The organism is Sphingomonas sp. BL2, assembly GCF_056680015.1.
This window is the reverse complement of record NZ_CM155261.1, coordinates 2,227,728-2,282,818: the sequence shown is the minus strand read 5'-3', so window position 1 is coordinate 2,282,818 and position 55,091 is coordinate 2,227,728. Positions and strand designations below refer to the sequence as shown.

The window sequence follows — 55,091 nt, the reverse complement described above, 5'->3', positions numbered from 1 at the left end:
TGGTCGACAGCCGGCGTGGTCGGGCCGTTGCTCGTCGCCAACATGCGTGACCGCGCGATCGCGGCGGGTGTACCCCGCAGCGATATCTATCCGCCGATCTTCCTCGTGCTGGCGGCGATGCTCGTCGCCGGGTTCGTCGCGAACCTGTTCGTCCGGCCGGTCGCGGCGAAGTTCCACATGGCGGCGGACGACGGTCCCATCGCGGTCGACACGGTGGCCGGCGGTACGGCTGCTGCGACAACCGGCACCTCGCCGATCGTCGTCTTTGCGTGGCTCGCGGTCGGGCTGCCGATCCTCTGGGGGATCTACATGACGCTGTCGAAGGCGTTGATCCTGCTCAAATAGAACGCAACCTATCCGCGCCGGCATGGGTTGCCCCTGTTCATTCGACACAGGAGCACCCCATGGCCGACCGGCTCACGATGCAGGATCCGCGCACGCAATATCCGCAGCCCCCCTTCCCGCAACAGCCGCAGGAAGCCCCGGGGATCGCGTCGAAGATGGATCCGAAGCCCGATCACGGCGAGACGAGCTACAAGGGCTCGGGTAAGCTGGCGGGGCGCAAGGCGCTCATCACCGGCGGCGACAGCGGCATCGGCCGTGCCGCGGCGATCGCCTATGCCCGCGAAGGCGGCGACGTCGCGATCGTCTATCTCCCTGCCGAGGAGTCGGATGCGAAGGAAGTCGTCGCGCTGATCGAGGCCGAGGGGCGCCAGGCCCTCGCGCTGCCGGGCGACGTGAAGGACGAGTCGTTCTGCCGCGCCGCTGTCCAGCAGACGGTCGATGCGTTCGGCGGCCTCGACGTGCTGGTCGTCAACGCCGGGCGCCAGCAGACGCGGCCGACCGTGGCCGACATCTCGACCGACGATTTCGACCAGACGATGAAGACCAACGTCTATGCCTTGCACTGGTTCGTGCAGGCCGCCGTACCGCACCTCCCCGTCGGCGCGGCGGTGATCACGACCGCGTCGGTGCAGGGCTATGACCCGTCGGACAATCTGCTCGACTATGCGACCACCAAGGCGGCGATCGTCGCCTACACCAAGGGGCTCGCCAAGCAGCTGATCGAGAAGGGCATCCGCGCCAACGTCGTCGCGCCGGGCCCATTCTGGACGGTGCTTCAGCCCAGCGGCGGCCAACCACAGGAAACGCTCGAGACGTTTGGATCGAAGAGCCATTTCGGGCGTCCCGGCCAGCCGGTGGAGATCGCCCCGGTCTACGTGCTGCTAGCCTCGCAGGAGGGCAGCTACATCACGGGTGAAGTCTACGGCGTCACCGGCGGCGCAGGGGTGGCCTGACCCCCTAATCCTCCCCCGCCAGGGGGAGGTGGCTGGCCCTTGCCAGACGGAGGGGGAGGTAAGGATCACCGTCGTTGCGCGTTCCTCCCCCTCCGACACCTTCGGTGCCACCTCCCCCTGGCGGGGGAGGATAGCCAAGAGGCCAACCAAACGCCGCTATTGCACATCGTTATCAAATCTGTACCTGTGCGCTGGTGACCGCTCAGCAGATCATACCCCTCGTAAAAACCGCTCCCCGCGCATGACCCGCGGCACGATCAAGACCTGGTATCTCGTCCACAAATGGACGAGCCTGATCTGCACCGCGTTCCTGCTGATGCTCTGCGTGACCGGCTTGCCGCTGATCTTCGACGAGGAAATCGACGGCTGGCTGGACCCGCCCGCTCCGATGGCCACGCTTCCGGCAAACACGCCGTCGCTGTCGCTCGACGCCATTCTCGGCCGTGCTGCAAAGGCCGCTCCCGGCGAAATTCCGCTTTACGTCAGCTTCGATGACGAGCGCCCGATCGTCTACGTGACGACCGGCCCGACGCCCGACGCCGCACCCGCAGCGATGCATTTCCTCGCGTTCGACGCGCGCACTGGTACGAAGATGCCGCCCTATGTTCCCGGCGTGATGGCGTTCATCCTGAAGCTCCACACCGACATGTTCCTCGGCTTCTGGGCGGAAATCTTCCTGGGCGTGATGGGCCTGCTTTTCTTCGCGGCGATCGTCTCGGGCGTTGTGCTCTACGCGCCGTTCATGGCCAAGCTCGACTTCGGCACATTACGTCGTGGCCGCAGCAAGCGGCTCGGCTGGCTCGATCGCCATAATCTGCTCGGCATCGTCACGCTCGCCTGGGCGAGCGTCGTCGGCGTGACGGGCACGATCAACACCTTCGTCGTGCCGATCACCGGTATCTGGAAGGCGAACGGCCTCGCCGAGATCATCGCCAGCGAAGCGCGCACGCCATTGCCCGCACAGCGTGCCTCGGTCCAGGCCGCGCTCGACGTGGTGCAGCGTAAGGCACCCGAGATGAAGCCGCAGTTCATCGCCTTCCCCGGCGTCGTCTTCAGCAGCCACCACCACTACGCCGTCTTCCTGAAGGGCGCGACGCCGCTGACATCGAAGATTTTGCTGCCCGGCTTCGTCGATGCCGCGACCGGACGGCTCGACGCGGTCGTTCCGATGCCCTGGTACATGCAGGCGATGCTGCTCGCACAGCCGCTGCATTTCGGAAATTACGGCGGCCTCGCGATGAAGATCATCTGGGCGCTCTTCGACATTTTGACGATCATCGTGCTCGGCAGCGGGCTGTATCTTTGGCTGCGTCGTCGCGGCGGTCCTAGCGACCAGCGCGTCCGCGAAGTCGTGATGGCGGGAGAAATCGCATGACCCACAAGACCAACGGCCAGATCTTCGCACTGCCGATCCTGCTCGGCGTGTCGACCGTCGCGGGGCTCGGCGCGGGCCTGATCGGCGACGGCGTCTGGGATGTCGGCGCCGGCCTGCTGCTCGCGCTGCCGCTCGTCGTGACCGGCCGCTATTGGGTCCGCCCGCCCGAACCGGTGCTGCGCCGCCAACAGCTTAGGACTGCACCGATACGGCGATAACGCGGAACCGGCATGATACCGGCTCCGCGCTAGTGTTGTGACCGTCAGGCGGACGGCATCAGGTCGCCGGGGTCGCCTGCCGGGTCGGTGCGGTCGTCGGCGCCCCGACCGGAGGAGCAACGGGTGCGGGCGCAACTGCACCGTTAGCCATTGGCGGCGGCGGGGGCGCCATACCCGCCGGCGGCGGCGGAGGAGCACCCGGACCGCCGGGAGCACCGGGACCTTCCGGCCCACCCGGACCGCCCGGACCTCCCGGGCCACCAGGGCCATCACGCCCCGGACCGTCGCGTCCCGGGCCACCAGGACCATGCGGGCCACGCGGCGGGCCGCCGACCGGGCCCAGCGCCGTTACCTTGCCGCCGGGCGCGACCAGGAAGGAGGCGTGGACGAAGCCATCTTCGAACCGACCCTGGATCGTCACGGGCTGACCGGCCGCGACCAGGTTGCTGCCATCGCCTTCCCGACCGAGATCGACCAGCGCGCGACCGGTGCGGTCGGCCATCACGAACTTGTTGCCGTAGGTCTCCGCGACGGTGCCGCGGATCGTGACGATGCCGTCGGACTGGAGCGAACGGATCGCGGTTGGCGTGGCGGGCGCCATCGTCACGCTCGGGCGCGTGGCGGCGACGGTGACGGCACCGGCTGCACCGCCGACCACCAGCAGACCGGCCGCGGCGATCGCAAGGCGGTTGCGGCGGAGATTGAAGCGCTTGTTCGGCGCAATATGGGAATGTTCGGTCACGTGCGTCGTTCCTCTCATTGGTTGACGAATCACCGTCTAGGCCCGCGCTGCCGACGCCCGCTGAACCAACCCGTTCAGTTTCCGTTGGGCTCTCAGGCATAGGGAAACGGGCATGCGGGTATTATTGGTCGAGGACGATGCGGCGATCGCCGACGGGCTGGCGCGGGCGTTGCGCGCGGAGCATTTCGCGGTCGACGTCGCGAGCAACGGCGAGGATGGCGGGCACCTTGGTGCTACCGAATTGTATGACGCAGCGGTTCTGGATCTCGGCCTGCCCAAGCGCGACGGCCTGTCGGTGCTGCGCGACTGGCGCGCCGCGGGACGCGACCTGCCGGTGCTGATCCTCACCGCGCGCGACGGCTGGTCGGAAAAGGTCGAGGGCTTCAAGGCTGGCGCCGACGATTATGTCGTAAAGCCGTTCCGGGTCGAGGAGGTCGTGATGCGGTTGCGCGCGCTGGTTCGCCGCGCGGCTGGCCATGCGGCGGCGCGAGTCACGTGCGGGCCGCTGACGTTCGACGCGCAACTCGGTACGTTCGAGTTGAACGGCTTGCCGCTGAAACTCACCGCGTTCGAATGGCGGGTGCTGTCCGCGCTGATGCTCCGCCGTGAAGTCGTCATTGAACGCGCCGACCTGATCGAGCGGGTGTACGAAGGCGACGCGGACGTGGATTCGAACTCGATCGAGGTCATCATCGGCCGGCTTCGGCGGAAGATCGGTGCACAGATGATCGAGACGGTGCGCGGCCGTGGGTATCGGCTGACGGCGGATGGTTCCTGATGAAGGTTATGCAAACCACATCCACCACCCCGGCGAAGGCCGGGGCCCAATTGGGGGACGCAGGTGAAGAGACGCGACCCCTGATTTTCAAAGCCTTCCCAATTGGGCCCCGGCCTTCGCCGGGGTGGGGTTTGGCGGGATCGTTCTGGCGCCAGGCAAATCTGCGATGATCCGATTCCGCATCGTCCCCCGCTCCCTCTTCGGCCGAATGCTAGCGATCGCCGCGCTGTCGACCGGGATCGCGCTGCTGTTCGCGGGCGTGACGATCGGCCACGTCCTCGAACGCTTCGTCACCCGCGGGCTCGACGAGCGGCTCGATGCGCAGGTCGCGGTGCTGGCGCGCGCGGTCCGCCCCGATGCTACGCTCGACCGGATGCGCGCGATCGACCTGCCCGAGTTCGGCGAACCCGGGTCCGACTGGTCATGGCAGGTCGAAGGTCCCGCCGGTCGCTTCGATAGCGGCACGACCCTGCCCCCAACCATTTCAAAGCCAGCCTCAACCATTCCACCGCCGCCGCCCGTTCTACCTCTCAATGAAGAGCGCCCGCTTCCACCCGGCCCCGGCGGGCAAGAAGACCGACCGATCCACCCTGGCGAAGCGCGCGACCGAAGCGGGGAGCGGCTGCACTCGCGCACCATGGACGTCGCCACACCGCGCGGCACGGTGACGATCACAGCGATCGGCCCACGCCGGATCGTCGAGGAGCCGTTGCGCGAGGCAATGATCCCGCTGCTCGGCTCGCTCGCCTTGCTTGGCGCCGGACTCGCGCTGGCGACGCTGGTGCAACTCCGCTTCGGCCTGCGCCCCCTGCGCGATCTCCGCAGCGCGCTCGCTGCGGTCCGCGCCGGCACCGAGCGCCACGTCCCCGCCGATCAGCCCGGCGAACTGCAACCGCTCGTCACCGAACTCAACGCGCTGATCGACCAGAACGCGGCCGGGCTCGCGCACGCTCGTCAGCACGTTGCCAACCTTGCGCACGGGCTGAAGACTCCCCTCGCCGCACTCTCGCTTAAGCTCGCCGAGGCAAACGCCGATGCGGACGTCCGCGACATGGTCGACCAGATCGATCGCCGCGTCCGCCATCACCTCGGTCGCGCTCGCGCCGACGCGACCGGCGGCGCACGCACTCGAACGGCGATCGCCAACGCCGTTGCCGATCTCGTCGGGGTGTTGCGTCGGATCCATGCCGATCGCCCGATGACGGTCGACATCGCGATCCCCGACGACCTTGCCGTCGCAATCGACCCGCAGGATCTCGACGAGATGATCGGCAACCTCCTCGACAACGCCTGGCGTCACGCGCGCGCCGCGGTTTCAATTACTGCGAACCCGATCGACGGCACGGTCACGCTGGAGATCGCCGACGACGGCCAAGGTCTCGACGACACGGCGATGGCACAAGCCGTCCTACCCGGCCGACGCCTCGACGAACGCGGCGACGGACACGGCTTCGGACTGTCGATCACGCGCGAACTCGCCGAACTGAACGGGGGCACGGTGACGCTCGACCGTTCCCCCGTCCTCGGCGGCTTGTTAGTCCGCCTGACGCTACCTCAGCGCGGCTGATTTCACAGTGCGCGGACGACGACCGGCGACGGCGATGCCTTGGCCAGCGTGTTACGCAACGGCAGCGTGAACGGCGCCGCCTCGATCTCGAAAACGTCGCCCTCCCGCGTCGTCACGCCTTCGCTGAATGACAACGTTGCCGTCCCGAAGAAATGAACGTGGACGTCGCCGGGCCGGCGAAACAGGTCGTATTTGAAGTGATGCGCCTCGAGGTTGGCGATCGTGTGCGACATGTTCGCCTCGCCCGAGAGGAACGGCTTTTCCCAAAGCAACGCACCGTCGCGGTGGATGCGGCTCATGCCCTCGACATGATCCGGGATCGCGCCTGTCAGCAATTCCGGACCGAGCGCCGCCTGCCGCAGCTTGGAATGCGCGAGCCAGAGGTAATTGTGCCGCTCGGTCACGTGATCGCTGAACTCGTTGGCAAGACAGAGGCCAAGGCGGAACGGCGTACCGTCCGGGCCGATCAGGTAGATGCCGGCGAGTTCGGGCTCCTCGCCGCCGTCCTGCGCGAAGGCGGGGCTGGTGAGTGCGCCGCCTGGCCCGACGAGACCCGATCCGTCGCCCTTGTAGAACCATTCGGGCTGCTGGCCCGTCTCGCCCGCCGCGGGCTTGCCGCCCGCAACGCCGTCGAGAAACATGCGCATAGAATCTGTCAGCGTTTCCGCCGCGACCGCAGCGCGGTGCATCTTGTCGCGCCCTTCCGCCGAGCCGAGATGCGTCAGCCCAGTGCCGGTCATGATGAGATGTGCGGGATCGCCATGATCGACCGGTGACAGCAGGCGGCCGGCGGCAAGTTCGGCGGCGATGTCGACTGCCGCGCCGGTCCCGCAAGCCCGAACCGCCGTCGCAAGATCGGTGCCCGCTGCGATCGCGCGCGTTGCGAGTTCACGGACGCTGTCCACGCCCGGGACGAGGTTCACGCCTTCGTCGGTAGCGGCGATCACCGACCGCGTGCCGTTCGCTGCGCGATGCTGCAATAGGCGCAAACTGCTCACTTCTACTTCTCCTGCTAACGAGCGAAGGGCATACCCTATTACTCGGACTGATTACAGCCGCTAGCGATGCCGATCGTGCTACTTTCAACCTTGCTCAACTACGCAAGAAATCCCAATTGATCGGTTAATTGTCAGACCACGACGATCTGAAAGTTTTGGCTGATTAGCGCGCCGTTTGCTCCGGCAACGCATTGGTCGTCCGCGATCCCCACACCGCGTAGAACAACACGTAGAGTTCGCACGCCGCGGTCAGCAGGAACGAGTTCTGGAGACCGTAGGTATCTGCAAGCCAGCCCTGGACGATGACCAGCGCGCCGCCTGCGATCGCCATGATGAGCAGGCCCGACCCTTCCTCGGTCAACGGCCCAAGCCCCTTGATCCCGAGCGTAAAGATCGTCGGGAACATGATCGAGTGGAACAGACCGACGGAGATCAGCGCCCACATCGCGACGTGCCCTGTGGTGAAGGTCGCGATAAGCATCACGACGCCGGCACCGATGCTCGCAAATGCCAGCACGCGCTCGGCAGGGATCGTGCGCATCACGACGCTGCCGATCAGCCGGCCGACCATCATCCCGCCCCACAGGATGAACAAGTAATGCGATGCCTGCTCGTGCGTCAGGTTGCCGATGTTCGGCTGGCTGACGAAATTGATGAACAGGTTGGCGACACCAATTTCGGCTATCAGATAAATGAAGATCGCCGGGATGCCGAATACGAGGTTGCGATGCGACCAGAGCGACTGGCCCTTGCGATCCGCCTTCGCCGAACGCTGCGTCGAAGACCCCATCGCCGGCAGCGGGAAGCGCGCGATCACGATCGCCAGCACAACCAGCACGGCCGCGACGATCAGATAGGGCAGCACGACCGATTGCGCGTCGGCAATCCGCTCGGCCTGCGTCAGCACCGCGGTTGAACCGGCAGCGGCCGTGCCGGAGGTCGAACGACCCAGGATCAAGTAGCCACCGAAAAGCGGCGCGAGTGTCGCACCCGCCGAATTGAACGCCTGCACTAGGTTCAGCCGCGACGACGCAGTCTCGGGCGGACCGACGACGGCGACGTAGGGATTCGCCGCAACCTGCAGCAGCGTGATGCCACTCGCGATCACGAACAGCGCGACCAGCGTGACGCCGTAGGAGGGCAGCCGCGCGGCGGGCACCATCATCAGCGCACCGACCGCCATCAGGCCGAGCCCGAACACCATCGCGCGCTGATAGCCGACCCGCTCGATCAGCTTGGCCGACGGGATCGAGGCGAAGAAATAGGCGATGAACCAGACGCTCTCGATCAGCGTGGTCTGCGTGTAGCTCAGGTCGAACACGCTTCGCAGGTGCGGCAGCAGCGTGTTGTTGATGACCGTGATGAAGCCCCACATGAAGAACAGGCTGGCAAGCAACGTGAGCGCGGATCGATAGCTCGGCGCGCCTCCCGCGGCATTTACCGCTCCAGCGTCAACGGGCTTTTGCGTCTGTATCGGCATCGCCATAGTCGTTTCATCCTCCGTGCCCTGTCGGTGACTGCAACAGTCTTTTCCCGCAAGGCTTGCCCAGAAATATATTGTCCGACTATATAGCCACACAAGGCGCGTCAACGGCGTCGGACGAATAAGGACGGGAACCGGAATGCGCGCAATCACAAAGTCGGGGATCATCGTGGCAACCTTGCTGGCAGCGCTTTCGGCGCACGCAGCCGACGCGGCAGAGGCAAAGCGCACGCCTGCCGGTACGCTCAAGGACGGTACCGCGATCGAGGCCGTGACGCTCAGCAACGCGCATGGCGTCTCCGCGCGCATCCTGTCGTACGGCGCGACGCTGCAATCGCTGATGGGCCCGGACCGCAACGGCAAGATCGCCGACGTGATGCTCGGCTATGACGATCTCGCCTCCTACGTCGATCATCCCAATTTCTTCGGCGTGACGGTCGGCCGTTTCGCCAATCGCATTGCCGGTGGCCGCTTCACGCTGGACGGCAAGGCGTACCAGTTGCCGCTCAACGACAAGGTCAATTCGCTGCACGGCGGCGGCAAGGGCTTCGACAAGGTCGCCTGGAAGATCGTCTCGGCGACGAACGGCCCGACCGCGACGCTCGTGCTGGGCTACCGCAGCCCGGACGGTGATTCCGGCTATCCCGGCAACCTGGACGTCACCGTCACCTATACGCTCGACGAAGCCGGCAATCTCGGCATCGCGTATGACGCGAAGACCGACAAGCCGACGATCGTCAACATGACCAATCACGGCATCTTCGATCTCGGCGGTGAGGGCTCGGCGATGGGCGCGTACGGCCACCGGCTGACGATCCCCGCCAAGGCGATCACGCCGGTCGACGACAAGCTGATCCCGACCGGCGCGCTGCAGCCCGTCGCCAGCACGGTGTTCGACTTCCGCAACGGCCGCATCGTCGGCGAGGGCATCCGCGATGGTCGCGACCAGCAGATCCGCTACGGCCATGGCTATGACCACAATTTCGCGCTCGACAAGGGTCTGACCGCCAAGCCCGAACTGGCCGCGCGGCTGGAGGATCCTGTCTCGGGCCGCGTGCTCGAAGTCCTGACGACCGAGCCCGGTGTGCAGTTCTATACGGGCAATTTCCTGGACGGCACGTTCATCGGCAAGAAGGGCCATCTGTACCGGATGGGCGACGGCATCGCGCTCGAACCGCAGAAATTCCCCGATGCGCCGAACAAGCCGAACTTCGTCTCCGCACGCGTCGATCCGGGCAAGCCGTATCATCACGCGATGATCTACCGCCTTTCCGTCGCCCGCTGATATTCGATCTCCAGAAAGCTCCTCATGACCGACATGCCTAAGCTCCGCTCGCGCGCGTGGTTCGACAACCCCGAGAATATCGACATGACCGCGCTCTATCTGGAGCGCTATCTGAACTTCGGGCTGAGCCTCGAGGAACTGCGCTCGGGCAAGCCGATCATCGGCATCGCGCAGACCGGCAGCGACCTGAGCCCCTGCAACCGCCATCACCTCGTGCTCGCCGAACGGTTGCGCGAAGGTATTCGGGAAGCGGGCGGCATCGCGCTCGAATTTCCAGTCCACCCGATCCAGGAGACCGGCAAGCGGCCGACCGCGGGGCTCGATCGCAACCTCGCCTATCTGGCGCTGGTTGAGGTGTTATACGGCTATCCGCTCGACGGCGTCGTGCTGACGATCGGCTGTGACAAGACCACGCCGGCGTGCCTGATGGCGGCGGCAACCGTGAACATCCCCGCCATCGCGCTCTCCGTGGGGCCGATGCTCAACGGCTGGCACAAGGGCGAGCGGACCGGCTCGGGGACGATCGTGTGGAAGGCACGCGAGCTGCTCGCGACCGGCGCGATCGACGACGAGGGCTTCATCAAACTCGTCGCGTCGTCGGCGCCGTCGACCGGCTATTGCAACACGATGGGTACCGCGACGACGATGAACAGCCTCGCCGAGGCGCTCGGCATGCAGCTGCCCGGTTCGGCCGCGATACCCGCGCCGTACCGTGATCGCCAGGAGGTCGCGTACAAGACCGGCAAGCGGATCGTCGACATGGTTTCGGAAGACCTGAAGCCGTCGGACATCCTGACCAAGGAGGCGTTCCACAACGCGATCGTCGTCAATTCGGCGATCGGCGGGTCGACCAACGCGCCGATCCACCTCGCCGCGATCGCGCGCCACATCGGCGTCGACCTGCCGATCGACGACTGGCAAACGCACGGCCACAAGGTGCCGCTGATGGTCAATCTTCAGCCCGCCGGCGAGTATCTGGGCGAGGATTATTACCATGCGGGCGGCGTGCCTGCGGTGGTTGCCGAGTTGATGAAGCAGGGCCTGATCCACGAAGACGCGATGACCGCGAACGGCAAGTCGATCGGCGACAATTGCCGCAATGCGACGATCGAGGACGAGCGCGTCATCCGCCCGTTCGCCACGCCGTTGCTGGAGGATGCCGGGTTCATCGTGTTGCGCGGCAATCTGTTCGACTCGGCGATCATGAAGACCAGCGTGATTTCGCCGGAGTTCCGCGCGCGCTATCTGTCCAACCCGGACGATCTCGAGGCGTTCGAGGGCCCCGCGGTCGTGTTCGACGGCCCGGAGGATTATCACCACCGGATCGACGATCCGTCGCTCGGGATCACCACCGACACGTTGTTGTTCATGCGCGGCGCGGGGCCGATCGGTTATCCGGGTGCGGCCGAGGTGGTGAACATGCGGCCGCCGGCGTATCTGATCCGCGAGGGCGTCCACGCCCTCCCCTGCATCGGCGATGGTCGCCAGTCGGGGACGTCGGGGTCGCCTTCGATCCTCAACGCCTCGCCCGAGGCGGCGGCGATGGGTGGGCTTGCGTTGATCCGGACCGGTGATCGTGTCCGCATCGATCTCGCCAAGGGCAGCGCCAACGTGCTGATCTCAGACGAGGATCTCGCCGAGCGCCGCCGTGCGCTGACCGAGGCGGGCGGCTATGCCTATCCGCGTTCGCAGACGCCTTGGCAGGAAATCCAGCGCGCCACTGTCGGCCAGATGGAAACCGGTGCGATCCTCGAAGGCGCCGAGAAGTATCAACGCATCGCGCAGACGATGGGCCTACCGCGCGACAATCACTGAGGCGGACTTGCGCGCCGCTCGATCAGGGCGGTGCGCAGGCATTGGCAGACGATCTCGTCGCGCTGGTTGATCAGGCGGTGCGTGAAGGTGACGATGCCCGCGTTGGGGCGCGACTTGCTTGGTTTCAGCTCGGTCACCTCGGTCTCGCAGCGCATCGTGTCGCCGATGAACACGGGCTTCGGGTGTACCAGCTTATCGTAGCCGAGATTGGCGACAAGCGTGCCGAGCGTCGTCTCGCCGACCGACAGTCCGACCATCAGCGCGAAGGTGAAGGTGCCGTTGACGAGGATCCGGCCGAACTCGCTCGCCTTGGCCGCCTCGATATCGAGGTGGAGCGGCTGCGGGTTGTGCGTCATTGTCGAAAACAGGAGGTTGTCCGTCTCGGTCACCGTGCGGCGGATCTCGTGTTCGATCCGGTCGCCGATGCTCCAGTCGTCGAAATAGCGGCCGGCCATCAGTTATCCTTCTCGATGCGGACGAGCATGGTGCCCTCGGTCACCTGCCCGCCCTCGATTGCGTTCAGGTCCGCGACGATGCCGTCGAACGGCGCGGTCAGGGAGTGCTCCATCTTCATCGCCTCGAGCGTGACGAGCTTCTGGCCCTTGGTAACGGTGTCGCCGGCCGAAACGTCGACCGCGATGATCCGGCCGGGCATCGGCGACAGGATCGCCCCGTCCGCCGCTCCGCCCGCAGCGACACCCGACGCACGCCAAGGCTTGAGCTGCCAGGTCTGGCCGGCTTCGGAGATCAGGACGTCTTCGAACGCCGACGTAGTTCCGGCCTGTCCGTCAAGATCGACCTCGACCGGTTCGCCGTCCAGCAGGAATGTCGCGCTGCGGCGGGGCGCGGCATTGAGACGGAAGCCGGCGATCGGATCGGTGGAGACGAGCGCGCCCGCGGCTTCGCTCAACGCCTCTTCAGTCGGGTGCGTCGGCGGCATGAGCGCGTCGCCTTCGCGAGCGATCAGCCCGGTGTCGAGCGTGCCCGCCACGAAGTTGGGATGGTCGAGCGCCTCGACGAGGAACCCCGCGTTGGAGCGAACCGGCCAGACGACCGCGCCGTCGAGCGCATACGCCAGGGCTTCGCGCGCGGTCTCGCGGTCTTCACCCCAGGCGATCACCTTGGCGATCATCGGGTCGTAGAAGGGCGAGATTTCAGCGCCCTGCTCTACCCCGGTATCGACGCGGGCGGTGGTACCGAGATCGAAGCGTTCGAGCGTTCCGATCGACGGGAGGAATCCCTTAGCGGGATCCTCCGCATAGAGCCGCGCCTCCATCGCCCAGCCGTCGATCGCCAGTTCGTCCTGACGCTTGGGCAAGGGCTCGCCGGACGCGACGCGGAGTTGCCATTCGACGAGGTCCTGGCCGGTGATCTCTTCGGTCACCGGATGCTCGACCTGCAACCGCGTGTTCATCTCCATGAACCAGATGCGGTCTGCGCGAAGGCCTTCGCTGGCGTCGGCGATGAATTCGATGGTGCCGGCGCCGACGTAATCGACTGCCTTGGCGGCCTTGACCGCGGCGGCGCAGATCGCTTCGCGGGTGGTGGCGTCCATGCCGGGTGCTGGGGCTTCCTCGATCACCTTCTGGTGGCGGCGCTGGAGCGAGCAGTCGCGTTCGAACAGGTGGACGACGTTGCCGTGGCTGTCGCCGAAAACCTGCACCTCGATGTGGCGCGGCGAGAGGATGTATTTCTCGATCAGCACGGCAGTGTTGCCGAACGAGGACGCCGCCTCGCGCTGGCACGAGACGAGCGCGTCGGCGAACTCCGCGGCCGTATCGACGCGGCGCATGCCCTTGCCGCCGCCGCCGGCGACCGCCTTGATGAGGACGGGGTAGCCGATCGCGTCGGCCTCTGCCTTCAGACGGTCGGGCGACTGGTCCTCACCGAGATAGCCCGGCGTAACAGGCACGCCCGCGGCGATCATGCGCTGTTTCGCGGCGTCCTTCAGGCCCATCGCGCGGATGCTGTCGGGGTTGGGGCCGACCCAGATCAGTCCGGCGTCGAGCACGGCCTGGGCGAAATCGGCGTTCTCCGACAGGAAGCCGTAGCCGGGGTGGATCGCCTCCGCGCCGGTGTCGAGCGCGGCGGCGATGATGCGGTCGCCGACGAGGTAGCTTTCGCGCGCCGGGGAAGCGCCGATGTGCACGGCTTCGTCGGCCTGGCGGACGTGGAGCGCGTTCGCGTCGGCGTCCGAATAGACCGCGATCGTGCGGATGCCGAGCGCCCTTGCAGTGCGGATGATGCGGCAGGCGATCTCGCCGCGATTGGCGATCAGGAGGGACTCGATCATCGGTTCAGCCGAGTGAAGTATAGAAAGTGTAGACGCCCACGCAATGTGCACTTCGCGTTCGAAACGGCGGCGCGGGGTCGGGTTTCGGCGGACGGAATCGGCTGTTTCAGCATGGCGATCCCGGCATAAGCCGATGCGGGCGGTGTAGGACAGGCCATGTCAGTTCGCGCAGCCAGTGGTGCGCTTCGACCAGGTGAGGTTGGCGATCTTCCAGCGGCCGGCTTCGCGGACCATGTCGAAATGGTCGGTGCCGCAATGCGACACCTTGCCGTCGATGGTGAAGACATAGGGCGACCAGACCATCGCGATGTCGCCGTCGATGTCGACCGCGGGATCGGTGAGGCGTTCGGCGTAGCGCTCGGAGCCTGGCTTGATCGATGCGGCGAACTCGGGCCAGCTGGTGCGGCGGATCGAGCGCGTGCCGTCTGGCTTTTCCTCGGCGACGGTGGCGCTGCCTTCGGGACGGACCTGGGCGAGGATCGCCTGCCCGTCGCGGGCGGCGAGCGCGGCGAAGAGCGCATCGATCGGGACCATGACGCCGGCCTCTTCGGTCATGGCCGCGGGCGGCAGGCCAGTGCCTTTGACGATCGGCTGGACCGGGGTGATCTGACCGGCGGCGAGGAGAAGTGACAGCAGGATCATCGGGTTACATCCTGAACACGCCGAACGCGGGGCGTTCGGGGATGGGAGCGTTGAGCGTCGCGGCAAAGGCCAGGCCCAGCACGTCGCGGGTCTGGGCGGGATCGATGATGCCGTCGTCCCAGAGGCGCGCGGTGGCGTACCAGGGGTTGCCCTCGTCCTCGTATTTCTGCCGGACGGGTGCCTTGAAGGCTTCGGTCTGCTCGGGCGTCCAGCCGTCCGCGTCGCGGTGGACGGTGGCGAGGACCGAGGCGGCCTGTTCGCCGCCCATCACGCTGATCCGGCTGTTGGGCCAGGTGAACAGGAAGCGGGGGGAATAGGCGCGGCCGCACATGCCGTAATTCCCCGCGCCGAAGCTGCCGCCGATCAGCACGGTGATCTTCGGGACGGTCGCGGTGGCCACGGCGGTGACGAGCTTTGCGCCGTGCTTGGCGATACCCTCCGCCTCGTATTTGCCGCCGACCATGAAGCCGGAGATGTTCTGGAGGAACAGCAGCGGGATACGGCGCTGGCAGGCGAGCTCGATGAAGTGCGCGCCTTTCTGTGCGCTTTCGCTGAACAGCACGCCGTTGTTGGCGAGGATCGCGACCGGGATGCCCCAGATATGCGCGAACCCGCAAACGAGCGAGGTGCCGTAGAGCGCCTTGAACTCGTGGAACTCGCTGCCGTCGACGAGACGCGCGATGACTTCGTGGACGTCGTAGGGCGCGCGGACGTCGCTCGGGACTATGCCGTACAGTTCTTCGGGGGCGAACTTCGGGGGCCTGGGCTGCTGGAGGTTCACCGCGGTCTGCGCCTGCGGTTGCAGCGTCGAGACGATGTCGCGGACGATCGTCAGCGCGTGCTCGTCGTTCTCGGCGACGTGATCGACCACGCCCGAGCGGCGGCCGTGCGTGTCGGCGCCGCCCAGTTCCTCGGCCGAGATGACCTCACCGGTCGCGGCCTTTACGAGGGGCGGGCCGGCGAGGAAGATCGTCCCCTGCCCGCGGACGATGATCGTCTCGTCGGACATTGCGGGGACGTACGCGCCGCCCGCGGTGCAACTCCCCATGACGCAGGCGATCTGCGGGATGCCGAGCGCGGACATCTGCGCCTGATTGAAGAAGATGCGGCCGAAGTGATCGCGGTCGGGGAAGACCTCCGCCTGGTGCGGCAGGTTCGCGCCGCCGCTGTCGACGAGGTAGATGCAGGGGAGGCGATTCTCCTGCGCGATTTCCTGCGCACGGAGGTGTTTCTTGACGGTGAGCGGGTAGTAGGTGCCGCCCTTCACGGTCGCGTCGTTGCAGACGATCATGCACTGGCGGCCGGACACGCGGCCGATGCCGATGATCAGGCCGGCGCCGGGGACTTCGTTATCGTAGAGGCCATTGGCGACGAGTTGGCCGATTTCGAGGAACGGCGAGCCGGGGTCGAGGAGGCGTTCGACGCGATCGCGCGGGAGGAGTTTGCCGCGCGAGGTGTGGCGCTCGCGGGACTTGGCGTTGCCGCCTAGCGCTGTGCGGGCGACGTCCTCGCGAAGGGTTTCGGCCAGGGCGCGGTTGTGGGTGGCGTTCGCGCGGAAGGTTTCGCTGTCGGGGGACAGCGCGGAGGTGAGGACGGGGGCGGTCATGCCAATCCTCCCCGGCACGGGGAGGGGGACCGTTCGTCCGCTTGGGCGAAGGGTGGAGGGGGGTTTCCGCCGGCGTTACGTGCGGGGTGAGCCCCCTCCACCGCTACGCGGTCCCCCTCCCCGTGCCGGGGAGGATTTGCGGGGGCCATTACTGTGCCACCTTGAGGGCGGCTCCGATGAGTTCTCTGCCGATCAGCATGCGGCGAATCTCGTTCGTCCCCGCGCCGATGTCGAGCAACTTTGCATCCCGCATGAACCGCTCGACCGGCCAGTCCTTGGTGTACCCTGCCCCACCCAGCGCCTGGATCGACTCGAGCGACACCTTCACCGCGCTCTCGCTCGCCAGCAGGATGGCGCCGGCCGCGTCGAACCGAGTGGTCTTGCCCGCATCGCACGATTTCGCCACCGCATAGACGTACGCGCGCGCCGAACTCAGCGCGACGTACATGTCGGCAACCTTCGCCTGGATCAGCTGGAACTGGCCGATCGCCGTCCCGAACTGCTTCCGCTCGCGCACATACGGGATCACGACATCGAGGCACGCCTGCATGATGCCGAGCTGGATCCCGGCCAGCACCGCGCGCTCATAGTCGAGACCCGACATCAGCACGCCGACGCCGCCATTCTCGGGACCCATGACGTTCTCGAACGGCACTTCGCAATCGGTGAAGACGAGTTCGGCGGTGGGCGAGCCGCGCATACCCATCTTGTCGATCTTCTGGCCGATCGCGAAGCCCGGCATGTCCTTCTCGATCAGGAACGCGGTGATCCCGCGCGAGCCCTCGCCGGTCTTCGCATAGACGACCAGCGTGTCGGCATAGGCCGCGTTGGTGATCCAGAACTTCGTGCCGTTGAGGACGTAGCCGGTGTCTGTCTTTACCGCCTTGAGCTTCATCGAGACGACGTCGGAGCCGGCGCCCGCCTCGGACATGGCGAGGCTGCCGACATGCTCGCCCGACACGAGCTTGGGGAGATACTTGGCCTTCTGCTCGGGATTGCCCCAGCGGCGGATCTGGTTGACGCACAGGTTTGAGTGCGCGCCGTAGCTCAAGCCGATCGACGCGGACGCGCGCGACACTTCCTCGACGGCGACGACGTGCTCGAGATAGCCGAGGCCTAAGCCGCCAAACTCTTCCTCGACGGTGATGCCGTGCAGCCCGAGCTCGCCCATCGCCGGCCACAGCTCGCGCGGGAACCAGTCGTCGGCGTCGATCTTCGCGGCCAAGGGCGCGATCTTGTCGGTGGCGAAGCGGTGCGTGCTCTCACGGATCATGTCAGCGGATTCGCCGAGCGCGAAATCGAAATCGGGTATCATGCAGCCTCTCCAGACCTTGTGTTGCCGGCATGATACTCGGTCGCGGTCCCCGAGAGAAATTGATACGACCGAACACATGCGATAGATCGTGTCTATGATCGAACGCTATGTGTTGCGCTATTTCCTGGCGGTCGTGGACCAGGGCAATTTCACGCGCGCCGCCGCGCAATGCCGGATCTCGCAGCCGACGCTGTCGGTCGGCATCGCCAAGCTGGAGGCGTCGCTCGGGCAGACGTTGTTCCTCCGAACCAACCGGCGGATCGAACTCACGCCCTCGGGCACGCGGTTCGCGGTGCATGCGCGTCGGATCGAAGCCGAGTTCGCTGCCGCCGAGCGGGATTTGCAGGACACGGCTCCGACCAAGCTCGTCCGCCTCGGGATCGCGACGACATTGCCGCCGTCCTGGATCGCGGCCGCGCTGGGCCGGGCGCGACGGGCCTCCACCACTGAACGCCTCGAAGTTGTTGAGGGACGGAGCAGCGAACTTGTCGCGTTGCTCGATCGCGGGCGGATCGACGTGATGCTCGGCGCGATCGGCGACGATGCGCGTGGTCGCGTGATCTTCGAGGAGGGATTCGCGGTCGCGGTGGCGAACGACCACCGACTGGCCGGACGCGCCACACTCGCGGTCGCCGACGTCGCCGAGGAAACGATGATCGTCCGCCGCCACTGCGAAGCGCTGGCCGAGACGAGCCGCTTCTTCACCGCGCGCGGCGTGCGCCCGTTCATGGCCGCCCGCACCGTCAGCGACGACCGCGCGCTGACCTATGTCCGCGCAGGACTGGGTATGACGGTCATGCCGTTGAGCTTTGCCAGCGAGGGCATCGCGATGATTCGGTTGACGGGCTTCGATCCGACGCGGCGCGTAGGCGTGCTGGTGGCGAACGATTCCGCCTCGCGCATCGAAGGAAGCATGATGGTCGCGGCGATCGAGGAGACGTTCAGGGACCTGTACGCGGCGCGAGCCGGTGCCGACGATCTCGACTGACGCATGTAAAAAGCTGTCCCGGCGGACCGGTCATCAACGGAAATGGTGGAGCCGAGGGGGATCGAACCCCTGACCTTTCGCATGCCATGCGAACGCTCTCCCAGCTGAGCTACGGCCCCATTCCCGTTGGGAGGCGGGTCACTAACCGGACCCGCCCGGGTTGGCAAGCGGCGTAAATGCCGCCTGCCAAATTTATTCCACGCGTCGCTTGTAGATCAGCGCTCGTGCTCGTCCTGCGGCGTCTCGACGCCGAGGTCGTCGTCGCCGCCGAGATCGACTTCGTCGTCCGCCGACGGCTCTTCGTCCTCGCCGGTGATCGAGGCGATGTCCTCTTCCTCGTCACCCTCGAGATCCGCGTCGGGCTTCTTGGTGTCTGGCTTGGCGACCTCGAACGGCAGCGGCTGCTTCGACTTCAGGATAGGTTCGGGCTCCCACGCATACCCGCATTCGATGCAGGTCACGGGGTCGGCTTTTGCGAGGTCGTAGAAACGCGTCGCGCATTTCGGGCACGAACGCTTCGTGCCCCATTCCGGCTTGATCATGCCGATAGAACCTTTCGGATGAATGGATTGCGGGGGGATACCCTCGCAAAGTGGGCGCGCCTTGCCATAGCGCAAGGCCACTGTCAAAAGCCCGGCCCCATGGCACACCCCCTCCCCACTTCGATGGACGTCGTCGCGCGCGGCCCTTTGACCGGTTCGATCGCGGTCCCCGGCGACAAGTCGATCAGCCACCGCGCGCTGATGTTCGCGAGCCTGGCGGTCGGCACCAGTCGGATCGAAGGGCTGCTGGAGGGCGAGGACGTGCTCGCCACCGCGGCTGCGATGCGCGCGATGGGGGCGACGATCGAGCGTGGCGAGGACGGGATCTGGACGGTCGACGGCGTCGGCGTCGGCGGATTGCTCCAGCCCGGGACTGCGCTGGAGATGGGCAATTCTGGCACGTCGACGCGGCTGCTGATGGGGCTAGTGTCGAGCCATCCGATCACCTGCACCTTCACTGGCGACGCTTCGCTGTCGGGGCGACCGATGGGACGCGTGATCGAGCCGCTGTCGCAGATGGGGGCGGACATCACGTCTTCGCCCGGTGGGCGGCTGCCGTTGATGGTGCGCGGGATCTGCCCGGCGGTGCCGATCGAGTACACGCTGCCAGTCGCGTCGGCACAGGTGAAGTCGGCGATTTTGCTGGCGGGGCTCAACACGCCGGGGATCACGCGGGTCATCGAGCCGGTCGCGACGCGCGATCATAGCGAGCGGATGCTGACGGGGTTCGGCGCGAAGCTGACCGTCGAGGAGACGAACCGGGGCCGCGTTATCTCGATCACCGGCGAAGCGGAGCTGAAGCCGCAGGATATCGTCGTGCCGGGCGATCCGTCGTCGTCGGCGTTCTGGCTGGTCGCGGCGTCGATCGTGCCGGGGTCGGATATCGTCGTGCGCAATGTCGGGCTGAACCCTACGCGGATCGGGATCGTCACGGCGTTGCGGATGATGGGCGCGGATATTACCGAGCTCGACCCGCGCACCGTCGGTGGCGAGCCGGTCGCGGATCTGCGCGTGCGGCATGCGCCGCTGACCGCGATCGAAGTGCCGGCCGATCTCGCGCCGAGCATGATCGATGAATATCCGGTGCTTTTCGTCGCCGCCGCCTTCGCGGCCGGCACGACCGTCGCGCGCGGCGCGCATGAGTTGCGCGTGAAGGAATCGGACCGGGTCACGACGATGCGGGTCGCGCTCGAAGCCTGCGGCGTGGCTTGCGAAGAGTATGAGGACGGCATGGCGATCACCGGGTCGGGCGGCGCGGCGATTCGCGGTGGCGCTCGGGTGGCCTCGAAACTCGACCACCGCATCGCAATGAGCATGGTCGTGGCTGGACTTGGCGCCGTTCAGCCCGTCACGATCGATGATGTATCGCCGGTGGCGACGAGCTATCCCGTGTTCTTCCGGTCGCTCGATGCGCTTACCGGCCGGGGGAATTAAGATGATCATCGCAGTCGACGGTCCGGCGGCATCGGGCAAGGGCACGATCGCGCGTGCCTTGGCCAAGCATTACAAGCTGCCGTATCTCGATACCGGGCTGTTGTACCGTGCAGTCGCGTTGAGCGTGGCGCGGATGGGGCTCGATCCGGAGACCGAGGCGGACGCGGTCGCGGCGTGCGATTTCAGCGATGCGCTGCTCAGCGATCCGGCGTTGCGCGACGACGATATCGGCGCGCTGGCGTCGGTGGTGTCGGCGCATCCGCTGGTGCGTGCGGCGTTGCTGCACCGGCAGAAGCGGTTTGCGGCGCAGGAGGGTGGTGCGATTTTGGATGGGCGCGATATCGGCACGGTGATCGCGCCGGATGCGGATGCGAAGCTGTTCGTGAAGGCGACGCCGAATATTCGGGCGCAGCGGCGGCATGCGGAGTTGCAGGCTCGGGGTGGGACTGCGAGCAAGGATCGGGTTCTGGCGGATATTCGGGCCCGGGATGCTCGGGATAGCGGGCGGTCGACCGCGCCGCTGGTGATGGCGGCGGATGCTGCTTTGCTGGATACTAGTTTTCTGTCGATCGAGGCTTCGGTGCAAAGGGCTGTTGCGTTGGTTGAGGCGCAGCGGGCGAAGAAGGTTTCGGTCTAAGCCTTCCGCCGTCCAAAAAAGCTGCGCCACCCCGGCGGAGGCCGGGGCCCAGTTGGGGGGCGTTGCTAACTGAGGGCAGCACTAAGTTACTGCGACCTTTCCAACTGGGCCCCGGCCTTCGCCGGGGTGGTTGCCCTGTTGGGGTAAGCCAACGTGAACCAATACTGTCTCCCCGCGAAGGCGGGGACCCAGACTGGGCTCCCGCCTTGGCGGGAGAACAAGGAAGAGGGGCGCCGCCCGTTATGCCCCCAGCTCCGCCGCGCACAGCAACTTGACTCACGCTACCCTAAGACGTGACCCACGCTCCCCTAAAGCGCAGTAACCAGCGCCACCGCCCCGAACACCACCCCCGGCGCATTCGCCACGACGATCGGCCAGTCCCGCTTGTCCTTCAAAAACCCATACCCCACCCACAACGCGCAATTCACCATCGTCGCGAACGGCTGGACCACCGATCCCTTCTGACCCGCAAGGTTCAGCATGATCTGGTCGATGTACGACAGGTACATCACGATCGCCGTCACGGTGGCGACCCAGCCCAGCACGAGAATGCCGCGTTCGTTCAAATCTTCGCTCCTGTTGTGAGCGGCCCCTAACGAAGCAGCGGCGAACTTGCTCCGAGACGGGGTTTCGGCTATACGGAGCCGTCCGGCGAGCGATGCTCGTGGAGGAAGGCGCGGAGACCCTCGAGTCTCACGCGCCGTTTTCGCATTCAGCGTCTACGTCCTCCGCAGCCTTCGTGCCGTCCGGATGCTGCGCCGGCGTTCGGTCGTCGCGGCAACGAAGGCCAAGACCAGCGGACCCAACCGCTTGGCCGGAAACAGACTAGGATTACTGAATTCTATGGCAACCCAGGTAATGCCGACCCGCGACGATTTCGCGGCGATGCTGAACGAAACGCTCGGCGACGCCGACAGCTTCGAGGGCCGCGTGGTGCATGGCACCGTGACCGGCATCGAGAACGACATGGCCGTCATCGACGTCGGTCTGAAGTCGGAAGGCCGCGTGCCGCTTCGCGAATTCGCAGCGCCGGGCCAGAAGGCTGACCTCAAGGTCGGCGACGAAGTCGAAGTCTATGTCGACCGCGTCGAGAACGTCCACGGCGAAGCGATGCTCAGCCGCGATCGCGCCCGTCGCGAAGCCGCATGGGACAAGCTGGAAACCGAATTCTCCAAGACGACCCGCGTCGAAGGCGTCATCTTCGGCCGCGTGAAGGGTGGCTTCACCGTCGACCTGAACGGCGCCGTCGCCTTCCTGCCCGGCTCGCAGGTCGATATCCGCCCCGTGCGCGATGTCACCCCGCTGATGGATATCCCCCAGCCGTTCCAGATCCTGAAGATGGACCGCAAGCGCGGCAACATCGTCGTATCGCGTCGCGCCGTTCTCGAAGAGACGCGCGCAGAGCAGCGTTCGGGCCTGATCCTCAGCCTGGCCGAGGGCCAGATCATCGACGGCGTCGTCAAGAACATCACCGATTACGGTGCGTTCGTTGACCTCGGCGGCATCGATGGCCTGCTGCATGTCACCGATCTCAGCTACAAGCGCGTCGGTCACCCGAGCGAAGTTCTGAACATCGGCGACACCGTCAAGGTGCAGATCATCCGCATCAACAAGGACACCCAGCGCATCAGCCTCGGCATGAAGCAGCTGGAGAGCGATCCCTGGGATGGCGCGATGGTCAAGTACCCGGTCGGCGCGAAGCTCACCGGCCGCGTCACGAACATCACCGAATATGGTGCGTTCGTCGAGCTGGAAGCGGGCATCGAAGGCCTCGTCCACGTGTCGGAAATGTCCTGGACCAAGAAGAACGTCCATCCGGGCAAGATCGTGTCGACCTCGCAGGAAGTCGACGTCATGGTCCTCGAAGTCGATTCCGAGAAGCGTCGTATCTCGCTCGGCCTCAAGCAGGCTCAGGCCAATCCTTGGGAGGCATTCGCTGCCGCTCATCCGATCGGTTCGACCGTCGAAGGCGAAGTCAAGAACGCGACCGAGTTCGGTCTGTTCATCGGCCTCGACAACGACGTCGACGGCATGGTCCACATGTCCGACATCGCATGGGGTGTTTCGGGCGAGGACGCGCTCAACCTGCATCGCAAGGGTGAGACCGTCGAGGCCGTCGTGCTCGACATCGACGCCGAGAAGGAGCGTATCTCGCTCGGCATGAAGCAGCTCGAGCGTGGCGGGCCTTCGGCCGGCGGCATCGCAGCAGCAGGCGACAAGCTGAACAAGAACGCGATCGTCACCGTGACCGTTCTCGAAGTCCGCGACGCGGGCCTCGAAGTGCAGCAGGGCGACGATGGCGCGACCGGCTTCATCAAGCGCACGGATCTGGGTCGCGATCGCGACGAGCAGCGTCCGGAGCGTTTCCAGGTCGGCCAGAAGTTCGACGCGATGGTCACTGGCTTCGATCGTTCGAAGAAGCCGACCTTCTCGATCAAGGCCATGCAGATCTCGGAAGAGAAGCAGGCTGTCGCTCAGTATGGTTCGTCGGACTCCGGCGCGACCCTCGGCAACATCCTGGGCGAGGCTCTCAAGGCTCGTACGGACGCCGAGAAGAAGTAAGTGTTAAGAAAAGCCTAACGGCTTATCGATGAAAACGCCCGGCATGTCTCGAACATGTCGGGCTTTTTATTGTCAGATCCACTTTGGTTTTTGACTGTTCGGTAATAAGTGCTAATGCCTCGCAGGTTGACCTGTATCAATCTGTACGCGTTTTTTTAGATGGGCGGGGGCTCGAATGATCCGATCTGAACTGGTCCTTAAGATCGCCGAGGCGCATCCGGACCTACAGCCTAACGAAGTGGAGCTGATCGTCAGCACCTTCTTCGACGAGATATCCAAGCGACTGGCCGCCGACGGTCGAGTCGAACTGCGCGGTTTCGGTGCATTCTCCACGCGTGCGCGCGATGCACGGACCGGCCGCAACCCGCGTACCGGCGAAGTCGTCGAGGTCGAGGCCAAGCGCGTGCCCTATTTCAAGCCAGGCAAGGAGATGCGCTCACGCCTGAACGTGTGAGCGCTACCAGCTGATGCTGGCCTGCGCGCCTGACGCACAGGAATATGCCGGCGATCAAGCAAGATGGGTTGACCCTGCGCCCGACCTCGTCTTGTTGGGCGCGTGTGCGGACGTGGCGAAACCGGTAGACGCAGGAGACTTAAAATCTCCCTCCCTAGGAGTGCGGGTTCGAGTCCCGCCGTCCGCACCAACCATCTTGCCTCGCTAATGTCGGCCTTCCGCGCTCGCAGCTCTCGGATACCGTTGACGGTTGGCCTGATCGCCGGATGCGTCGCGCTCGCCGCGTGCGATCGGCGGCCGGATACCGGCGCGGTGGTCGTCAGTGCGATTGGCGGGGTCCCGCATGTCGCCGATGCCAGCCGCGTCGCACTCGACACCCCTGCCCGCCTGCTGATGGACTCGACCGCGCAGGGGCTGGTTCGGTTCGATGCCGCGGGGCAGATCGAGCCGGGGATCGCCGAGCGCTGGATCGTGATCGACGGCGGGATGAGCTACATCTTCCGCCTGCGCGAGGGCGACTGGGGCGATGGTACGCCCGTCACCGCCGAACAGGTGGTGACGATGCTCCGACGACAGATTGGCGGCCCCGATACCGCTCGGGCAGCGGCGGGCGCGCGCAATCCGCTCGCGCCGTTCCTCACCGCGATCGATGAGATCGTCGTGATGACCCCGCAGGTGATCGAGGTGCGGCTGTCGCGGCCCCGCCCCGACTTGCTCAAGCTGTTCGCGCAACCCGAACTTGCGTTGCTGCGACTGCGTCCGACCGGCGGGACCGGCCCGTTCCGCGTGGCGCATCGCGGTCGTGCACCGTTGCTGCGCCCGGCATTCGATCCCGGCCAAGCCGATCCCGACGACCAGCGCGAGGCAAAGCCGCAAGAGGACGTCCGGCTGATCGGCGAGCGTGCGGCGCGCGCGATCGCGCGGTTCGCCAATCGCGACTCCGATTTGGTGAGCGGGGGCAGCTTCGTCGACTGGCCGTTGCTGGCGGTGACCAGTATCGCGCCGGCGAACATCCGCGTCGATCCGGCGGTCGGGCTATTCGGACTGGCGATCGTCCGGCGCGACGGGTTCCTGGCCGATGCCGCCAACCGCGCCGCCGTGTCGCAGGCGATCGACCGGTCGGCGGTGACCGCGGCGGTCGCGCCGAACTGGGACCCGGCGGACCGCATCCTGCCGGATATCCTTGATTCAGCCTCGCTGCCGCAGGTGCCGGCGTGGACGCTGCTGACGCAGGACGAACGTCGCGCCGCCGCGCGTCAGCGGGTCGCAGGCTGGAAGCAGCAGACTCCGGGTCCGATCGAGCTGCGGGTCGCGCTGCCCACCGGGCCGGGGGCGACGTTGCTGTATGCGCAGGTCGCGGCGTCGCTGATGGCGATCGGTATCGTCCCCCGGCGAGTCGGGATCGACGACGCCGCCGAGCTGAAGCTGGTTGACGCGGTAGCGCCCTACGACAGCGCGCGCTGGTATCTGGCGGCGGCCTGCGTCGCGTGCGGCGACGCGGCACGGTCGGCACTGGAAGCGGCACGCGAGGCGCCGACTCTCGCCGAACGCGGCGCGAGGATCGCCGCCGCCGATGCCGCGATGAACGAAGACGTGGCGTTCATCCCGCTGGCGCGGCCCTTGCGCTGGTCGCTGGTCTCCCCACGCCTCCGCCAATGGCAGGCGAACACCCGCGCGTGGCACCCGTTGAACCGGTTGCGCGCCGATACCAACTAGGGCCGATGAACCCGCGCACCACCCGCATCGCCCCCGGCGAAATCTTCCAGACGCTGCCGCTCGGCAAGGACGCGCTGTCGGTGCGCCGACGCGTCGAGGCGATGGAGCGCGTGATGGAGGGGTTGTTCGTCATCCCCGGTACCAACCGCAAGGTCGGCATGGACGTGGTGCTCGACATCATCCCGTTCGCCGGCAGCACGATCGCAGCGGCGGTCGGCGCGTGGATGGCGTGGGAAGCGCGCAACATCGGCATGTCGAAGATCCAGATGGCGCGGATGTTCGGCAATGTCGGGATCGACTGGGCGTTCGGGATGATCCCGTTCGTCGGCGCGATCCCGGATTTCTTCTTCCGCTCGAACACGCGCAACCTGCGGATCATCAAGCGCCATCTCGACAAGCATTATCCGTCGACGACGACGCTTCAGGGATAACCGGCCACACAACAGTCAGTCCCGCGTAGGCGGGAAGCCATACTGGCTAGCCTTCCAAATGATCTCGAATGTTAGCCAATATGGATCCCCGCCTGCGCGGGGATGACTCGACGATGGGCGAGTTAAATTAGTCGTTACGGCCCGACATCCGCGTCGCGCGCCGCCGGCTTGTAGCTCGCACTCGTTCCAAGCCCCAGCGCGACCGCGACGCGGTCGTTCCAGCCATAGGGGTCGGCACGGATGACAGGCTCGCCCGCATCGTCGAACAGCACGGTCTGGTACAACAGCCGCACCGGTATTTCCTTCGGCAGTTTGACGAACGTCTCCTTGCCGGTCGCACGAGCGGCGTGCCACTGATCGGTCACGCCCTCGTCCTTCGCGAGCAACTCGGCGAACCCGAGCGCATCCTCGACGCGGACGCAGCCATGGCTACGCTGGCGCTGAATCTCGGCGAACAGCTGTTTCGCTGGCGTGTCGTGCAGGTAGATCGCGTGTTCGTTGGACATGTCGAACTTGACGAGGCCCAGCGAGTTCTTCGGCCCCGATTGCTGAACCAGCCAGCCATTCTTCCACGCAAGATTGTTGGCGCGCAAATACCCGGCACCCTTGCCCGCCATCTCCTTCTTCTCGACCGAGCGCGGCACCGTCCAGGTCGGATTGGCGACGAGGCGGAAGATCGGCGACCCGAGCTGCGGCGTTTCCTTGTCGGGTTCGCCGACCACCACCTTGCGGCTGTCGACCAGCTTGCCATCGCGCCAATAGCTCAGCCGTGCCGCCGCGAGATTGACGTCGATCCGCGTGGTGGGCGCATTGCGATCGAGCCAGCGGAGGCGCTCCATATTGACCGCGATCGCGCGCGCCCGGTCCGCGTCGGACAAATTGAGGATGCCGAGCGCCGCGCTGCCGATCATTCCGTCCGGCTTGATCCCGTAGTCCGCCTGCATCTTCTTGATCGCGAGGATCATCGCTGGGGTCAGGCGATCGCCCTGCGCGGCTGCCTTGTCGAGATAATCGAACGCTACGAGCTGGTGCGCGATCGCAGGCACGCGCGGATCGGCTTCGCCCGGCTTGATCGGCTTGCCCGTGTCGGGAATCGCGGACGCCGGCGTCTGCTCCCATTTCGGCGTCGCGAGATAGGCCTTGGACAGACGCGCATAATTCTCGTCCTGCGGTGCCAGCCCGGCGAGCCACTTGCCGACGTCGCCGGCCTGAAGCGCCGCGGCGAGGCCACGGCCGAGATCGACCTGCGGGCGCGGCACGGTGTAGACGTCGAACAACTTGGCCGGATCGGTCGCGCCCTGCGACAGCGCCTTGCCGTATGCGAGCGCTGCCTTGGTCAGAGCGTCGTCACCGGCACCGGGCTGCGCGCTCGCATCGAAGCTCATCCGGTCGAGGCCATGAGCGCCCCGCGCCGCGATCGCCTTGCGCAACTGCCCGGCAGTGGTGGTGGTCCACCCCGTCGGCGCAGCCGCAGGAGCCGCCGCCGCCGCGGGCTGCTGCGTGTTCGAGGCGGTCGTCGTCTTCACCTCGCAAGCCGAGAGTGCACACGTCATCGCCAGCAGCGATGCACCGATCAAACCAAGACGCACCAGCAATTCCCCCACAATCTGGACACACAACGCTCGGGTGCGGGTCTCCGCTCCACGACAGCGCTTCAGCGACGTAATTCTTCCACAAGATCGACCGCCCGTGCCTTTTGCATGGCGCGCGCCGTCATTCTGCAACCCGGATCGCGCCCGTCGCGTTATAGGGCCCACGCATGATCAAGGTCGCCAGCTACAATATTCACAAGGGCATCGGGCTCGACCGTCGGCGCAATCCCGAACGTGTGGTCGAAGTGCTGCGCGAGATCGATGCGGACGTGATCGCACTTCAGGAAGCGGACCGGCGCTTCGGGGCCAAGGCCTGCGTACTGCCGCATCACCTGCTGGAGGAGCATAGCGATTGGAAGCCGGTCGACTTCGGCCTGCGCGCGCTTAGCATGGGCTGGCACGGCAACGTCATCCTAGTCCGCAAGTCGGCACGGGTCGTCGACAGCGAACCGCTCCACCTCCCCTCGCTCGAACCACGCGGGGCAGTAATGGCCGACGTCCAGTTCGCGGGCGGCATGTTACGCGTGCTCGGCATGCATCTCGATCTGTCGGGGCTGTGGCGGCGCAAGCAGGCCGCCGCGATCATGAACCATGTCGATACCTGCGCGCAGGCGCATCCGACGGTGATGATGGGCGACCTCAACGAATGGAGCGCAGGCGCCGGGTGCCTGCGCGACTTCGGCCGCGACTATGCATTCGCCGAGACGGGGGCGAGCTTCCATTCGCGGCGCGCGGTCGCTCGGCTCGACCGGATCATGGTGTCGTCGGACTTGAACGTGGTCGAGTGCGGCGTGCATGCGAGCCCGGCGGCGCGGAAGGCCTCGGATCACCTGCCGATCTGGGCTATTCTGGAAACGAAAACGCCGACGAACCGAACCGGGGCCACCGGATAAACCCCGAGCGATACCGTCGGCATGAGGATGTAGAATGCGCGAGAAGGAACTGCGACTGGCGCTCGTCTGCTATGGCGGGATCAGCCTTGCGGTCTACATGCACGGCATCACCAAGGAGATCTGGCGCCTCGTCTGCGCCAGCCGCGCCTTCCACGACGGCGACACGCCGAAGGGCGGCAGCGAAGGCGTGTATCACGCGCTGCTCCAGGAGATCGAGGCGCATGGCGCGATCCGCGTCCGCGTGCTCGCCGACATCATCGCGGGCGCCAGCGCGGGGGGGATCAACGGCATCTTCTTGGCGCAGGCGATCGCGACCGGGCAGAGCCTCGACCCGCTCACCGACCTCTGGATGACATCGGCGGATGTCGAAGCGCTGATCGATACCGAGGCGGCGCCGAAATCGCGATTCTCGAAGGCGTGGGCGATGCCGCTCGCATGGATGGCGGCGGGGCGCAGCACCGACAAGGTCGACGCGCTCGACGATCCGACGCGGGAGGAGGTGCGCACCAAGCTGTCGCATTTCATCCGCTCGCGCTGGTTCGAGCCGCCGTTCGGGGGCAAGACCTTCACCAACCTGTTGCTCGATGCGTTCGACGCGATGGCGGCGAGCGAGCGCGGGCCGCGCCTGTTGCCGCCGGGCCAGCCGCTCGACCTGTTCGTGACCGTCACTGATTTCTCCGGGCACCCCGAGCGGTTGCAGCTCAATTCGCCGGCGGAAGTGGTCGAGACCGAACATCGACTGGTGGTCGACTTCACCGACAATGGCGGTGCGTGCGATACGCTCGCGCCGCCTGCGGAACTGGCGTTCGCGGCGCGCGCGACGTCGAGCTTTCCAGGCGCGTTCCCGCCGTTCACCGTCGCCGAACTGGACGGCGTGCTGAAGGATCGCGCGATCGACTGGCCGGAGCGCCCCGCGTTCCTCGCGCGCGTGCTGCCACGGCATACGGCCGCCAATGCAGCAGAAAGCGCGGTGCTGATCGACGGGTCGGTACTCGCCAACGCGCCGTTCCGCCCTGCTCTCGATGCACTCAAGGAACGCCCCGCTCGGCGCCAGATCGACCGACGCTTCATCTACATAGACCCCTCGCCCGACATCAAGCTGCGGCTGAACCGCGGTGGCGGGACGCCCGGCTTCTTCCAGACGATCATCGGCGCGATCAGCGACATTCCCCGCCAGCAACCGATCCGCGACAATCTGGAGGCGATCGCCGAACGTTCCGCGAGAATCGATCGGATGCGCGGCATCCTCACCGCAATCCGTCCCGAGGTGGAAGCCGATGTCGAATCGTTGTTTGGCCACACATTGTTCCTCGACCGGCCGACCGCGCCGCGGCTGATCGCGTGGCGGCGGCGTGCGCAAAAGGCGGCGGCGGCGAGCTCGGGCTATGGCTTCGTCGCGTACGGCCATCTGAAACGCAGCGCGGTGATCGAGACGCTGGCGCTGCTGTTGTTCGATGCCGGGGAGCACCACCGGCCGCGGCGACTGGCGCAGATCCGGGCGGCGATCGTCGCGCATGTCGCCGCCTCGGGGGCTGACCAGCTCGGTTCGGGCCATGCGGGTGGGGCCAGTGCCGCGTCGATTGCGTTCCTGCGGACCTTCGACATTGGCTTCCGTATTCGCCGGCTGCGGCTAATGGCGCGGCGCCTGTCGGAGGTCGAGACAGCCGCCGACGAGCCGGAACTGGGGCCGATGCGTGATGCGATCTACGAATCGCTGTCGCCGTATCTCGATCGGTTGCGCGCCGAAATGCATGCCGGGTTGCACGATGCGGTGCGGGCGATGCGCGGCGATGCGACCGCAGTGCTGGAGACGCTCGGTCGGACGTTCGACCTGGAGCGCCTCGACGCGGAGACCGATCAGCGGCTGGCGGAGGCGTTCGCCGCGCTCGCCAAGCCGACGCGGCGGACGCTGTTGCTGGCGTATCTCGGCTTTCCGTATTTCGACACCGCGACGCTGCCGCTGTTGCAGGGCGAAGGGCTGGACGAGTTCGATCCGATCAAGGTCGACCGGATCGCGCCCGACGATGCGACCTCGATCCGCTCGGGGGGTGCGGAGGCGACCTTGAAGGGGATCCAGTTCGGGACGTTCGGCGCGTTCTTCAGCCGTGCCTACCGCGAGAACGACTATCTGTGGGGCCGGCTGCACGGGTCGGAGCGGATGATCGACATCACCGTCTCGACGCTGCCGTCGACGGTCCGGATGAAGCCCGGCCGGGTGGCGGCGATCAAGCGCGCCGCGTTCCTCGCGATCCTCGACGAGGAGGAGCCACGGCTGACCGCGATCCTGCCGCTGATCGCGCAGTTGCGGACCGAAATCGGCTAAAGCTGGCCAAAAGGCGGATGTGGCGGTAGCTCTGCGCTTCCAACCGCGTTTCGGCGCGATCGGGGTATGATAAAGGGTCGCCGCATGCAGTTCCTGAAAATCCTGTTCTGGTGCCTGCTGGCGTTCATCGCCGCGGTCTTCACCATCAGCAACTGGAACGCCGTCCAGATCCAGCTCTGGGGCGGGCTGATCGCGGACGTGAACCTGCCGCTGCTGCTGTTCGTCACGTTCCTGATCGGGTTCGTGCCGACGATGCTCTACAATCATGCGATCCGGTGGCGGCTGCGCCAGCGGCTGTCGACGTGCGAGCGCGAGTTGCTGGACCTGCGCACGCCGCGGCCGGAGCCAGTGGCGTTCGTGCCTGCCGAGACGCCCGCAACGATCGCACCGACTGTTGTGCCGACCGCTACGCCGCCGGGGTCGCTCCTGTGAGCAACCGGATCTACGTCGCACTCGACACGCCCGACCTCGCCCGTGCCAAGACGATGGCGACACGCGTCCGCCACCATGTCGGCGGCATCAAGCTGGGGCTCGAATTCTTCTGCGCGCACGGCCAGTCCGGCGTGCATGCGATGGCGGAGCTCGGCCTGCCGATCTTCCTCGACCTGAAGCTGCACGACATTCCGAACACCGTGGCCAAGGCGGTGCAGGCCTTGGGCGCGCTGAAGCCGGCGATCCTGACCGTGCATGCGAGTGGCGGGCGGGCGATGCTGGAGGACGCGAAGGCTGCCGCCCCGCTCGGCACGAAGGTGATCGCGGTGACGATGCTGACCAGCCTCGACGCGACCGATCTCGCCGCGACCGGCGTCATTGGCAACGCGCACGACCAGGTTTCGCGGCTTACCGAGCTCGCCTGCGAGGCGGGGGTCGACGGGATCGTGTGTTCCGGCGCGGAGGTTGCGGCGGCGAAGGCAATCTGGCCCAAGGGCTTCTTCGTAGTGCCCGGCGTGCGCCTTCCCGACGGCCAGGTCGGCGACCAGAAGCGCGTCGTAACCCCGCGCCAGGCGATGGACGCCGGCGCCTCGATCCTAGTGGTCGGTCGCCCGATCACGCAGGCCGAAGACCCCGACACCGCCGCCCGCGCGATCGGCGCGACGCTTTAACCCCAGGCTTAACTTCATAATCCTCCCCCGCCAGGGGGAGGTGGCGCCGAAGGCGACGGAGGGGGAGGACACGGAACGTCGGTCATCCCTTCCCGCCCCCTCCGCCAGGCTGCGCCTGCCACCTCCCCCTTGCGGGGGAGGATCGTTAAACCTCCGCGATCCGTTTTAGGAACCCGAATGACCACCGCCAAGATCTGCGGCCTATCCACTCCCGCTACGCTCGACGCCGCGATCAAGTACGGGGCGAGCCATGTCGGGTTTGTGTTCTTCCCCCCCTCGCCGCGCCACGTGACGTTCGCGAAAGCCGCCGAACTCGCCGCCCGCGTACCGCGGCACGTCGCGAAGGTCGGCGTGTTCGTCGATCCCGAGGACGACATGCTCGAACAGGCGGTCGGCTCGGCGGCGCTCGACGTGCTGCAACTCCACAAGGTGTCTCCGCCACGCGTCGCCGCGATCCGCGCCAAGTTCGGGATCGAGACCTGGGTCGCGGTTGCGGTTCGCACGCGCGGCGATCTCGATGCGGCAAACGGGTTCGTCGGAGTCGCCGACCGTATCCTGTACGACGCGAAGACTCCGGACTCGGCGGCGCTGCCCGGCGGGATGGGCTTGCGGTTCGACTGGGACCTGCTCGACGGCTTCAGGCATCCGCTGCCCTGGGCGCTGTCGGGCGGGCTCGATCCGGCGAACGTGGCCGAGGCCATTCGTCGGACAGGGGCGGAACTGGTCGACGTGTCCTCAGGCGTGGAAAACGAACCGGGCACCAAGGACGAAGCAAAGATTGCGGCGTTCCTCAGGGCGGTCGCCGCCTAAGTTGTTCACCCGCGAAGGCGGGTGCCCAGACTGGATCCCCGTCTTCACGGGGATACAAGGGCTTGGCGCACCGTACCGAGGTGCTAAAGCGCTCCGCATGAACGCTCCAACCCTCGCCCCCAACTCTTACCGCGCCCAGCCCGACGAGCGCGGCCATTTCGGCGACTTCGGCGGCCGCTATGTCGCCGAGACGCTGATGCCGCTCGTCCTCGAACTCGACGAGGCGTACCGCGCCGCCAAGGCCGACCCCGCTTTCAAGGCGCAGTTCGACGATTTGCTCGAACATTATGTCGGCCGGCCGAGCCCGCTCTACTACGCCGAGCGCTTGACCGAAGCGCTCCGCGAGTCCGCCCCCGAAGGCATGGGCGCGCAAGTATGGTTCAAGCGCGACGAGCTGAACCACACCGGCGCGCACAAGATCAACAACTGCATCGGCCAGATCCTGCTCGCGATGCGAATGGGCAAGACGCGGATCATCGCCGAGACCGGCGCGGGCCAACACGGCGTCGCCACTGCCACGGTCTGCGCGCGGTTCGGCCTGCCCTGCGTGATCTACATGGGTGCCAAGGACGTCGAGCGTCAGGCGCCCAACGTGTTCCGCATGAAGCTGCTCGGCGCCGAAGTTCGCCCTGTGACATCGGGCGCGCACACGCTGAAGGACGCGATGAACGAAGGCATGCGCGACTGGGTCGCCAACGTCCACGACACCTTCTACATCATCGGCACCGCCGCCGGCCCGCATCCGTATCCCGAGATGGTCCGCGATTTCCAGAGCGTGATCGGCACCGAGGCGCGCGCGCAGATGCTCTCGCGCGTCGGTCGCCTGCCCGACATGCTGGTAGCGGCGATCGGTGGCGGCTCGAACGCGATCGGGTTGTTCCATCCGTTCCTCGACGATGCCGACGTGCAGATGCTTGGCGTCGAAGCGGCGGGTCATGGTCTCGACAAGCAGCACGCGGCGAGCCTTGCGGGCGGTTTCCCCGGCGTGCTCCACGGCAACAAGACGTATCTGTTGCAGGACGAGGACGGCCAGATCACCGAGGCGCATTCGATCTCGGCCGGGCTCGACTATCCCGGCATCGGCCCGGAGCATGCGTGGCTGCGTGATATCGGCCGCGTCCAGTATGACAGCGCAACCGACACCGAAGCGCTCGACGCCTTCCAGCTGTTGTGCCGGACCGAGGGCATCATCCCCGCGCTGGAGCCAAGCCACGCGATCGCGACCGTGACGAAGAAAGCGCGCGAAATGCGGCAGGACCAGATCATCCTCGCCAACCTCTGCGGCCGCGGCGACAAAGACATCTTCACCGTCGCCGAAGCGCTCGGGGTGGCGATATGATCGCGCTTCTGCTCCCCTCCCGCCTGCGGGAGGGGTCGGGGGAGGGCCTGTTCGCTCCTCAGGCCTCGGATGTGCGGCTATGTCAGCCCCTCCCCCAACCCCTCCCGCAAGCGGGAGGGGAGCTGTGAGCCGCCTCGCTGCCACTTTCGCGCGCACCGCCGCCGCTGGCCGCGCCGCGCTCGTTGCATTCGTTACCGCGGGTGATCCGACCACCGAGGCCACCGGCCCGATCCTCGACGCACTCGTCGCAGGCGGCGCGGATGCGATCGAGCTCGGCATGCCGTTCACCGATCCGATGGCCGACGGCCCAGCGATCCAGGCCGCCAACATCCGCAGCCTCGCGCAAGGGACCCGCACCGCAGACATCCTCGCCACCGCCACCGCGTTCCGCGCGCGGCATCCGGACGTTCCGCTGGTGCTGATGGGCTATGGCAACCCGATGCTCCGGCGCGGCGCGGACTGGTTCGCCGAGGCCGCTGCCAACGCCGGCGTCGACGGCGTGATCTGCGTCGACGTACCGCCCGAAGAGGACGATGCGCTCGGCCCACAGTTGCGTGCCGCCGGGATCGACCTGATCCGCCTTGCCACGCCGACAACCGACGCCGCGCGGCTGCCGACCGTGCTTGATGGCGCCAGCGGGTTCCTCTATTACGTCTCGGTCGCCGGCATCACCGGGCTCCAGCAAGCGCAGCAATCCTCGATCGAGGACGCCGTCGCTCGCCTCAAGGCGCAGACCGACATCCCGATCGCAGTCGGCTTCGGCATCCGCACCCCTGAGCAGGCGGCGAACGTCGCGCGCGTCGCGGACGGCGTCGTCGTCGGCTCGGCGATCGTCGAACTTGTCGCACAGCACGGTGCCGCAGCGGCCGAACCGGTCCGCGCCTATATCAAGTCTCTTGCCGACGCCGTCGCCTCGGCCCGAAAGGTTCCCGCATGAGCTGGCTCAACAGCGTCCGCAACGTCCTGCCCTTCGTCGCGAAGCGCGAGACGCCCGAGAATCTCTGGCACAAGTGCAAGGGCTGCGGGCAGATGGTCTTTACCAAGGAACTAGAGGACAATTTGTATGTCTGCCCGAAGTGCGATCACCACGACCGCATCGGGCCGAAGATCCGTTTTGCGCAGCTGTTCGACGAGGGCAGCTGTTCGGAACTGCCGGCACCGAAGGTCCCCGAGGATCCGCTCAAGTTTCGCGACCAGAAGCGCTACACCGATCGCCTCAAGGCCGCGCGGACCGACAACAGTGAGCAGGACGCGCTGATCAACGCACGCGGCGCGATCGACGGCCACCGCGTCGTCGTCGGCGTGCAGGATTTCGGCTTCATGGGTGGCTCGATGGGGCTTGCGGTCGGCGAAGCCTTCGTCCGCGGCGTCGAGGCGGCGATCGAGGATCGCGTGCCCTACGTCATCTTCACCGCGAGCGGCGGCGCGCGCATGCAGGAGGGCATCCTCAGCCTGATGCAGATGCCGCGCAGTACGGTCGCGATCCAGATGCTCCACGATGCCGGCCTGCCGTATATCGTCGTGCTCACCGACCCGACCTCGGGTGGCGTGATGGCGGCGTATGCGATGCTCGGCGACGTGCAGATCGCCGAGCCCAAGGCGACGCTGGCGTTTACCGGCCGCCGCGTGATCGAGAGCACGATCCGCGAGAAGCTGCCCGAGGATTTTCAGACGAGCGAATATTATCTGGAGCATGGGCTGATCGACATGGTGGTCCACCGTAAGGACCTGCGCGAGCAACTCGGCACGGTGATCGGGTATCTCAGCGCGCGCGAGGCCGCGTAACGCACTCCCTCTCCCCTCCGGGGAGAGGGTCGGGGTGAGGGGCAGCCCAGCAGCGCCGCGCCCCGGTACAGCCCCTCACCCCAGCCCTCTCCCCGGAGGGGAGAGGGAGCCAGAATGCCCGACCACGCCATTTCCTCGTCCCCCGCGGTACAAGCCCAGCTCGACCGATTGACCGCGCTGTCGCCCGGTGCGGACATCCTCGGCCTCGAACGCATCACTGCGCTACTTGCGCGCCTTGGCGACCCGCACCTCAACCTCCCCCCGGTGTTCCACGTCGCCGGCACCAACGGCAAGGGCTCGACCTGCGCGTTCCTGCGTGCCGCGATCGAGGCTGCCGGGCACAGCGTCCACGTCTATTCCTCGCCCCACCTCGTCCGCTTCAACGAACGCATTCGCCTCGCCGGGCAACTGATCGAAGACGACCTGCTCGCCGCCTTGCTGTCGGAAGTGCTCGACCACGCCTCCGACCTCCAGGCGAGCTTCTTCGAGGTCACCACCGCCGCCGCATTCCTCGCCTTCGCCCGCACACCCGCCGCCGCGACGATCGTCGAGGTCGGGCTTGGCGGCAGGCTCGATGCGACCAACGTCATTCCCAACCCGGTCGTCACCGGCATCGCAGCGCTCGGCATCGATCACCAGTCGTTCCTCGGCGACACGCTGCTGGAGATCGCCGGCGAGAAGGCGGGCATCGCCAAGCCCGGCGTGCCTTTGGTCACGATGGACTATCCAAAGGCCCTCCGCGCGAAGATCGCCGCGGTCGCCGATGCCGCCGGCGCGCCGGTGTTCGCCCGCGGCACCGCTTGGACCAGCGAGACAGCGCGATCGACCGTCCGCTACGAGGACACCGGCTTTTCGGTCGTCACCAACCGCCCCCGGCTCGTCGGCGCGCACCAATCTCGCAACCTAGCGCTCGCAGTCGCGATGCTCCGTCACCAAGGCGCGCTGCACGTTCCCGAAGCGGCGATGCGCGCCGCCGCCGACTGGGCGCACTGGCCCGCGCGGATGCAGCGATTGTCGGATGGCCCGCTGCTCGCGCGATTGCCCGAGGGCAGCGAGCTGTGGCTCGACGGCGCACACAATCCCAACGCCGCGCAACCGGTCGCGCGCGCGCTGCGGACGCTCGCCAAGGGCCGCCCGGTAACGCTGATCCTGGGCATGCTCGCGAACAAGGACGCGGACGCCGTGATCCGCATCCTGTCGCCATCGGTCGGCCACGTCATCGCCATCCCCGTCCCCGGCCACGCACACCACGCCCCCGAGGCCCTCGCGACGCTCGCACAATCGTTTGGGAAGACCGCTGGAACCGCCGCGACGCCCAGTGAAGCGCTAGGCTCGATCGCCGCACAAACCGACCAGCCGCAACTCGTGCTGATCGCCGGCTCGCTCTACCTCGCCGGTGAAGTGCTCGCCGCAAACGACCAACCGCCGGACTGAGTTCTTATTGCTATTGACTATCAATAACCAACAGGCGACTTTGTGGGCACCACCACGGAGTCGCGTGAATGACCGATACCCGCCCCAATTCGACCACCAACTCGACGGCCGCCTCGACACAGACCATCGCCAGCGCGACCTCGCTGCTGCCCCATGCGCTACCGCCTTGTGAAAACGCGCGAATCGCCTTGTTCGCGATGCGGCGGATGGGCGCGCACGGGCTCGCCGATGCCCGCGCTTCGCACACAATGTTCACTGCGTTCGGACAGGGCTTCCGTCGCCCGCTGGTGCTGCTGAGGGCGCTGATGGCCGACCTTGCCGGCACCTCGGCAGGCACGATCGCGATCGCCCCGTGCTGCTGCGCGCGGATGACGCCGGCGGAATCGGCGATGCTGTCGGTGCTCGCGCGCGTCGAGACCGCCCCCGAGACCGCACGCTATCTGATGGCCGACCTGCTCGGCGTCCGCCGCATCGACGGCGTGCTCGCCAGCGCCGCCGCGGTCGCCGCAGCCTTCGCCGACGAGGGTCGCCCGATCACGGTTTAGCGGTGGAAGCGTCCGGGGTTTCGTCCGCCCGCGCCCGGCGGACGCTCTCGACCACGAACCCTTGTCGCCACAAGATCCACAACAACACAAGGCCGGGGATCGCGACCACCATCGTCAGCATCCAGAACCCCGGCCACCCGAGCGTGGTGGCGGCATAGCCGGCAGGGGCTGCCAGCCACGTCCGCCCGACCGCCGCGAACGACGATAGCAACGCGAACTGGGTCGCGGTGTAGGCGAGGTTCGACAGCCCCGAGAGATACGTCACGAACACGGTCAGGCCGATCCCGCTGGTCACCTGCTCCGTCGCCACCGCGATCGTCAACCACGTGTTCGAATGGCCATGCCACGCCAAGATCACGAAGGTGAAGTTGCTCAGCATCATCAGCAGCCCCGACACGAACAGCGCGCGGCCGAGACCGAGCCACGCCATGAACGGCGCGCCAAGCGCGGTGCCGACGATCAGCCCCCAGAAGCCGACGAGCTTGTTGATCGCGATGAACTCGGTGTCACTGAACCCGAGCTCGACGATCATCGGGTTCAGCATCCCCTGCCCCATCGCGTCGCCGAGCTTGTAGATCAGCACGAACAGCAGGATCAGCACCGCGCCGCGCCGCTGGAAGAATTCGCGGAACGGGCCGATGATCGTGTCTTCGAGCCAGCGCCCGCCGGTCTCTTGCGGCTGCTTGGCCAGCACGCGATCGTGGAGGCCTCGCCCGGCCCAAAGAGCGGCAAGCGCGCCGGGGATGACGCAGAACGCGGTCAGGCCGTAGCCCAGCGCCCAGCCTAGCCCGAGGCCTTCGGACGAGGCGATCGCGATCGTGCCGACGCCTGCAGCCAGGTTGCCGAGACGGTAGCCGAACTGGTTGTTGGCGGTGCCGTGCGGGAGTTCGTCCTCGGGCAGGATCTCGATGCGATAGGCGTCGATGACGATGTCCTGGGTCGCGCCGAGGAACGCCGTGACGATCGCCCAAAATGCGAAGACGCCGAGATGCTCCTGCGGCGCGCTGAACCCGAGCATCCAGACCGATCCGAACAACAGCGCCTGGACCACGAACAGCCATGCGCGGCGCTGTCCAACCAGCCGCGTCAGGATCGGGATCTCGAACCGGTCGATGAACGGCGCCCACAGGAACTTCAGCGTGTACGGCGTGGTCAGACCGATCGCGAACCCGATCGTCTTTTTGTCGATACCGACCTTCGACAGCCAATAGCCCATCGTCCCGAGCAGCAAGGCCAGCGGAAAGCCGCTCGATATGCCGAGCAGCAGCGCGGCGATCGGCCTCGGCCGGAGGTATGGTGCGAGCGTTGCGAGAACGGAGCGGCGTTCGACGGGATCGGGGGCGACGGTATCGGTGGACATGCGCCGACCATAGCGCGCTGTCCGGGCGAGGGAAGACGTTAGCCGATCAGCGTCACGCCGGCCGCGGAAACAACGTGAAGCCCGACGGCACGCGCGTCGGCTTGCCGCCACCGAGCATCGCCTCGATCGCCTCGATCGCCGCGATCAGGTCGCGCGGCATATACGGCTTGGCCATGCAGCCGGAAGCGAGCGTCGTCGCCTCGACCGGGCAGCTTCCCGTCACGAACATCACCGGCACACCGCGCGCCTGCGCCGCGCGCGCGACGTCGATCCCGGAACCGTCCGCGAGGTTCACGTCGACCAGCACCAGATCGATCACCGTGTCGCTTGCCAGGATCGGCAAGGCTTCCGCGACCCGATCGATCGTCGCGACGATCGTGAACTTAGCATCGGTCAGGAAATATTCGGTGTCGAACGCGACCAGCGGTTCGTCCTCGACCACAAGGAGCCGGACAATCTGCCGCTTCTTCTTCCCGAACAACATTGCCGAAAGGCCCCCGGACGCGAACGAAAGGTCGTTACGCTCGTGAGTTCTAACGCACCGCCGCACGAACGGTCGCAAATATTTTCGCGCTGAGCGCCGATCCATAGTATCAGCCGCGCCATGACGACTTCAAAAGACGATAACCCGACTGCCAGCCCGTCGAACGACGCGCCCGCAACCTCCCCCGAAACGCCGGCCGCACCGATCAAGGGCGACCGTATCGCCAAGCTGCTCGCGCGCGCCGGGATCGCCTCGCGCCGCGATATCGAGCGGATGATCGCCGAGGGCCGCGTCGCGCTCAACGGCAGCATTCTCGACACGCCCGCAACCGTCCTGCGCAACCTCAACGGCGTGACGGTCGACGGCGACCCGGTCGAGGCTCCGAGTTCGGCTCGGCTGTTCCTGTATCACAAGCCGACCGGGCTGCTCGTCACCGAGAGTGATCCTGCAGGTCGCACGACGATCTACGACCGCCTGCCGCAGGATCTGCCGCGGCTGGTGCCGGTCGGGCGGCTCGATCTCAACACTGAAGGCCTGTTGCTGATGACCACCGATGGTGGCCTCAAGCGCCAGCTCGAACTGCCCGCGACCGGCGTCGAGCGTGCCTATCGTGCGCGTGCGTATGGCAATATCACGCAGCCGCAGCTCGAAGAACTGATCGAGGGTATCGAGATCGAGGGCGTGCGCTACGGCTCGATCAACGCGAATATCGAGCGGCGTACCGGCGCGAACGTCTGGATCGAGATGATCCTGACCGAGGGCAAGAACCGCGAAGTCCGCCGCGTGCTGGAGCATCTCGGGTTGCAGGTCTCGCGGTTGATCCGGACGCGCTATGGCCCGTTCGTGCTCGGCGATCTCGCACCGGGGCAGATCGGCGAAGTGCTGCAGCACGACGTCGTCGCGTTCCAGAAGGAACTCGCGAAGGGTCGACCCGAGGGTCCGGGCGCGCGCGCGAATATTGGGATCAGCGCGAGTGCTGGTGCTGGAGCCGGGATCGGCGCGCGGTCTAGCCAGCGGGGCAGCAATGCGCCGCGGCCTGCTGCGACGGCACGGCCGGCGCCGGGTGCGCGTCCGGTTTCGGGTGCGCGGCCTGCTGTTGGTGCGCGTACGCCGGTTCGCAGTCCGTATGCTGCACCTGCAAGCTCCGGCTTTTCGAGCGGCGCGGTACCGACCGATCGGCCTTCGCGACCGGCCCGTCCGGAGCGGATCCGTCCGACCGCAGCGATGCAGCGCGGCGACGTCAACGATCCCTGGGCGCGGCCCGATACGCGCAACGCCGCGCGGCCGACGGGAACGCATCATGCGCGGCCGACGAGTGGCGAGACGTCCAAGCCGTATGTGCGGCAGGAGCGTGCGGATCGCGGCGAGGAACTGAGCACGAGCCCCAAGATCAAGCATTTCCGCGCCGCCAAGCCACCGCGGGAGCGCGCTGCGCCGTCGCGCGTCGGTGCGGGCGCTACGGTGCAGCGTCAGGAGCAACCGCGGGGCTTCCGTCCGCAGACCGACGATACGCGGGGACGCAGCTCGCTCGACAAGCGCGCAGCGCGGAGTGCCAGCGGGCGTCCGGGTGCCGAGCCACGGCCGGTGCGATCGGAGAGTCCGGCGCGACCTGAACGCGGCAGTCGTCCTACCCCACCTGGGAAGGGTCCGTCGGGAGGGCGCGGTCATCCGCCCCGTGCACCACGTGGAGGGAAGCGCTGATGCGGATCATCGCAGGACTGTACCGCGGCCGTCAGATCGCCGCACCGAAGGGTGACACCACCCGTCCCACCGCGGACCGGATGCGCGAGACATTGTTCTCGATGCTGACCAGTCGCGTCGGAAGCTTTGAGGGATTGGCGGTTGCCGATCTGTTCGCAGGCTCGGGCGCGCTGGGGATCGAGGCACTCTCGCGCGGCGCGGCGACGTGCATGTTCGTCGAATCGGACAAGCTGGCGGTCGACGCGCTGAAGGCCAACCTCGCCAAGCTGGAGATCCGCGGTGACGTCCGCGCGACGTCGGTGATGGCGCTCGGGCCCGCGCCGGCGCCGCTCGACGTGATCCTGATGGACCCGCCGTACAGCACCGGTGCCGGACTGGTCGCGCTCGACAAGCTGTCGCGACTGGGTTGGGTCGGGCCGGCGACGTGGATCAGCCTGGAGACGGCGAAGGCCGAGGTCGTCGAACTCGCCGGCTTCGAGGTCGACGCCACGCGCGTGCACGGCAAGGCGCGGCTGACGCTCCTGCGGCCAGTGTCCGCGTAAAGGCATGCTCTCCCGCAAAGGCGGGAGAGCATTCTATTTGTCGGTCGTGCGGCCGAGGATTAGCAGTCCGCCAAGGCTCAACACACCCGCCGCCATCAGATACCCGCCGACCAGCCACAACCCATGCGGGGCCAACGCCTCCGCGACGATCGGCGCCAGCGCCCCGCCCAGCACGCCGCCAAGGTTGAACGTCATCGACACGCCGGTGTAGCGCACCCCCGCCGGAAACAGGCTCGGCAGCCACCCACCGAGCGGGCCATAGGCGAACCCCATCACGAACAGCGCCCCCGACAGCCACAGCCACACCGTGAACAGCGATCCCGAGCCGAGCATCGGTCCCATCAGCGCGCCGACGCCGATGCACCCTGCAAACCCGATCGCGAGCATCCGTGCTGCGGAATGCCGGTCCGCCAGCACACTGGCCACGATCACGCCGCCCGCAAGAAACCAGATCGCGACGAGTTCGACACCGAGGAACGCCTCGCGCGAATAGCCGAGCGTCTTCGTGCCGTAGCCAAGTGCGAAGGCGGTCGCGAGGTAGAACAGCGCGAAGCATGCGATCACCCCGAACGTGCCGGCCAGCGTCGCGCGGAGGTGCTGCGTGAGAAGCGTCGCGATCGGTACCTTGGGCAAGGCCTCGGTCGCTTCCGCCTCAAGGAACGCTGGCGTCTCGGTCAGCTTGAGCCGCACCCACAGGCCGAGCCCGACAAGGATCGCGCTGAGCAGGAACGGGATGCGCCAGCCCCAGGCGATGAACTGCGCTTCGTCGAGCACGAGTCCGATGATCAGGAACAGCCCGTTCGCGGCAAGGAAGCCCACCGGGGCACCGAGCGGCGGGAACATGCCCCAGGTGTTCTTGCGGTGCGGCGGCGCGTTCTCGACCGCCAGCAGCGCCGCCCCGCCCCATTCGCCGCCAAGCCCGAGCCCCTGCCCGAGGCGCATCAGGCACAGCAGCGCGGGCGCGATCCAGCCGACCTGCGCGTACGTCGGGAGGAAGGCGATGCCGACGGTCGATCCGCCCATCAGCAACAGCGATGCGACGAGGGTGGACTTGCGCCCGATCCGATCGCCGAAATGCCCGAACACGATCGCGCCGACTGGGCGCGCGACGAAGGCCAGGCCGAACGTCGCATAGCTCAGCAGCAACTGCGCCGAGGCGGACTGCCCGGAAAAGAACAGCGGCCCGAACACCAGCGCCGCGGCGGTCGCGTAGATGTAGAAATCGTAGAACTCGACCGCGGTGCCGACCAGGCTGGCGGCGAGGATGCGGCGGTGGGAGGCGAGCGTTGTCATGGACACGGTCTCGCCGCGGTCGTCCTCGGGGTCAACCGATTGCCACTGCTAATCCTACCCCGCCAGGGGGAGGTGGCGCGAAGCGACGGAGGGGGAGGAAACGCAACCGAGGTTAGCCTTTCCTCCCCCTCCGTCCGGCAAGCGCCAGCCACCTCCCCCTTGCGGGGGAGGATCAGACTGGGAGGACGATCCGCGCGACGAGGCCTGGGGCGTTGTCGGCTAGCTCGAAATGGCCGTCGTGGAGGCGCGCGACCGCTTCGATCAGGGCCATGCCGAGGCCAGCACCGGGCGTCGAGCGAGCGCTGTCGAGGCGGCCGAAGCGCTTCAGCGCCTGCGCACGATCGGAGGCGGCGATGCCAGGACCGCGGTCCTCGACCTGGATCGCGACGCCGTCGGTGCGGTGGACGATCCGCAGCGTGACTTCCCCGCCGCCAGCGCCGTGACGGAGCGCGTTGTCGATCAGGTTGGTGATCGCCTGGCTGATCAGCTCGCGGTGGAGCTTCATCGGCGGCGGGCGGTCGTCGATCGCGATCGTGAAGACGAGGCCGGCATCCTCCGCGACGGGCGCGTAGAGTTCGCCGATCTCCTCCAGCAGGTTCGCGGGCGAGACTTCGATGAAGCGATCGCGCGAGACCGAACCCGAGCGGCTGATCTCGATTACCATCGTCAGCATTCGCATCACCAGGTCGGTTTCGACCAGGAGGCCGCCCAGCGCCGCTTCCCGCGCGTCGGGATCGGCGATCAGCACCGCTTGCTCGGTCTTGGTCCGTAGACGCGCGAGCGGCGAGCGGAGGTCGTGTGCGAGGCTGTCGGTGACGATCCGCAGTTCGGCCATCACACCTTCGAGCTTGCCCAGCATGACGTTGAGGCGGGCAGCAAGACGGTCGAACGCATCGCCGCCCCCCGCGATCATGTCGACACGGCGAGAGAGATCGCCTTCGCCCGCCGCCTCGATCGCCTTGGCGATGCCGTCGAGCCGGCGGCTGACGTAGCGCGTGAGGACCAACCCTCCGACCACACCGAGCGCGAGCGACAGGAACACGGCGACCGCGAGCGCACGTTCGATTGCGCGTTCCTCCGCGGCGATCAGGTCGAGATTGCGGCCGGTCAGGAGCCAGTAGCTGCCGAGCGGATGGAGCGCGTACCCGGTCTCGCGCGCCGACCAGAGTTCGTCGGCGCCGAGTCGAGCGATCCGGAACTGCGTGACGCGAAGCGGGACCGCAAGCCGTTCAGGCGCGATGCCGACGACGGCCCTGCCCTTCGGGTCGACCACCGCGAGCACGAGCGAAACGTCGCCGGGGACGACTGCGCTGTCGATCGCCTGGCGGATCGCGGGAAGGCCGCCGTTACGCCAGACCGCGCGCAGGGCTTCCGATTGCTCGGTGGTCTCGCGCCGGATCGCGTCGATCGCGTCCGCGCTGGTGGTCTTCCAGACGAAGCCGACCAGCGCGAGATTGGAGATCAGCGCCAGCGCGATCGAGAGCAGCGCGATTCGGGCAGTTACCGAAAGGCGAATCACCCTTCGACGGCGAGTCGATAGCCTGCGCCGCGGACCGTGTGGAGGATCGGCGTCGGGAAGCCTTCCTCGAGCTTGCGGCGGAGACGACCGATATGGACGTCGACGACGTTCGAGCCCGGGTCGAAGTGATAGTTCCAGATCTTCTCGAGCATCATCGTGCGGGTGACGACCTGACCGGCATGGCGGGCGAGGAATTCGAGCAGGTTGAACTCGCGGGCGCCGAGCGGGATGGAGCGGCCGGCGCGAGAGACGGCGCGGGCGAGCAAGTCGATTTCGAGATCGCCGACGGAGAGCTTTGTCTTCTGCGGCTCGGTCGCGGCACGGTCGGAGCGGCGGAGCATGGCCTCAATCCGTGCTGAGAGTTCGGCGAACGAGAAGGGCTTGCACAGATAATCGTCGGCGCCTGCCTTGAGACCGTCGACCCGGTCGTCGACGGCGGCGAGTGCCGACAGGATCAGGACCGGCGTGGCGATGCCCGCGGCGCGAATCGCACTGACCATCGACAGCCCGTCGAGCCCCGGCAGCATGCGGTCCGCGATGATGAGGTCGAAGATGCCCTCGCTGGCGAGGAACAGGCCATCGCGGCCGTCCGCACATGCCTCGATTGCGTGGCCGGCCTCAGCCAGGCCCTTGGCAAGATAGGCGGATGTCGAGGCGTCGTCCTCGACGATCAGGATCTTGCGGCTCAACGCGGTATCACCTTCCCTGCCACCGATTTCGGTCACCATCTCCTGCCCTTATAAACGGAAAGGCCGGCGGAAAGAACCCTTCCCGCCGGCCCCCACGGTACCCCCGGGAGTGACGGGCACCGATCTCTGGAAACTCATGCGGCCGTTGCTGGCCACGTGGTCGTTCTAGGATCGGGCGGGGGTCAGGGCGATGACCGAGGGGTGACAATTTCGTCATGTTAATGGTTGTTCGATAAGGCACTTGATGACGCGAACACTATGCCCCCCGTCATCCCGGCGAACGCCGGGACCCATGGTTGCGGATTGGGTGGTGGTCACACGCCATCGCATGGTCCGTCGTATCCGTGGGTCCCGGCGTTCGCCGGGATGACGGAGGGGGCGCGCAAAGGCGTGAGCCCAGTTTGGGCTCACGCCTTTGCGGCGGAACATGCCTACTTCTTGTCGAGGATCGCAGCGATCGCCGCGCCGACATGCGCGATGTCAGCCATGCCGTCGACGCGGTAAACCAACCCCCGCGCGTCGTAGATCGGCAGGATCGGTGCCGTCTTCGCACGGTATTCGGCCATGCGGTTGTGGACCGTCTCGGCATTGTCGTCGGGACGGCGCTTGAACTCCGTCGAGCCGCAGACGTCGCATACGCCCGCGACGACCGGCTTCTTGTAGCGATCATGATAACCCGTACCGCACTTGGCACAAGTGTAGCGGCCGACGACGCGGTCGATCAGCGCGGCCTCGTCGACGCCCAACTCGATGACGTAGTCGAGCGTGCGGCCGCGATCGGCGAGCAGGCCGTCGAGCGCTTCCGCCTGCGCAGCTGTCCGCGGGTAGCCGTCGAAGATGACGCCGTTCGCACTGTCCGGCTGGTCGAGACGCTCACCGATGATGCCCGACACGATCTCGTCAGACACGAGACCGCCGGATTCCATCACGGACTTCGCCTGGAGGCCGACCGGCGTTCCGGCGGCGACCGCTGCGCGCAGCATGTCGCCGGTCGAAAGCTGCACCATGCCGCGCTCGCTGACGAGCGTGGCGGCTTGCGTGCCCTTGCCCGCGCCGGGCGGTCCAAGAAGGATGATATTCACGAAACGCACTCCCCTCGTTCGTGCAGGATTTTTACGGCGTTAGACCCGCAGCTTAACGAAGTCGATTGCCCTTGAGCTTCGCCTTCTTGATCAGGTCGCCATACTGGTGCGCCAACAGGTGCGACTGGATCTGCGTCACCGTGTCCATCGTCACATTGACGACGATCAACAGGCTCGTGCCACCGAGGTAGAACGGGATCTGCAACGCGGTCACCAGATATTCCGGCAACAGGCAGATAATCGTCAGATACGCCGCACCGATGACGGTGATGCGCGTCAGCACGTAATCGAAATAGTTCTCGGTGTTCTTGCCCGGGCGGATGCCGGGGATGAACCCGCCATTGCGCTTCAGGTTGTCGGCGGTTTCCTCGGGGTTGAAGACGACCGCGGTGTAGAAGAACGAGAAGAAGATGATGCCGGCGCCGTACAGCAGCATGTACACGGGCGAGCCGTGCTGAAGGTACTGGTTGAGGGTGATGATGAAGTCACCCCACTTCGACTCACCCGCGACGCGCTGTCCGGCGAACTGCGAGATCGTCAGCGGCATCAGCAGCAGCGACGAGGCGAAGATCGGCGGGATGACGCCGGCAGTGTTGATCTTCAGCGGCAGATGGCTGCGATCGGCCTGCATGCCGCGCTGCGTCTGGCGCTTGGGATACTGGATCAGGATGCGGCGCTGCGCGCGCTCCATGAAGCAGATGAAGAGAATCAGCACGACCACCGCGACGACGATGCCGATCAGTTTGATCGGATCGAGCGAACCCGAACGGCCGCCTTCGAGCAGGTTGACCAGCGTGACGGGGAGATGCGCGACAATGCCGGCCATGATGATCAGCGAGACACCGTTGCCGATACCGCGGCTGGTGATCTGCTCGCCGAGCCACATCAGGAACATCGTACCGCCGATCAGCGAGATCACCGCGGCGACGCGGAACATCATGCCGGGCTCGATGACCGCCTGGATGCCCTGTGCGGCGCCGAGCGTCTCAAGGCCGACGGCGATGAAATAGCCCTGCACCGCGGTCAGGCCCACGGTGCCGTAGCGGGTATACTGGTTGAGGCGCTTGCGGCCTGATTCGCCATCCTTCTTGATGGCGGCGAGCGTCGGCGACAGCGAGGTCGCGAGCTGCACCACGATCGAGGCGGTGATGTAGGGCATCACGCCGAGCGCGATCAGCGACATGCGGCTGAGCGAACCACCCGAGAAGGTGTTGAAGAAATCGAGCACGCCGCCTTGCGTCTGCTGCGAGAGCAGGCCGAGCGCGGTCGGGTCGACACCCGGCAGCGGGACATAGCTGAGCAGGCGGAAAATGATCAGCGCACCGATCGTGAACCACAACCGCTTCTTGAGGTCGGTCGCCTTCGCGAATTTCGAAAGGCTGATGCTTTGCGCCATCTGGTCGGCTGCGGATGCCATGCGTGTGATCGTCCTGGAAACAAAGAAGGCGGGATGCGTTGTGACCGCCCCCGCCGCTCATATAGGCGCACGGGCGCGCTTGTCTAATGGCTAGGTGCGCTAAGTGCCCACTCCGTTCGTCCTGAGTAGGCGCTGAGCTTGTCGAAGCGGCGTATCGAAGGACCCGCTCGCTTGGGGCAAATCCTTCGATACGGGTCTTCGGCTTCGCTCAGCCCCTACTCAGGACGAACGGGGATGAGGGCCGCCCCTACCCGTTCGTCGTGAGCGAAGTCGGAGGATAGTGCCCCGAAGGAGGTACACTTCGACTACGCGAAGGGCGAACGGAAGGGAGGAGCACTCCGGGCAAACAAAAAGGGGGCGGGTGCATCAGCACCCGCCCCCTTCAGTTCGGCTTAAGCCTTGAACGACGCCTTGTGCGCCGCACGCTCCTTGTACTTCACGCCCTTCTTGGCGGCAGCCTTCTCGGCTGCGGGGACGAAGTGGATCACCTCGACCTTGCCGCCGATCTTCTCGACCGCTTCGATCGCGCCCTTCGACGCGCCGTCGACGGTGAACGAGAGGACCGTGGTCAGCTCGCCCTTGGCGAGGAGGCGGACGCCGTCCTTGCCGCCGCGTGCCAGGCCCGCGGCCTTCAGCGCGTCGTGGTCGAGCGTGGCGTTCGCCTCGATCTTGCCGGCGTCGACCGCGAGCTGGATCGCGCCGAGGTTGACCTCTGCGAAGTCCTTGCGGAAGATGTTGTTGAAGCCGCGCTTAGGCAGACGCATATGCAGTGGCATCTGGCCGCCTTCGAAGCCGGCGATGGACACGCCCTCGCGGCTCTTCTGGCCCTTCTGGCCGCGGCCTGCGGTCTTGCCCTTGCCCGAGCCGATGCCGCGTCCGACGCGCATCTTGGACTTACGGGCACCTTCGTTATCGCGGAGTTCGTTGAGCTTCATGGTAATGCACTCGCTTTCGCTTGTTACGCGCTGGTTTGAAATCGCCGGGTTCGAATCCGGAAATAAGGAAGGGGGCCGTTAGCCCCCTTCCCGGTATTTGTCACTAGGTAGAGTGAAGGCTCAGCCTTCGACCGACACCATGTGCTGCACCTTACGGATCATGCCGCGGACCTCTGGGCTGTCTTCCAGCTCGCGGGTCTTGTGCATCTTGTTGAGACCGAGACCGATCAGCGTTGCGCGCTGATCCTTCTCGCGGCGGATCGGCGAACCGGTCTGCGTGATCTTGATGGTTGCCATGATCGCTTACTCCGTGATCGCAGCTGCATCGGCCTCGGCGGTCTTCGAACCACCATGGCCGAGCAGGTCGGCGATCTTCTTGCCGCGACGCTGTGCGACGGCCTTGGGCGAGGTCTGCTCGCCAAGGGCCTCGAACGTGGCGCGGATCATGTTGTAGGGGTTCGACGTGCCGACCGACTTGGTCACAACGTCCGCAACGCCCAGCGATTCGAAGACTGCGCGCATCGGGCCACCGGCGATGATGCCCGTACCCTGAGGCGCCGACCGCAGCGTGACCTTGCCGGCACCGAAGTGACCGTTGCCGTCATGATGCAGCGTGCGACCGTCCTTCAACGGAACGCGAACCATCTTCTTCTTGGCAGCAGCCGTCGCCTTCGAGATGGCTTCCGGCACTTCGCGTGCCTTGCCATGACCGAAGCCTGCACGACCCTTGCCGTCGCCGACGACGACGAGTGCTGCGAAGCCGAAGCGCTTACCGCCCTTGACCGTCTTCGAGACGCGGTTGATGTGCACCAGCTTCTCGATCAGCTCTTCGCCGCCATCGTCCGCACCGGGACGACCGCCACGATTGTCGCGACCGCGACCGCCATCGCGACCACCGCGGTTGCCGCCTGGGCCACCGCTGCGGTTGCCGCCGGGGCCACCACGACCACCGCCGCCGCCGCCGCCGGGACCGCCGCGACCGCGACCGCCACCGTTATTGCCCTGGTAGCCAGTGCTCTGCGGGACGTTCTGAGCCGTGACGTCCTGTGCGGTCGTCTCGGGAGCGATTACTGCCCCAGCGTTTCCTGGCGTGTTGTTTTCGTCAGCCATGTCTTAGAACTCCAATCCGGCTTCGCGCGCGGCATCGGCAAGAGCCTTCACGCGACCGTGGTAGAGGAAGCCGCCGCGATCGAACACGACCTGGGTCACGCCCGCTGCCTTGGCAGCCTCGGCGACGCGCTTGCCGACCGAAGTCGCCGCGTCGATGTTGGCGCCGGACGTGCCGCGCACGTCCTTCTCCAGCGTCGAGGCCGATGCGACCGTCGTGCCGGCGGCATCGTCGATCACCTGGGCATAGATGTGCTTGCCCGAGCGATGCACCGACAACCGAGGACGGGTGCCTGCACGTGCGCGGAGCGCGGTACGGTTGCGGCGACGCCGCTTGGCGAAAAGAGAAAGTCCCTTGGTCATTACTTCTTCTTCCCTTCCTTGCGGAAGATGAACTCGCCGTCGTACTTGATACCCTTGCCCTTGTAAGGCTCGGGCTTGCGCCACTGACGAATTTCCGCGGCCAGCTGACCGACCATCTGCTTGTCCGAACCCGAGATCTCGATCGTCGTGTTGTCGGGGGTCTTGACTTCGATACCCTCCGGCACGTCGATGTTGACGTCGTGGCTGTAGCCGAGCTGCAGCTTGAGGTTGCGACCCTGCGCCGCGGCACGATAGCCGACGCCGGTGATCAGCAGCTTCTTGGTGAAGCCTTCCGACACGCCGGTGACCAGGTTCTGCACCATGGTCCGCTGCATGCCCCAGAACGCGCGAGCGCGCTTGGTGTCGTTGGCCGGCTGCACCGAAATGCCGCCGTCTTCGATCGTGTAGCTGATCTCGTCGCGAAGCGGCATCTTGAGGGTACCCTTGGGGCCCTTCATCGTCAGCTGCTTGTTCTCGATGGTCGGCGTGATGCCCGCCGGTACGGTGACCGGCTTCTTACCAATGCGGCTCATCAGAACACCTCCGCGAGGACTTCGCCGCCGACGTTCTGCTCACGTGCTTCGGAATCCGAAAGCACGCCGCGGGGCGTCGAGACGATGGTGATGCCGAGGCCGTTACGGACGCGCGGGAGTTCCTGCGAGCCGGAATAGACGCGACGGCCGGGCTTCGAGACGCGCGCGACATGCTTGATCGCAGGCTGGCCCTCGAAATACTTCAGCTCGATGCGAAGGCCGGCCGCGGGGCCCATCTGCTCTTCGCTATAGCCACGGATATAGCCTTCGCGCTGCAGAACGTCGAGCACGCGGACGCGCAGCTTCGACGCCGGCGTGAGGACGGAGTCCTTCTTCGCGCGCTGGCCATTACGGATACGGGTGAGCAAATCACCCAGGGGATCGGTCACTGCCATGATTTAGTCCTTACCAGCTCGACTTCGTGACGCCGGGGATGAGGCCCTTGTTGGCCAGATCGCGCAGCTGAATACGGCAGAGCCGGAACTTGCGGTAATAGGCGCGCGGGCGACCGGTCAGCTCGCACCGGTTACGGATGCGGGTCGGGTTCGCGTTGCGCGGCAGTGCCGCCATCTTGAGGCGAGCGATCAGACGCTCACCGTCGTCGAGCGTCTTGTCCGCTGCGATCGCCTTCAGTGCCGCGTACTTCGGGGCATACTGCTTGACCATGCGCTTGCGGCGCTCGTTCTTGTTGACTGAACTCAGTTTCGCCATCGACTTAAGTTCTTTCTTTGCTAGCTCCCCTTCCGCTTGCGGGAGGGGTTGGGGGAGGGAAGGACCAACGCCTGTTAGGCGCGAGGCCCCTCCCCTGACCCCTCCCGCAAGCGGGAGGGGGACTTAGATTAAGCTGCCTTCTTCTCGTCGGCAGCGTCGTCTTCGATCGGGAACGGGAAACCGAACAGACGGAGAAGCTCGCGAGCCTCGTCGTCGGTCTTTGCGGTCGTCGTCACGATCACATCCATGCCGCGGACCTTGTCGACCCGGTCATAGCTGATTTCTGGGAACACGATCTGCTCCTTGATACCGCAGGCATAGTTGCCACGGCCATCGAAGCTCTTCGGGTTGAGGCCGCGGAAATCGCGGACGCGGGGAAGAGCGATCGTGATGAAACGGTCGAGAAACTCGTACATGCGCTCGCGGCGAAGGGTTACCTTCACGCCGATCGGCATGCCTTCACGCAACTTGAACTGCGCGATCGACTTCTTGGCCTTCGTCACGACAGGCTTCTGGCCGGCGATCAGCTCCATCTCGGAAGCAGCCTGGTCGACCTTCTTCTTGTCCTGCGTGGCTTCGCCGACGCCCATGTTCAGCACGATCTTGTCGAGCCGCGGGATTTCCATGACGTTCTTGTACCCGAACTTCTCGGTCATCGCCTTGATGATCGTCTCGTCGTACAGTTTCCGCATGCGTGCGACGTAGACGGTCTCTGCGCCGTTCTGCTCGCCAGTGTTCTGATCAACCATTGATCTTCTCCCCGGTCTTGACGGCGACGCGGACCTTCTTGCCGTCCTGCTCCTCAAAGCGGACGCGGGTCGGCTTGCCGTCGGCGGTCACGTGCGCGACCTTCGAAACGTGCATCGGTGCTTCCTTGCGGATCAGGCCACCCTGCGGGTCACCCTGAGTCGGCTTGGTGTGACGCACGGCGATGTTGACGCCCGATACGACGACCTTGTCGGTCTTCGGCATGGAGACGGTGACTTCACCGGTCTTGCCCTTGTCCTTGCCGGACAGGACGATGACCTTGTCACCCTTCTTGATACGCTGCGACGCCATTACAGCACCTCCGGCGCAAGACTGATGATCTTCATGTGCTTCTTGCCGCGCAGCTCGCGAACGACTGGGCCGAAGATACGGGTGCCGATCGGCTCCTCGTTCTTGTTGACCAGCACCGCGGCGTTGCCGTCGAAGCGGATGACCGTACCGTCTGCACGGCGGATATCCTTGGCGGTACGCACGATCACCGCGCGGTGAACGTCGCCCTTCTTCACACGGCCACGTGGCTGCGCTTCCTTGATGCTGACGACGATGATGTCGCCAACGCCTGCAACACGACGCTTGGAACCCCCAAGCACCTTGATGCACTGCACCCGCTTCGCGCCGCTGTTGTCAGCGACGTCGAGATTGGACTGCATCTGGATCATGGATCCGTATCCCTTCTCTGTCTCTGGGGTCGATACCGACCGAACCCCGCCTAAAAAATCACCCCGCCACGGACGAACCGCAGCGGGGAGGAGCGGCCGCTTAGCCGTTCCCGTTTACGAAAACAAGAGCGCAGGAGGTTTCCCCCCTGCCCTCTTAACTCAAACCCGTCGCCCCAGCGAAAGCTGGGGTATCCCTGTTCGAGCCGATCGCCCTTCACCACAAGATCCCAGCATTCGCTGGGATGACGGGGTTCGGAGCGTACCAGTTCAGCCCTCGGCCGAAGCCCGCTCCGGCGTCGCGTGGGTGTTGACCCGCTCGATCACCTTCCAGGTCTTCAGCTTGGAGATTGGTGCGGTCTCTTCGATCCGCACGGTCTCGCCCTGCTTGAACTCGTTGCTCTCGTCATGAGCATGATACTTCTTCGAGCGACGGATGATCTTCCCGTAGAGCGGGTGCTTCACCTTACGCTCGACGTTCACGACCACCGTCTTGTCGCCCTTGTCGGACACGACCAGACCGGTCAGCACGCGCTTCGGCATGATACGTTCCTTACTTCGCGGCTTCAGCGCTGGTGCGCTGAGCCTGCAGGGTCTTGATGCGAGCGATGTCGCGGCGGACCTCACGAACGCGGCTCGGCTTTTCGAGCTGGTTCGTGGCGGCCTGGAAGCGCAGGTTGAACTGCTCGCGCTTCAGTTCGCCGAGCGACTCCGACAGCTGGTCGTCGCTCTTGGTCTTCATGTCGTCGATACGAGCCATGATCTTACTCGCCTCCCAGATGCGAGGTGTCGCCCAGGCGGGCAACGACCTTTACCTTGATCGGCAGCTTCATGGCCGCCCGCTCGAACGCCTCGGCGGCGATCTTGCCGTCGACGCCGTCGAGCTCGAACAGGATCCGACCCGGCTTGACGCGAGCGGCCCAGTATTCCGGCGCGCCCTTGCCCTTACCCATGCGGACTTCGGCTGGCTTTCCCGAGACCGGAAGGTCTGGGAAGATGCGGATCCACAAACGCCCCTGGCGCTTCATGTGACGCGTGATCGCGCGGCGGGCCGCCTCGATCTGGCGTGCGGTGATCCGGTCGGGTTCCATCGCCTTGAGGCCGTAGGAGCCGAAATTGAGCGAGAAGCCACTCTTGGCATCGCCCGAAATCTTGCCCTTGAAGGCCTTCCGGAACTTGGTCTTTTTTGGTTGCAGCATGTCTGTTCCTGCCCCTTAGCGACGATCGTCGCGCTGCGGCCGCACGCCGGAGGTCTGAGCCTCCATCATGATGCGGTCGTACGACGTCGGATCGTTGCCGAGAATCTCGCCCTTGAAGACCCAGACCTTCACGCCGCAAACGCCGTAAGACGTGTGCGCCGTAGCCTCGGCATAATCGATGTTCGCGCGCAGCGTGTGCAACGGAACCCGACCCTCACGATAGCTCTCCGACCGTGCGATCTCGGCGCCGCCAAGACGGCCACCGCAGTTCACCCGGATGCCCTCGGCACCGAGACGCATCGCCGACTGGACCGCACGCTTCATGGCGCGGCGGAAAGCGATACGACGCTCGAGCTGATCGGCGATACCCTGCGCGACGAGACGCGCATCGACTTCCGGCTTGCGGATCTCGACGATGTTCAGCGACACGGTCGACGACGTCATCTTGCCGATGGTCGAGCGCAGCTTCTCGATGTCCGCACCCTTCTTGCCGATGATCACGCCGGGGCGTGCAGCGAAGATGGAGATGCGGGCCAGCTTGGCCGGACGCTCGATCACCACCTTGGAGATCGCGGCCTGCGGCAGCGTCTTCATGATGAATGCACGGATCTTGAGATCCTCGAGCAGGAGCCGACCATAGTCGGCGCCTTCGGCGTACCAGCGGCTATCCCAGGTACGGTTGATCTGCAGACGCAGACCGATGGGGTTGCTCTTCTGACCCATTATGCT

The 55,091-nt window shown here is 66.1% G+C and carries 60 protein-coding genes and 2 tRNA genes (2 of these 62 cut by a window edge); 28 read left to right on the top strand and 34 right to left on the bottom strand.

The genetic code is table 11. From position 1 onward, the window contains the following. From AC1ME3_RS10680 to AC1ME3_RS10665, 4 genes are all read left to right on the top strand, one after another. A protein-coding gene (locus AC1ME3_RS10680) for an OFA family MFS transporter (RefSeq protein WP_480953121.1) crosses the window boundary here: on the top strand, nt 1–345 show its final stretch. Its footprint begins 1,275 nt before the window's first position; 345 of the gene's 1,620 nt are visible here — the last part of the coding sequence; its start codon lies beyond the left edge, outside the window; the stop codon is at nt 343–345. A 59-nt stretch (nt 346–404) separates the two neighbouring features. After that, complete coding sequence (locus AC1ME3_RS10675) at nt 405–1,298, top strand: SDR family oxidoreductase (protein WP_480953120.1); 894 nt, start codon at nt 405–407, stop codon at nt 1,296–1,298. 241 nt (nt 1,299–1,539) lie between these two features. Then, nucleotides 1,540–2,673: a PepSY-associated TM helix domain-containing protein gene (locus AC1ME3_RS10670; protein WP_480953119.1), complete on the top strand. Its 1,134-nt coding sequence runs from the start codon at nt 1,540–1,542 to the stop codon at nt 2,671–2,673. Then, a complete protein-coding gene (locus AC1ME3_RS10665) occupies nt 2,670–2,891 on the top strand; it encodes a hypothetical protein (protein ID WP_107961674.1) in 222 nt (73 codons plus the stop codon). Before AC1ME3_RS10670 ends, AC1ME3_RS10665 begins: the two co-directional genes overlap by 4 nt. 58 nt (nt 2,892–2,949) lie before the next feature. On the opposite strand, the gene AC1ME3_RS10660 is transcribed toward AC1ME3_RS10665, so the two are convergent. Further along, nucleotides 2,950–3,633, bottom strand: coding sequence for a hypothetical protein (locus AC1ME3_RS10660; RefSeq protein WP_480953118.1), 684 nt, complete (start codon nt 3,631–3,633; stop codon nt 2,950–2,952). A gap of 112 nt (nt 3,634–3,745) precedes the next feature. On the opposite strand from AC1ME3_RS10660, the gene AC1ME3_RS10655 reads away from it, so the two are divergent. Beyond that, a complete protein-coding gene (locus tag AC1ME3_RS10655) occupies nt 3,746–4,411 on the top strand; it encodes a response regulator transcription factor (RefSeq protein ID WP_480953117.1) in 666 nt (221 codons plus the stop codon). A 166-nt stretch (nt 4,412–4,577) separates the two neighbouring features. Next, nucleotides 4,578–5,978 carry a sensor histidine kinase gene (locus AC1ME3_RS10650; RefSeq protein ID WP_480953116.1) on the top strand — a complete coding sequence of 467 codons (1,401 nt, stop codon included), beginning with the start codon at nt 4,578–4,580 and terminating at the stop codon, nt 5,976–5,978. 2 nt (nt 5,979–5,980) lie between these two features. Here the strand turns inward: AC1ME3_RS10650 and araD1 are convergent, their stop codons facing one another. After that, on the bottom strand, nt 5,981–6,976 hold the full coding sequence (gene araD1, locus AC1ME3_RS10645) for an AraD1 family protein (RefSeq protein WP_480953115.1): 996 nt from the start codon (nt 6,974–6,976) through the stop codon (nt 5,981–5,983). Nucleotides 6,977–7,139: 163 nt separating this feature from the next. After that, nucleotides 7,140–8,462, bottom strand: coding sequence for a sugar MFS transporter (locus AC1ME3_RS10640; RefSeq protein WP_480953114.1), 1,323 nt, complete (start codon nt 8,460–8,462; stop codon nt 7,140–7,142). Nucleotides 8,463–8,598: 136 nt separating this feature from the next. On the opposite strand from AC1ME3_RS10640, the gene AC1ME3_RS10635 reads away from it, so the two are divergent. Next, nucleotides 8,599–9,744, top strand: a complete 1,146-nt coding sequence (locus AC1ME3_RS10635; protein ID WP_480953113.1) for an aldose epimerase family protein — start codon at nt 8,599–8,601, stop codon at nt 9,742–9,744. 24 nt (nt 9,745–9,768) lie between these two features. Beyond that, nucleotides 9,769–11,559: an IlvD/Edd family dehydratase gene (locus tag AC1ME3_RS10630; RefSeq protein WP_480953112.1), complete on the top strand. Its 1,791-nt coding sequence runs from the start codon at nt 9,769–9,771 to the stop codon at nt 11,557–11,559. Here AC1ME3_RS10630 and AC1ME3_RS10625 read toward each other — a convergent pair. From AC1ME3_RS10625 to AC1ME3_RS10605, 5 genes are all read right to left on the bottom strand, one after another. Then, complete coding sequence (locus AC1ME3_RS10625; RefSeq protein WP_353441292.1) at nt 11,553–12,014, bottom strand: MaoC family dehydratase; 462 nt, start codon at nt 12,012–12,014, stop codon at nt 11,553–11,555. The genes AC1ME3_RS10630 and AC1ME3_RS10625 overlap by 7 nt on opposite strands. Beyond that, nucleotides 12,014–13,852: an acetyl/propionyl/methylcrotonyl-CoA carboxylase subunit alpha gene (locus tag AC1ME3_RS10620; RefSeq protein WP_480953111.1), complete on the bottom strand. Its 1,839-nt coding sequence runs from the start codon at nt 13,850–13,852 to the stop codon at nt 12,014–12,016. The genes AC1ME3_RS10625 and AC1ME3_RS10620 overlap by 1 nt, the downstream gene beginning before the upstream one ends. A gap of 159 nt (nt 13,853–14,011) precedes the next feature. Then, a complete protein-coding gene (locus AC1ME3_RS10615) occupies nt 14,012–14,494 on the bottom strand; it encodes a nuclear transport factor 2 family protein (protein ID WP_480953110.1) in 483 nt (160 codons plus the stop codon). A gap of 4 nt (nt 14,495–14,498) precedes the next feature. Next, nucleotides 14,499–16,100 carry a carboxyl transferase domain-containing protein gene (locus AC1ME3_RS10610; RefSeq protein WP_480953109.1) on the bottom strand — a complete coding sequence of 534 codons (1,602 nt, stop codon included), beginning with the start codon at nt 16,098–16,100 and terminating at the stop codon, nt 14,499–14,501. 148 nt (nt 16,101–16,248) lie between these two features. Next, nucleotides 16,249–17,415, bottom strand: coding sequence for an isovaleryl-CoA dehydrogenase (locus AC1ME3_RS10605; protein WP_480953108.1), 1,167 nt, complete (start codon nt 17,413–17,415; stop codon nt 16,249–16,251). Between the two features lie 94 nt (nt 17,416–17,509). On the opposite strand from AC1ME3_RS10605, the gene AC1ME3_RS10600 reads away from it, so the two are divergent. Next, nucleotides 17,510–18,403, top strand: coding sequence for a LysR family transcriptional regulator (locus AC1ME3_RS10600; RefSeq protein ID WP_480953107.1), 894 nt, complete (start codon nt 17,510–17,512; stop codon nt 18,401–18,403). Nucleotides 18,404–18,446: 43 nt separating this feature from the next. Here AC1ME3_RS10600 and AC1ME3_RS10595 read toward each other — a convergent pair. Together AC1ME3_RS10595 and AC1ME3_RS10590 are read right to left on the bottom strand one after the other, a co-directional pair. Beyond that, nucleotides 18,447–18,522, bottom strand: a tRNA-Ala gene (locus AC1ME3_RS10595). Nucleotides 18,523–18,618: 96 nt separating this feature from the next. Further along, on the bottom strand, nt 18,619–18,945 hold the full coding sequence (locus tag AC1ME3_RS10590; protein WP_480953106.1) for a TIGR02300 family protein: 327 nt from the start codon (nt 18,943–18,945) through the stop codon (nt 18,619–18,621). Between the two features lie 99 nt (nt 18,946–19,044). On the opposite strand from AC1ME3_RS10590, the gene aroA reads away from it, so the two are divergent. After that, on the top strand, nt 19,045–20,379 hold the full coding sequence (aroA, locus tag AC1ME3_RS10585) for a 3-phosphoshikimate 1-carboxyvinyltransferase (RefSeq protein WP_480953105.1): 1,335 nt from the start codon (nt 19,045–19,047) through the stop codon (nt 20,377–20,379). Nucleotide 20,380: 1 nt separating this feature from the next. Next, complete coding sequence (gene cmk / locus AC1ME3_RS10580; RefSeq protein ID WP_056486788.1) at nt 20,381–21,016, top strand: (d)CMP kinase; 636 nt, start codon at nt 20,381–20,383, stop codon at nt 21,014–21,016. A gap of 308 nt (nt 21,017–21,324) precedes the next feature. On the opposite strand, the gene AC1ME3_RS10575 is transcribed toward cmk, so the two are convergent. Further along, nucleotides 21,325–21,582, bottom strand: a complete 258-nt coding sequence (locus AC1ME3_RS10575; protein WP_056060411.1) for a SemiSWEET family transporter — start codon at nt 21,580–21,582, stop codon at nt 21,325–21,327. A gap of 277 nt (nt 21,583–21,859) precedes the next feature. Between AC1ME3_RS10575 and rpsA the strand changes: the two genes are divergently transcribed. The 5 genes from rpsA to AC1ME3_RS10550 all read left to right on the top strand — a co-directional run bounded on the left by rpsA (nt 21,860) and on the right by AC1ME3_RS10550 (nt 26,179). Continuing rightward, a complete protein-coding gene (gene rpsA, locus AC1ME3_RS10570) occupies nt 21,860–23,578 on the top strand; it encodes a 30S ribosomal protein S1 (protein WP_056060414.1) in 1,719 nt (572 codons plus the stop codon). Nucleotides 23,579–23,753: 175 nt separating this feature from the next. After that, nucleotides 23,754–24,032 carry an integration host factor subunit beta gene (locus tag AC1ME3_RS10565; protein WP_056060417.1) on the top strand — a complete coding sequence of 93 codons (279 nt, stop codon included), beginning with the start codon at nt 23,754–23,756 and terminating at the stop codon, nt 24,030–24,032. A 106-nt stretch (nt 24,033–24,138) separates the two neighbouring features. Then, nucleotides 24,139–24,222 (top strand) — tRNA-Leu (locus AC1ME3_RS10560). A 53-nt stretch (nt 24,223–24,275) separates the two neighbouring features. Beyond that, nucleotides 24,276–25,748 carry an ABC transporter substrate-binding protein gene (locus tag AC1ME3_RS10555; RefSeq protein ID WP_480953104.1) on the top strand — a complete coding sequence of 491 codons (1,473 nt, stop codon included), beginning with the start codon at nt 24,276–24,278 and terminating at the stop codon, nt 25,746–25,748. Nucleotides 25,749–25,753: 5 nt separating this feature from the next. After that, complete coding sequence (locus tag AC1ME3_RS10550) at nt 25,754–26,179, top strand: DUF4112 domain-containing protein (protein WP_480953103.1); 426 nt, start codon at nt 25,754–25,756, stop codon at nt 26,177–26,179. Between the two features lie 134 nt (nt 26,180–26,313). Here AC1ME3_RS10550 and AC1ME3_RS10545 read toward each other — a convergent pair whose 3' ends face one another. Next, nucleotides 26,314–27,768, bottom strand: coding sequence for a L,D-transpeptidase family protein (locus AC1ME3_RS10545; RefSeq protein WP_480953102.1), 1,455 nt, complete (start codon nt 27,766–27,768; stop codon nt 26,314–26,316). A 170-nt stretch (nt 27,769–27,938) separates the two neighbouring features. On the opposite strand from AC1ME3_RS10545, the gene AC1ME3_RS10540 reads away from it, so the two are divergent. The 10 genes from AC1ME3_RS10540 (at nt 27,939) to AC1ME3_RS10495 (ending at nt 38,003) form a co-directional block, all read left to right on the top strand. Continuing rightward, nucleotides 27,939–28,664, top strand: a complete 726-nt coding sequence (locus AC1ME3_RS10540; protein ID WP_480953101.1) for an endonuclease/exonuclease/phosphatase family protein — start codon at nt 27,939–27,941, stop codon at nt 28,662–28,664. A gap of 34 nt (nt 28,665–28,698) precedes the next feature. After that, the gene (locus tag AC1ME3_RS10535; RefSeq protein WP_480953100.1) at nt 28,699–30,987 is read left to right on the top strand and encodes a patatin-like protein; all 2,289 of its coding nucleotides are present in this window, start codon (nt 28,699–28,701) and stop codon (nt 30,985–30,987) included. A gap of 84 nt (nt 30,988–31,071) precedes the next feature. Beyond that, the gene (locus AC1ME3_RS10530) at nt 31,072–31,419 is read left to right on the top strand and encodes a lipopolysaccharide assembly protein LapA domain-containing protein (RefSeq protein WP_056060459.1); all 348 of its coding nucleotides are present in this window, start codon (nt 31,072–31,074) and stop codon (nt 31,417–31,419) included. Continuing rightward, a complete protein-coding gene (pyrF, locus tag AC1ME3_RS10525) occupies nt 31,416–32,090 on the top strand; it encodes an orotidine-5'-phosphate decarboxylase (RefSeq protein ID WP_480953099.1) in 675 nt (224 codons plus the stop codon). Before AC1ME3_RS10530 ends, pyrF begins: the two co-directional genes overlap by 4 nt. A 177-nt stretch (nt 32,091–32,267) precedes the next feature. Further along, complete coding sequence (locus tag AC1ME3_RS10520; RefSeq protein WP_480953098.1) at nt 32,268–32,900, top strand: phosphoribosylanthranilate isomerase; 633 nt, start codon at nt 32,268–32,270, stop codon at nt 32,898–32,900. A 97-nt stretch (nt 32,901–32,997) separates the two neighbouring features. Beyond that, on the top strand, nt 32,998–34,239 hold the full coding sequence (trpB, locus tag AC1ME3_RS10515; RefSeq protein ID WP_480953097.1) for a tryptophan synthase subunit beta: 1,242 nt from the start codon (nt 32,998–33,000) through the stop codon (nt 34,237–34,239). 124 nt (nt 34,240–34,363) lie between these two features. Beyond that, a complete protein-coding gene (gene trpA, locus AC1ME3_RS10510) occupies nt 34,364–35,176 on the top strand; it encodes a tryptophan synthase subunit alpha (RefSeq protein WP_210731814.1) in 813 nt (270 codons plus the stop codon). After that, entirely contained in the window at nt 35,173–36,024 is an 852-nt protein-coding gene (accD, locus tag AC1ME3_RS10505) for an acetyl-CoA carboxylase, carboxyltransferase subunit beta (RefSeq protein WP_056060473.1), read from the top strand. Before trpA ends, accD begins: the two co-directional genes overlap by 4 nt. A gap of 114 nt (nt 36,025–36,138) precedes the next feature. Then, entirely contained in the window at nt 36,139–37,458 is a 1,320-nt protein-coding gene (locus AC1ME3_RS10500) for a bifunctional folylpolyglutamate synthase/dihydrofolate synthase (protein ID WP_480953096.1), read from the top strand. A 68-nt stretch (nt 37,459–37,526) separates the two neighbouring features. Next, entirely contained in the window at nt 37,527–38,003 is a 477-nt protein-coding gene (locus AC1ME3_RS10495; RefSeq protein ID WP_247599614.1) for a DUF6628 family protein, read from the top strand. Here AC1ME3_RS10495 and AC1ME3_RS10490 read toward each other — a convergent pair. Continuing rightward, entirely contained in the window at nt 37,993–39,363 is a 1,371-nt protein-coding gene (locus tag AC1ME3_RS10490; protein WP_480953095.1) for an AmpG family muropeptide MFS transporter, read from the bottom strand. The genes AC1ME3_RS10495 and AC1ME3_RS10490 overlap by 11 nt on opposite strands. 52 nt (nt 39,364–39,415) lie before the next feature. Further along, nucleotides 39,416–39,847 carry a response regulator gene (locus tag AC1ME3_RS10485; protein WP_480953094.1) on the bottom strand — a complete coding sequence of 144 codons (432 nt, stop codon included), beginning with the start codon at nt 39,845–39,847 and terminating at the stop codon, nt 39,416–39,418. 120 nt (nt 39,848–39,967) lie between these two features. Between AC1ME3_RS10485 and AC1ME3_RS10480 the strand changes: the two genes are divergently transcribed. Next, nucleotides 39,968–41,548: a pseudouridine synthase gene (locus AC1ME3_RS10480; protein WP_480953093.1), complete on the top strand. Its 1,581-nt coding sequence runs from the start codon at nt 39,968–39,970 to the stop codon at nt 41,546–41,548. Beyond that, the gene (gene rsmD, locus AC1ME3_RS10475) at nt 41,548–42,090 is read left to right on the top strand and encodes a 16S rRNA (guanine(966)-N(2))-methyltransferase RsmD (protein ID WP_480953092.1); all 543 of its coding nucleotides are present in this window, start codon (nt 41,548–41,550) and stop codon (nt 42,088–42,090) included. Before AC1ME3_RS10480 ends, rsmD begins: the two co-directional genes overlap by 1 nt. Nucleotides 42,091–42,123: 33 nt before the next feature. Here rsmD and AC1ME3_RS10470 read toward each other — a convergent pair whose 3' ends face one another. From AC1ME3_RS10470 to rplV, 20 genes are all read right to left on the bottom strand, one after another. Next, a complete protein-coding gene (locus AC1ME3_RS10470) occupies nt 42,124–43,383 on the bottom strand; it encodes an MFS transporter (RefSeq protein ID WP_136189403.1) in 1,260 nt (419 codons plus the stop codon). A 172-nt stretch (nt 43,384–43,555) separates the two neighbouring features. Next, nucleotides 43,556–44,902 (bottom strand): sensor histidine kinase, encoded by a 1,347-nt coding sequence (locus AC1ME3_RS10465; protein WP_480953091.1) that lies wholly within the window; start codon nt 44,900–44,902, stop codon nt 43,556–43,558. Continuing rightward, nucleotides 44,899–45,591, bottom strand: coding sequence for a winged helix-turn-helix domain-containing protein (locus AC1ME3_RS10460; protein ID WP_056050249.1), 693 nt, complete (start codon nt 45,589–45,591; stop codon nt 44,899–44,901). Before AC1ME3_RS10460 ends, AC1ME3_RS10465 begins: the two co-directional genes overlap by 4 nt. Nucleotides 45,592–46,022: 431 nt before the next feature. Further along, nucleotides 46,023–46,673 (bottom strand): adenylate kinase, encoded by a 651-nt coding sequence (locus AC1ME3_RS10455; RefSeq protein ID WP_480953090.1) that lies wholly within the window; start codon nt 46,671–46,673, stop codon nt 46,023–46,025. Nucleotides 46,674–46,725: 52 nt separating this feature from the next. Beyond that, on the bottom strand, nt 46,726–48,090 hold the full coding sequence (gene secY, locus AC1ME3_RS10450) for a preprotein translocase subunit SecY (protein WP_055872627.1): 1,365 nt from the start codon (nt 48,088–48,090) through the stop codon (nt 46,726–46,728). Between the two features lie 392 nt (nt 48,091–48,482). After that, nucleotides 48,483–49,025, bottom strand: coding sequence for a 50S ribosomal protein L15 (rplO, locus tag AC1ME3_RS10445; RefSeq protein WP_056047631.1), 543 nt, complete (start codon nt 49,023–49,025; stop codon nt 48,483–48,485). A gap of 120 nt (nt 49,026–49,145) precedes the next feature. After that, nucleotides 49,146–49,322 (bottom strand): 50S ribosomal protein L30, encoded by a 177-nt coding sequence (rpmD, locus tag AC1ME3_RS10440; RefSeq protein WP_055872633.1) that lies wholly within the window; start codon nt 49,320–49,322, stop codon nt 49,146–49,148. 6 nt (nt 49,323–49,328) lie between these two features. Then, nucleotides 49,329–50,135, bottom strand: a complete 807-nt coding sequence (gene rpsE / locus AC1ME3_RS10435) for a 30S ribosomal protein S5 (protein WP_480953089.1) — start codon at nt 50,133–50,135, stop codon at nt 49,329–49,331. Nucleotides 50,136–50,138: 3 nt separating this feature from the next. Further along, nucleotides 50,139–50,495 (bottom strand): 50S ribosomal protein L18, encoded by a 357-nt coding sequence (rplR, locus tag AC1ME3_RS10430; protein WP_031393749.1) that lies wholly within the window; start codon nt 50,493–50,495, stop codon nt 50,139–50,141. Next, entirely contained in the window at nt 50,495–51,028 is a 534-nt protein-coding gene (rplF, locus tag AC1ME3_RS10425; RefSeq protein ID WP_056047628.1) for a 50S ribosomal protein L6, read from the bottom strand. The genes rplR and rplF overlap by 1 nt, the downstream gene beginning before the upstream one ends. Continuing rightward, the gene (gene rpsH, locus AC1ME3_RS10420; RefSeq protein WP_031393751.1) at nt 51,028–51,423 is read right to left on the bottom strand and encodes a 30S ribosomal protein S8; all 396 of its coding nucleotides are present in this window, start codon (nt 51,421–51,423) and stop codon (nt 51,028–51,030) included. Before rpsH ends, rplF begins: the two co-directional genes overlap by 1 nt. A gap of 10 nt (nt 51,424–51,433) precedes the next feature. Beyond that, on the bottom strand, nt 51,434–51,739 hold the full coding sequence (gene rpsN / locus AC1ME3_RS10415) for a 30S ribosomal protein S14 (RefSeq protein ID WP_056015537.1): 306 nt from the start codon (nt 51,737–51,739) through the stop codon (nt 51,434–51,436). Nucleotides 51,740–51,867: 128 nt separating this feature from the next. Continuing rightward, nucleotides 51,868–52,431, bottom strand: a complete 564-nt coding sequence (rplE, locus tag AC1ME3_RS10410; protein ID WP_082441396.1) for a 50S ribosomal protein L5 — start codon at nt 52,429–52,431, stop codon at nt 51,868–51,870. Between the two features lie 49 nt (nt 52,432–52,480). Then, the gene (rplX, locus tag AC1ME3_RS10405; protein WP_056047623.1) at nt 52,481–52,798 is read right to left on the bottom strand and encodes a 50S ribosomal protein L24; all 318 of its coding nucleotides are present in this window, start codon (nt 52,796–52,798) and stop codon (nt 52,481–52,483) included. Next, the gene (rplN, locus tag AC1ME3_RS10400) at nt 52,798–53,166 is read right to left on the bottom strand and encodes a 50S ribosomal protein L14 (protein WP_031393755.1); all 369 of its coding nucleotides are present in this window, start codon (nt 53,164–53,166) and stop codon (nt 52,798–52,800) included. Before rplN ends, rplX begins: the two co-directional genes overlap by 1 nt. A 267-nt stretch (nt 53,167–53,433) precedes the next feature. Continuing rightward, nucleotides 53,434–53,706, bottom strand: a complete 273-nt coding sequence (rpsQ, locus tag AC1ME3_RS10395; RefSeq protein ID WP_031393756.1) for a 30S ribosomal protein S17 — start codon at nt 53,704–53,706, stop codon at nt 53,434–53,436. 10 nt (nt 53,707–53,716) lie between these two features. Continuing rightward, on the bottom strand, nt 53,717–53,923 hold the full coding sequence (rpmC, locus tag AC1ME3_RS10390; protein WP_055872644.1) for a 50S ribosomal protein L29: 207 nt from the start codon (nt 53,921–53,923) through the stop codon (nt 53,717–53,719). A 4-nt stretch (nt 53,924–53,927) separates the two neighbouring features. Next, nucleotides 53,928–54,362 (bottom strand): 50S ribosomal protein L16, encoded by a 435-nt coding sequence (gene rplP, locus AC1ME3_RS10385; RefSeq protein WP_031393758.1) that lies wholly within the window; start codon nt 54,360–54,362, stop codon nt 53,928–53,930. 15 nt (nt 54,363–54,377) lie between these two features. After that, nucleotides 54,378–55,085, bottom strand: coding sequence for a 30S ribosomal protein S3 (rpsC, locus tag AC1ME3_RS10380; protein WP_055872646.1), 708 nt, complete (start codon nt 55,083–55,085; stop codon nt 54,378–54,380). Beyond that, a protein-coding gene (gene rplV, locus AC1ME3_RS10375) for a 50S ribosomal protein L22 (protein WP_056047621.1) crosses the window boundary here: on the bottom strand, nt 55,085–55,091 show its final stretch. It continues 371 nt past the right edge of the window; the window shows 7 of its 378 coding nt (coding positions 372–378); its start codon lies beyond the right edge, outside the window; it ends in the stop codon at nt 55,085–55,087. Before rplV ends, rpsC begins: the two co-directional genes overlap by 1 nt.

Excerpts from the sequence above, each read along its gene's own strand:
- rplN (WP_031393755.1), bottom strand. The coding sequence starts at position 53,166 with ATGATCCAGATGCAGTCCAATCTCGACGTCGCTGACAACAGCGGCGCG.
- AC1ME3_RS10670 (WP_480953119.1), top strand. The coding sequence starts at position 1,540 with ATGACCCGCGGCACGATCAAGACCTGGTATCTCGTCCACAAATGGACG.
- secY (WP_055872627.1), bottom strand. The coding sequence starts at position 48,090 with ATGGCATCCGCAGCCGACCAGATGGCGCAAAGCATCAGCCTTTCGAAA.
- AC1ME3_RS10600 (WP_480953107.1), top strand. The coding sequence starts at position 17,510 with ATGATCGAACGCTATGTGTTGCGCTATTTCCTGGCGGTCGTGGACCAG.
- AC1ME3_RS10615 (WP_480953110.1), bottom strand. The coding sequence starts at position 14,494 with ATGATCCTGCTGTCACTTCTCCTCGCCGCCGGTCAGATCACCCCGGTC.
- AC1ME3_RS10605 (WP_480953108.1), bottom strand. The coding sequence starts at position 17,415 with ATGATACCCGATTTCGATTTCGCGCTCGGCGAATCCGCTGACATGATC.
- rplP (WP_031393758.1), bottom strand. The coding sequence starts at position 54,362 with ATGCTGCAACCAAAAAAGACCAAGTTCCGGAAGGCCTTCAAGGGCAAG.
- AC1ME3_RS10625 (WP_353441292.1), bottom strand. The coding sequence starts at position 12,014 with ATGGCCGGCCGCTATTTCGACGACTGGAGCATCGGCGACCGGATCGAA.
- rpmC (WP_055872644.1), bottom strand. The coding sequence starts at position 53,923 with ATGGCTCGTATCGACGACATGAAGACCAAGAGCGACGACCAGCTGTCG.
- AC1ME3_RS10565 (WP_056060417.1), top strand. The coding sequence starts at position 23,754 with ATGATCCGATCTGAACTGGTCCTTAAGATCGCCGAGGCGCATCCGGAC.
- AC1ME3_RS10540 (WP_480953101.1), top strand. The coding sequence starts at position 27,939 with ATGATCAAGGTCGCCAGCTACAATATTCACAAGGGCATCGGGCTCGAC.
- AC1ME3_RS10640 (WP_480953114.1), bottom strand. The coding sequence starts at position 8,462 with ATGGCGATGCCGATACAGACGCAAAAGCCCGTTGACGCTGGAGCGGTA.
- rplF (WP_056047628.1), bottom strand. The coding sequence starts at position 51,028 with ATGAGCCGCATTGGTAAGAAGCCGGTCACCGTACCGGCGGGCATCACG.
- AC1ME3_RS10495 (WP_247599614.1), top strand. The coding sequence starts at position 37,527 with ATGACCGATACCCGCCCCAATTCGACCACCAACTCGACGGCCGCCTCG.
- AC1ME3_RS10520 (WP_480953098.1), top strand. The coding sequence starts at position 32,268 with ATGACCACCGCCAAGATCTGCGGCCTATCCACTCCCGCTACGCTCGAC.
- aroA (WP_480953105.1), top strand. The coding sequence starts at position 19,045 with ATGGCACACCCCCTCCCCACTTCGATGGACGTCGTCGCGCGCGGCCCT.
- AC1ME3_RS10480 (WP_480953093.1), top strand. The coding sequence starts at position 39,968 with ATGACGACTTCAAAAGACGATAACCCGACTGCCAGCCCGTCGAACGAC.
- rpsA (WP_056060414.1), top strand. The coding sequence starts at position 21,860 with ATGGCAACCCAGGTAATGCCGACCCGCGACGATTTCGCGGCGATGCTG.
- AC1ME3_RS10490 (WP_480953095.1), bottom strand. The coding sequence starts at position 39,363 with ATGTCCACCGATACCGTCGCCCCCGATCCCGTCGAACGCCGCTCCGTT.
- AC1ME3_RS10485 (WP_480953094.1), bottom strand. The coding sequence starts at position 39,847 with ATGTTGTTCGGGAAGAAGAAGCGGCAGATTGTCCGGCTCCTTGTGGTC.
- rpsQ (WP_031393756.1), bottom strand. The coding sequence starts at position 53,706 with ATGCCGAAGCGCGTGCTGACCGGTCTGGTCGTGTCCGACAAGGGCGAC.
- rpmD (WP_055872633.1), bottom strand. The coding sequence starts at position 49,322 with ATGGCAACCATCAAGATCACGCAGACCGGTTCGCCGATCCGCCGCGAG.
- AC1ME3_RS10535 (WP_480953100.1), top strand. The coding sequence starts at position 28,699 with ATGCGCGAGAAGGAACTGCGACTGGCGCTCGTCTGCTATGGCGGGATC.
- AC1ME3_RS10550 (WP_480953103.1), top strand. The coding sequence starts at position 25,754 with ATGAACCCGCGCACCACCCGCATCGCCCCCGGCGAAATCTTCCAGACG.
- AC1ME3_RS10665 (WP_107961674.1), top strand. The coding sequence starts at position 2,670 with ATGACCCACAAGACCAACGGCCAGATCTTCGCACTGCCGATCCTGCTC.
- rpsH (WP_031393751.1), bottom strand. The coding sequence starts at position 51,423 with ATGGCAGTGACCGATCCCCTGGGTGATTTGCTCACCCGTATCCGTAAT.
- AC1ME3_RS10655 (WP_480953117.1), top strand. The coding sequence starts at position 3,746 with ATGCGGGTATTATTGGTCGAGGACGATGCGGCGATCGCCGACGGGCTG.
- AC1ME3_RS10620 (WP_480953111.1), bottom strand. The coding sequence starts at position 13,852 with ATGATCGAGTCCCTCCTGATCGCCAATCGCGGCGAGATCGCCTGCCGC.
- accD (WP_056060473.1), top strand. The coding sequence starts at position 35,173 with ATGAGCTGGCTCAACAGCGTCCGCAACGTCCTGCCCTTCGTCGCGAAG.
- AC1ME3_RS10470 (WP_136189403.1), bottom strand. The coding sequence starts at position 43,383 with ATGACAACGCTCGCCTCCCACCGCCGCATCCTCGCCGCCAGCCTGGTC.
- AC1ME3_RS10610 (WP_480953109.1), bottom strand. The coding sequence starts at position 16,100 with ATGACCGCCCCCGTCCTCACCTCCGCGCTGTCCCCCGACAGCGAAACC.
- rplO (WP_056047631.1), bottom strand. The coding sequence starts at position 49,025 with ATGAAGCTCAACGAACTCCGCGATAACGAAGGTGCCCGTAAGTCCAAG.
- rplR (WP_031393749.1), bottom strand. The coding sequence starts at position 50,495 with ATGACCAAGGGACTTTCTCTTTTCGCCAAGCGGCGTCGCCGCAACCGT.
- rsmD (WP_480953092.1), top strand. The coding sequence starts at position 41,548 with ATGCGGATCATCGCAGGACTGTACCGCGGCCGTCAGATCGCCGCACCG.
- trpB (WP_480953097.1), top strand. The coding sequence starts at position 32,998 with ATGAACGCTCCAACCCTCGCCCCCAACTCTTACCGCGCCCAGCCCGAC.
- rpsC (WP_055872646.1), bottom strand. The coding sequence starts at position 55,085 with ATGGGTCAGAAGAGCAACCCCATCGGTCTGCGTCTGCAGATCAACCGT.
- AC1ME3_RS10675 (WP_480953120.1), top strand. The coding sequence starts at position 405 with ATGGCCGACCGGCTCACGATGCAGGATCCGCGCACGCAATATCCGCAG.
- rplE (WP_082441396.1), bottom strand. The coding sequence starts at position 52,431 with ATGCGGAAACTGTACGACGAGACGATCATCAAGGCGATGACCGAGAAG.
- AC1ME3_RS10635 (WP_480953113.1), top strand. The coding sequence starts at position 8,599 with ATGCGCGCAATCACAAAGTCGGGGATCATCGTGGCAACCTTGCTGGCA.
- AC1ME3_RS10590 (WP_480953106.1), bottom strand. The coding sequence starts at position 18,945 with ATGATCAAGCCGGAATGGGGCACGAAGCGTTCGTGCCCGAAATGCGCG.
- AC1ME3_RS10650 (WP_480953116.1), top strand. The coding sequence starts at position 4,578 with ATGATCCGATTCCGCATCGTCCCCCGCTCCCTCTTCGGCCGAATGCTA.
- rpsE (WP_480953089.1), bottom strand. The coding sequence starts at position 50,135 with ATGGCTGACGAAAACAACACGCCAGGAAACGCTGGGGCAGTAATCGCT.
- AC1ME3_RS10530 (WP_056060459.1), top strand. The coding sequence starts at position 31,072 with ATGCAGTTCCTGAAAATCCTGTTCTGGTGCCTGCTGGCGTTCATCGCC.
- rpsN (WP_056015537.1), bottom strand. The coding sequence starts at position 51,739 with ATGGCGAAACTGAGTTCAGTCAACAAGAACGAGCGCCGCAAGCGCATG.
- rplX (WP_056047623.1), bottom strand. The coding sequence starts at position 52,798 with ATGGCGTCGCAGCGTATCAAGAAGGGTGACAAGGTCATCGTCCTGTCC.
- AC1ME3_RS10500 (WP_480953096.1), top strand. The coding sequence starts at position 36,139 with ATGCCCGACCACGCCATTTCCTCGTCCCCCGCGGTACAAGCCCAGCTC.
- AC1ME3_RS10630 (WP_480953112.1), top strand. The coding sequence starts at position 9,769 with ATGACCGACATGCCTAAGCTCCGCTCGCGCGCGTGGTTCGACAACCCC.
- cmk (WP_056486788.1), top strand. The coding sequence starts at position 20,381 with ATGATCATCGCAGTCGACGGTCCGGCGGCATCGGGCAAGGGCACGATC.